Origin of the sequence: Streptomyces violascens, from assembly GCF_014649955.1 — a bacterium.
Lineage (GTDB): Bacteria > Actinomycetota > Actinomycetes > Streptomycetales > Streptomycetaceae > Streptomyces > Streptomyces violascens.
The window spans coordinates 56,768-112,640 of record NZ_BMUA01000022.1; the positions used below are offsets into that span (position 1 = coordinate 56,768).

56 protein-coding genes (2 of these 56 cut by a window edge) are annotated in these 55,873 nt (G+C 70.6%); 42 read left to right on the top strand and 14 right to left on the bottom strand.

From position 1 onward, the window contains the following. The 3 genes from IE206_RS31545 to ftsH all read left to right on the top strand — a co-directional run. Positions 1-595: the end of a [protein-PII] uridylyltransferase gene (locus IE206_RS31545; RefSeq protein WP_189968158.1), read on the top strand. The gene continues 1,865 nt to the left of window position 1, outside the view; 595 of the gene's 2,460 nt are visible here — the last part of the coding sequence; its start codon lies off the left edge, out of view; the stop codon is at positions 593-595. 112 nt (positions 596-707) lie between these two features. Then, the gene (gene ffh / locus IE206_RS31550; RefSeq protein WP_189968160.1) at positions 708-2,249 is read left to right on the top strand and encodes a signal recognition particle protein; all 1,542 of its coding nucleotides are present in this window, start codon (positions 708-710) and stop codon (positions 2,247-2,249) included. A 238-nt stretch (positions 2,250-2,487) separates the two neighbouring features. Continuing rightward, positions 2,488-4,335 carry an ATP-dependent zinc metalloprotease FtsH gene (ftsH, locus tag IE206_RS31555; protein WP_373301016.1) on the top strand — a complete coding sequence of 616 codons (1,848 nt, stop codon included), beginning with the start codon at positions 2,488-2,490 and terminating at the stop codon, positions 4,333-4,335. Between the two features lie 41 nt (positions 4,336-4,376). Here ftsH and IE206_RS31560 read toward each other — a convergent pair whose 3' ends face one another. After that, the gene (locus IE206_RS31560; RefSeq protein WP_189968164.1) at positions 4,377-5,240 is read right to left on the bottom strand and encodes an SAM-dependent methyltransferase; all 864 of its coding nucleotides are present in this window, start codon (positions 5,238-5,240) and stop codon (positions 4,377-4,379) included. Positions 5,241-5,438: 198 nt separating this feature from the next. Here IE206_RS31560 and proS point away from each other — a divergent pair, with 198 nt between their 5' ends. From proS to IE206_RS31650, 18 genes are all read left to right on the top strand, one after another. Beyond that, on the top strand, positions 5,439-6,851 hold the full coding sequence (gene proS / locus IE206_RS31565) for a proline--tRNA ligase (RefSeq protein WP_189968166.1): 1,413 nt from the start codon (positions 5,439-5,441) through the stop codon (positions 6,849-6,851). A gap of 281 nt (positions 6,852-7,132) precedes the next feature. After that, positions 7,133-7,735, top strand: coding sequence for a hypothetical protein (locus IE206_RS31570; RefSeq protein ID WP_189968168.1), 603 nt, complete (start codon positions 7,133-7,135; stop codon positions 7,733-7,735). 235 nt (positions 7,736-7,970) lie between these two features. Beyond that, the gene (gene rpsP, locus IE206_RS31575; protein WP_053727931.1) at positions 7,971-8,408 is read left to right on the top strand and encodes a 30S ribosomal protein S16; all 438 of its coding nucleotides are present in this window, start codon (positions 7,971-7,973) and stop codon (positions 8,406-8,408) included. Positions 8,409-8,410: 2 nt separating this feature from the next. After that, positions 8,411-8,650, top strand: a complete 240-nt coding sequence (locus tag IE206_RS31580) for an RNA-binding protein (RefSeq protein WP_005311361.1) — start codon at positions 8,411-8,413, stop codon at positions 8,648-8,650. Positions 8,651-8,814: 164 nt separating this feature from the next. After that, the gene (rimM, locus tag IE206_RS31585) at positions 8,815-9,393 is read left to right on the top strand and encodes a ribosome maturation factor RimM (RefSeq protein ID WP_189968170.1); all 579 of its coding nucleotides are present in this window, start codon (positions 8,815-8,817) and stop codon (positions 9,391-9,393) included. After that, the gene (gene trmD / locus IE206_RS31590) at positions 9,393-10,214 is read left to right on the top strand and encodes a tRNA (guanosine(37)-N1)-methyltransferase TrmD (RefSeq protein WP_189968172.1); all 822 of its coding nucleotides are present in this window, start codon (positions 9,393-9,395) and stop codon (positions 10,212-10,214) included. The genes rimM and trmD overlap by 1 nt, the downstream gene beginning before the upstream one ends. Positions 10,215-10,340: 126 nt before the next feature. Then, positions 10,341-10,691 carry a 50S ribosomal protein L19 gene (gene rplS / locus IE206_RS31595; RefSeq protein ID WP_100577961.1) on the top strand — a complete coding sequence of 117 codons (351 nt, stop codon included), beginning with the start codon at positions 10,341-10,343 and terminating at the stop codon, positions 10,689-10,691. 56 nt (positions 10,692-10,747) lie between these two features. Then, positions 10,748-11,521, top strand: coding sequence for a signal peptidase I (lepB, locus tag IE206_RS31600; protein WP_189968174.1), 774 nt, complete (start codon positions 10,748-10,750; stop codon positions 11,519-11,521). After that, positions 11,514-12,695, top strand: coding sequence for a signal peptidase I (lepB, locus tag IE206_RS31605; RefSeq protein ID WP_189968176.1), 1,182 nt, complete (start codon positions 11,514-11,516; stop codon positions 12,693-12,695). The genes lepB (IE206_RS31600) and lepB (IE206_RS31605) overlap by 8 nt, the downstream gene beginning before the upstream one ends. After that, positions 12,640-13,494: a signal peptidase I gene (gene lepB / locus IE206_RS31610; RefSeq protein WP_189968178.1), complete on the top strand. Its 855-nt coding sequence runs from the start codon at positions 12,640-12,642 to the stop codon at positions 13,492-13,494. The genes lepB (IE206_RS31605) and lepB (IE206_RS31610) overlap by 56 nt, the downstream gene beginning before the upstream one ends. A gap of 103 nt (positions 13,495-13,597) precedes the next feature. Then, positions 13,598-14,341: a signal peptidase I gene (gene lepB / locus IE206_RS31615; protein WP_189968179.1), complete on the top strand. Its 744-nt coding sequence runs from the start codon at positions 13,598-13,600 to the stop codon at positions 14,339-14,341. Positions 14,342-14,345: 4 nt separating this feature from the next. Further along, positions 14,346-14,831: an NUDIX hydrolase gene (locus IE206_RS31620; RefSeq protein ID WP_189968181.1), complete on the top strand. Its 486-nt coding sequence runs from the start codon at positions 14,346-14,348 to the stop codon at positions 14,829-14,831. A gap of 55 nt (positions 14,832-14,886) precedes the next feature. Beyond that, positions 14,887-15,195: a DUF2469 domain-containing protein gene (locus IE206_RS31625; protein ID WP_003965949.1), complete on the top strand. Its 309-nt coding sequence runs from the start codon at positions 14,887-14,889 to the stop codon at positions 15,193-15,195. 158 nt (positions 15,196-15,353) lie between these two features. Further along, positions 15,354-15,728: a YraN family protein gene (locus tag IE206_RS31630; RefSeq protein WP_189968183.1), complete on the top strand. Its 375-nt coding sequence runs from the start codon at positions 15,354-15,356 to the stop codon at positions 15,726-15,728. Between the two features lies 1 nt (position 15,729). Next, positions 15,730-17,346, top strand: a complete 1,617-nt coding sequence (locus IE206_RS31635; protein ID WP_189968185.1) for a YifB family Mg chelatase-like AAA ATPase — start codon at positions 15,730-15,732, stop codon at positions 17,344-17,346. Continuing rightward, positions 17,343-18,509 (top strand): DNA-processing protein DprA, encoded by a 1,167-nt coding sequence (dprA, locus tag IE206_RS31640; RefSeq protein ID WP_189968188.1) that lies wholly within the window; start codon positions 17,343-17,345, stop codon positions 18,507-18,509. Before IE206_RS31635 ends, dprA begins: the two co-directional genes overlap by 4 nt. Positions 18,510-18,752: 243 nt before the next feature. Beyond that, positions 18,753-19,595, top strand: coding sequence for an RNA polymerase sigma factor WhiG (whiG, locus tag IE206_RS31645; RefSeq protein WP_100577968.1), 843 nt, complete (start codon positions 18,753-18,755; stop codon positions 19,593-19,595). Positions 19,596-19,678: 83 nt separating this feature from the next. Continuing rightward, positions 19,679-20,236, top strand: a complete 558-nt coding sequence (locus tag IE206_RS31650) for a TetR/AcrR family transcriptional regulator (protein ID WP_189968279.1) — start codon at positions 19,679-19,681, stop codon at positions 20,234-20,236. Positions 20,237-20,473: 237 nt separating this feature from the next. On the opposite strand, the gene IE206_RS31655 is transcribed toward IE206_RS31650, so the two are convergent. Further along, positions 20,474-20,941 carry a M23 family metallopeptidase gene (locus tag IE206_RS31655; protein ID WP_189968190.1) on the bottom strand — a complete coding sequence of 156 codons (468 nt, stop codon included), beginning with the start codon at positions 20,939-20,941 and terminating at the stop codon, positions 20,474-20,476. A 292-nt stretch (positions 20,942-21,233) separates the two neighbouring features. On the opposite strand from IE206_RS31655, the gene rpsB reads away from it, so the two are divergent. From rpsB to IE206_RS31700, 9 genes are all read left to right on the top strand, one after another. After that, positions 21,234-22,139 (top strand): 30S ribosomal protein S2, encoded by a 906-nt coding sequence (gene rpsB, locus IE206_RS31660; RefSeq protein WP_189968191.1) that lies wholly within the window; start codon positions 21,234-21,236, stop codon positions 22,137-22,139. 121 nt (positions 22,140-22,260) lie between these two features. Then, positions 22,261-23,097 (top strand): translation elongation factor Ts, encoded by an 837-nt coding sequence (gene tsf / locus IE206_RS31665; protein WP_189968193.1) that lies wholly within the window; start codon positions 22,261-22,263, stop codon positions 23,095-23,097. Between the two features lie 160 nt (positions 23,098-23,257). After that, on the top strand, positions 23,258-24,046 hold the full coding sequence (gene pyrH, locus IE206_RS31670; RefSeq protein WP_189968195.1) for a UMP kinase: 789 nt from the start codon (positions 23,258-23,260) through the stop codon (positions 24,044-24,046). Between the two features lie 124 nt (positions 24,047-24,170). Continuing rightward, entirely contained in the window at positions 24,171-24,728 is a 558-nt protein-coding gene (gene frr / locus IE206_RS31675; protein ID WP_120727660.1) for a ribosome recycling factor, read from the top strand. After that, entirely contained in the window at positions 24,728-25,837 is a 1,110-nt protein-coding gene (locus IE206_RS31680; RefSeq protein WP_189968197.1) for a phosphatidate cytidylyltransferase, read from the top strand. Before frr ends, IE206_RS31680 begins: the two co-directional genes overlap by 1 nt. 170 nt (positions 25,838-26,007) lie before the next feature. Beyond that, positions 26,008-27,120, top strand: a complete 1,113-nt coding sequence (rlmN, locus tag IE206_RS31685; protein ID WP_189968199.1) for a dual-specificity RNA methyltransferase RlmN — start codon at positions 26,008-26,010, stop codon at positions 27,118-27,120. Positions 27,121-27,385: 265 nt separating this feature from the next. Then, complete coding sequence (locus tag IE206_RS31690) at positions 27,386-28,486, top strand: thiamine ABC transporter substrate-binding protein (protein ID WP_189968201.1); 1,101 nt, start codon at positions 27,386-27,388, stop codon at positions 28,484-28,486. Between the two features lie 38 nt (positions 28,487-28,524). Then, positions 28,525-30,138: an ABC transporter permease gene (locus IE206_RS31695; protein WP_189968281.1), complete on the top strand. Its 1,614-nt coding sequence runs from the start codon at positions 28,525-28,527 to the stop codon at positions 30,136-30,138. Further along, positions 30,138-31,160 carry an ABC transporter ATP-binding protein gene (locus IE206_RS31700; RefSeq protein ID WP_189968203.1) on the top strand — a complete coding sequence of 341 codons (1,023 nt, stop codon included), beginning with the start codon at positions 30,138-30,140 and terminating at the stop codon, positions 31,158-31,160. The genes IE206_RS31695 and IE206_RS31700 overlap by 1 nt, the downstream gene beginning before the upstream one ends. Positions 31,161-31,254: 94 nt before the next feature. Here the strand turns inward: IE206_RS31700 and IE206_RS31705 are convergent, their stop codons facing one another. Beyond that, positions 31,255-32,166: a DMT family protein gene (locus IE206_RS31705; protein WP_189968205.1), complete on the bottom strand. Its 912-nt coding sequence runs from the start codon at positions 32,164-32,166 to the stop codon at positions 31,255-31,257. 158 nt (positions 32,167-32,324) lie between these two features. Between IE206_RS31705 and IE206_RS31710 the strand changes: the two genes are divergently transcribed. Together IE206_RS31710 and IE206_RS31715 are read left to right on the top strand one after the other, a co-directional pair. Then, the gene (locus IE206_RS31710) at positions 32,325-32,672 is read left to right on the top strand and encodes an ArsR/SmtB family transcription factor (RefSeq protein WP_189968207.1); all 348 of its coding nucleotides are present in this window, start codon (positions 32,325-32,327) and stop codon (positions 32,670-32,672) included. Further along, positions 32,665-33,117, top strand: coding sequence for an SRPBCC family protein (locus IE206_RS31715; protein WP_189968209.1), 453 nt, complete (start codon positions 32,665-32,667; stop codon positions 33,115-33,117). Before IE206_RS31710 ends, IE206_RS31715 begins: the two co-directional genes overlap by 8 nt. On the opposite strand, the gene IE206_RS31720 is transcribed toward IE206_RS31715, so the two are convergent. From IE206_RS31720 to IE206_RS31740, 5 genes are all read right to left on the bottom strand, one after another. Next, positions 33,114-34,232 carry an LOG family protein gene (locus IE206_RS31720; protein ID WP_226599814.1) on the bottom strand — a complete coding sequence of 373 codons (1,119 nt, stop codon included), beginning with the start codon at positions 34,230-34,232 and terminating at the stop codon, positions 33,114-33,116. The two genes, IE206_RS31715 and IE206_RS31720, sit on opposite strands and share 4 nt — an antisense overlap. A 184-nt stretch (positions 34,233-34,416) precedes the next feature. After that, positions 34,417-35,574: a hypothetical protein gene (locus tag IE206_RS31725; protein WP_189968213.1), complete on the bottom strand. Its 1,158-nt coding sequence runs from the start codon at positions 35,572-35,574 to the stop codon at positions 34,417-34,419. Further along, positions 35,556-36,293 (bottom strand): ABC transporter ATP-binding protein, encoded by a 738-nt coding sequence (locus IE206_RS31730; RefSeq protein ID WP_189968215.1) that lies wholly within the window; start codon positions 36,291-36,293, stop codon positions 35,556-35,558. The genes IE206_RS31725 and IE206_RS31730 overlap by 19 nt, the downstream gene beginning before the upstream one ends. A 177-nt stretch (positions 36,294-36,470) precedes the next feature. Beyond that, positions 36,471-37,850, bottom strand: coding sequence for an aspartate aminotransferase family protein (locus tag IE206_RS31735; protein ID WP_189968217.1), 1,380 nt, complete (start codon positions 37,848-37,850; stop codon positions 36,471-36,473). Next, the gene (locus IE206_RS31740; RefSeq protein WP_373301013.1) at positions 37,835-38,377 is read right to left on the bottom strand and encodes an Lrp/AsnC family transcriptional regulator; all 543 of its coding nucleotides are present in this window, start codon (positions 38,375-38,377) and stop codon (positions 37,835-37,837) included. Before IE206_RS31740 ends, IE206_RS31735 begins: the two co-directional genes overlap by 16 nt. Before the next feature lie 179 nt (positions 38,378-38,556). On the opposite strand from IE206_RS31740, the gene IE206_RS31745 reads away from it, so the two are divergent. The 3 genes from IE206_RS31745 (at position 38,557) to IE206_RS31755 (ending at position 41,921) form a co-directional block, all read left to right on the top strand. Beyond that, positions 38,557-39,996 (top strand): gamma-aminobutyraldehyde dehydrogenase, encoded by a 1,440-nt coding sequence (locus tag IE206_RS31745; RefSeq protein ID WP_189968221.1) that lies wholly within the window; start codon positions 38,557-38,559, stop codon positions 39,994-39,996. A 150-nt stretch (positions 39,997-40,146) separates the two neighbouring features. After that, positions 40,147-41,343, top strand: coding sequence for a polyamine ABC transporter substrate-binding protein (locus tag IE206_RS31750; RefSeq protein ID WP_189968223.1), 1,197 nt, complete (start codon positions 40,147-40,149; stop codon positions 41,341-41,343). A gap of 50 nt (positions 41,344-41,393) precedes the next feature. Continuing rightward, complete coding sequence (locus IE206_RS31755; RefSeq protein ID WP_189968225.1) at positions 41,394-41,921, top strand: hypothetical protein; 528 nt, start codon at positions 41,394-41,396, stop codon at positions 41,919-41,921. A 10-nt stretch (positions 41,922-41,931) separates the two neighbouring features. On the opposite strand, the gene IE206_RS31760 is transcribed toward IE206_RS31755, so the two are convergent. From IE206_RS31760 to IE206_RS31780, 5 genes are all read right to left on the bottom strand, one after another. Next, positions 41,932-43,140, bottom strand: a complete 1,209-nt coding sequence (locus IE206_RS31760; RefSeq protein WP_189968228.1) for a serine hydrolase domain-containing protein — start codon at positions 43,138-43,140, stop codon at positions 41,932-41,934. A gap of 188 nt (positions 43,141-43,328) precedes the next feature. Then, positions 43,329-43,988, bottom strand: coding sequence for a response regulator (locus tag IE206_RS31765; RefSeq protein WP_189968230.1), 660 nt, complete (start codon positions 43,986-43,988; stop codon positions 43,329-43,331). Beyond that, positions 43,985-45,211, bottom strand: a complete 1,227-nt coding sequence (locus tag IE206_RS31770; RefSeq protein WP_444545517.1) for a sensor histidine kinase — start codon at positions 45,209-45,211, stop codon at positions 43,985-43,987. The genes IE206_RS31765 and IE206_RS31770 overlap by 4 nt, the downstream gene beginning before the upstream one ends. A gap of 28 nt (positions 45,212-45,239) precedes the next feature. After that, entirely contained in the window at positions 45,240-45,923 is a 684-nt protein-coding gene (locus IE206_RS31775; RefSeq protein WP_189968232.1) for a glycerophosphodiester phosphodiesterase, read from the bottom strand. Between the two features lie 57 nt (positions 45,924-45,980). Beyond that, a complete protein-coding gene (locus IE206_RS31780; protein WP_373301014.1) occupies positions 45,981-47,024 on the bottom strand; it encodes an adenosine deaminase in 1,044 nt (347 codons plus the stop codon). A gap of 129 nt (positions 47,025-47,153) precedes the next feature. On the opposite strand from IE206_RS31780, the gene IE206_RS31785 reads away from it, so the two are divergent. Continuing rightward, a complete protein-coding gene (locus tag IE206_RS31785) occupies positions 47,154-47,873 on the top strand; it encodes a DUF4190 domain-containing protein (RefSeq protein WP_189968237.1) in 720 nt (239 codons plus the stop codon). 65 nt (positions 47,874-47,938) lie between these two features. On the opposite strand, the gene ybiA is transcribed toward IE206_RS31785, so the two are convergent. Continuing rightward, entirely contained in the window at positions 47,939-48,544 is a 606-nt protein-coding gene (ybiA, locus tag IE206_RS31790) for a riboflavin biosynthesis intermediates N-glycosidase (protein ID WP_506005492.1), read from the bottom strand. 151 nt (positions 48,545-48,695) lie between these two features. On the opposite strand from ybiA, the gene IE206_RS31795 reads away from it, so the two are divergent. The 6 genes in view from IE206_RS31795 to IE206_RS31820 are tightly spaced (at most 56 nt apart) and all read left to right on the top strand, a layout consistent with a single transcriptional unit that may run on beyond the window. Further along, complete coding sequence (locus IE206_RS31795; RefSeq protein ID WP_189968241.1) at positions 48,696-50,237, top strand: gamma-aminobutyraldehyde dehydrogenase; 1,542 nt, start codon at positions 48,696-48,698, stop codon at positions 50,235-50,237. A 51-nt stretch (positions 50,238-50,288) separates the two neighbouring features. Next, entirely contained in the window at positions 50,289-51,539 is a 1,251-nt protein-coding gene (locus IE206_RS31800; protein WP_189968243.1) for a polyamine ABC transporter substrate-binding protein, read from the top strand. A gap of 56 nt (positions 51,540-51,595) precedes the next feature. Beyond that, entirely contained in the window at positions 51,596-52,747 is a 1,152-nt protein-coding gene (locus IE206_RS31805; protein ID WP_189968245.1) for an ABC transporter ATP-binding protein, read from the top strand. Continuing rightward, positions 52,744-53,670, top strand: coding sequence for an ABC transporter permease (locus tag IE206_RS31810; RefSeq protein ID WP_373301015.1), 927 nt, complete (start codon positions 52,744-52,746; stop codon positions 53,668-53,670). The genes IE206_RS31805 and IE206_RS31810 overlap by 4 nt, the downstream gene beginning before the upstream one ends. Then, positions 53,670-54,473, top strand: coding sequence for an ABC transporter permease (locus tag IE206_RS31815; protein WP_189968247.1), 804 nt, complete (start codon positions 53,670-53,672; stop codon positions 54,471-54,473). The genes IE206_RS31810 and IE206_RS31815 overlap by 1 nt, the downstream gene beginning before the upstream one ends. 48 nt (positions 54,474-54,521) lie before the next feature. Next, a protein-coding gene (locus tag IE206_RS31820) for an NAD(P)/FAD-dependent oxidoreductase (RefSeq protein ID WP_189968288.1) crosses the window boundary here: on the top strand, positions 54,522-55,873 show its 5' portion. 52 nt of this gene lie beyond the right edge of the window; 1,352 of the gene's 1,404 nt are visible here — the first part of the coding sequence; it begins with the start codon at positions 54,522-54,524; the stop codon falls past the right edge of the window.

Consider the following 55,873-nt stretch of genomic DNA (forward strand, 5'->3'; position numbering starts at 1 on the left):
CGAGCGGGAACCCCTCGGTGTGGAGCTCCTCGTCGCCGTCCCCGACCAGCCGGGCGTGCTGCCCGTGACGGCCGGCGTCCTCGCCCTGCACCGCCTCACCGTGCGCGCCGCGGAACTGCGCGCCCTCGAACTCCCCGACCCGGTCGGCGGCTCCGTACTCCTGCTGAACTGGCGGGTCGCCGCCGAGTACGGCTCGCTGCCGCAGGCGGCCCGGCTGCGGGCCGACCTGGTGCGGGCCCTTGAGGGCTCCCTCGACATCGAGAGCCGCCTGGCCGAACGCGAGGCCGCCTATCCGCGCCGCCGGGGCGCGCAGGCGCCACCGCCCCGGGTGACGGTGGCCCCCTCGGCCTCCCGGCACGCCACCGTCATCGAGGTGCGCGCCCAGGACGTACCCGGCCTGCTGCACCGCATCGGCCACGCCCTGGAGACGGCGGGCGTACGGGTGCGCTCCGCGCATGTCTCGACGCTGGGGTCGAACGCCGTGGACGCCTTCTATGTGACGGACGCGGAGGGTGCGGCGCTGGCGCCGGAGGTGGCGGCCGAGGTGACGGGGCAGCTGGAGTCGGCGCTGGGAGCCGCACCCGGCCCCGGGTAGGGGCCGCCCTATAAGGGAGGGCTGCCGCAGGCACCCCCGCGCCCCCCATCCGCCGGGATACCCTGGGGGACGTTCACCCGACCGCCCCACGAGCCGAGGACCCGCGACCACCGTGTTCGATACCCTTTCCGACCGCCTGAGTGCGACGTTCAAGAACCTCCGGGGCAAAGGACGCTTGAGCGAGGCGGACATCGACGCCACGGCGCGCGAGATCCGCATCGCGCTCCTGGAAGCCGACGTCGCGCTGCCCGTAGTCCGCGCCTTCATCAAGCAGGTCAAGGAGCGCGCGTCCGGCATCGAGGTCTCCCAGGCCCTCAACCCCGCCCAGCAGGTCGTCAAGATCGTCAACGAGGAGCTCATCGGCATCCTCGGCGGCGAGACCCGGCGCCTGCGGTTCGCCAAGAACCCGCCGACCGTGATCATGCTCGCGGGCCTCCAGGGTGCCGGTAAGACCACCCTCGCCGGAAAGCTCGGCAAGTGGCTCAAGGGGCAGGGTCACTCCCCGCTCCTGGTGGCGTGTGACCTCCAGCGTCCCAACGCCGTCAACCAGCTGAGCGTCGTCGCCGAGCGCGCCGGTGTCGCGGTCTACGCGCCGGAGCCGGGCAACGGCGTCGGTGACCCGGTCAAGGTCGCCCAGGACTCGATCGAGTTCGCCCGGTCCAAGCAGTACGACGTGGTCGTCGTCGACACCGCCGGACGCCTCGGCATCGACCAGGAGCTGATGCAGCAGGCCGCGGACATCCGCGACGCCGTCAGCCCCGACGAGGTCCTCTTCGTCGTCGACGCGATGATCGGCCAGGACGCGGTCAACACCGCCGAGGCCTTCCGCGACGGCGTCGGCTTCGACGGCGTGGTGCTCTCCAAGCTCGACGGCGACGCCCGCGGCGGCGCGGCGCTCTCGATCGCCCACGTCACGGGCAAGCAGATCATGTTCGCCTCCAACGGCGAGAAGCTGGAGGACTTCGACGCCTTCCATCCGGACCGGATGGCGTCCCGCATCCTCGACATGGGTGACCTGCTCACCCTGATCGAGCAGGCGGAGAAGACGTTCAGCCAGGAAGAGGCCGAGAAGATGGCCTCCAAGCTGGCGTCGAGCAAGGGCAAGGACTTCACGCTCGACGACTTCCTGGCCCAGATGGAGCAGGTCCGCAAGATGGGCTCCATCTCCAAGCTGCTCGGCATGCTGCCCGGCATGGGGCAGATCAAGGACCAGATCAACAACATCGACGAGCGGGACGTGGACCGCACCGCGGCCATCATCAAGTCGATGACCCCCGGCGAGCGCCACGAGCCGACCATCATCAACGGCTCGCGCCGTGCCCGTATCGCCAAGGGCTCCGGTGTCGAGGTCAGCGCGGTCAAGAACCTGGTCGAGCGGTTCTTCGAGGCCCGCAAGATGATGTCCCGCATGGCCCAGGGCGGCGGAATGCCGGGCATGCCCGGGATGCCGGGTATGGGTGGCGGTCCCGGCCGGCAGAAGAAGCAGATCAAGCAGGCCAAGGGCAAGCGCAAGAGCGGCAACCCGATGAAGCGCAAGGCGGAGGAGGCCGCGGCCGCCGAGCGCAAGGCGCAGGGCGGGGCGCTCGGCCTGCCGGCCGCCGAGGAGCAGAAGAACTTCGAGCTGCCCGACGAGTTCAAGAAGTTCATGGGCTGACCGCCCGCAGTCGTACGCGTGGGGCGCTTTCCGGCCGGTCCGGGGGGCGCCCCACGCGTTTGCCGGGCCGCGATCCGCCGGGCGGCCCGCCCGGAATGCCTTATTTATACGGGTCTCCAATAATGGCGCGTACCGGCCATGAGGAGAGCACGTGCCCAGTTCCGTACCCCCGCGCGACCGCCCCGATCAGCCGTGGCGCTCGGAAGGGGCGCCACCGCCGCCCGCGCCGAAGAAGAAGATGCCCGGCGGCTGGGGCCGGCTGATCCTCACCGCGCTGATCGTGTACCTGATCACCAACCTGATCCTGTCGTTCTTCAACGACGGCGACGAGCCGACCGTCTCGTACACCGAATTCAGCAAGCAGGTCGCGGCCGGCAATGTCTCGAAGATCTACGCCAAGGGCGACGCCATCCAGGGCCAGCTCAAGAACAAGGCGCCGGTCCCCTCCGGCGAGGGCAGCGGCGACTACACGAAATTCACCACCCAGCGGCCGACCTTCGCCGACGACGATCTATGGGCCCAGCTGACCAAGCAGAACGTCACGGTCACCGCCGAGCCGGTCGTGGAGCACCGCAGCTTCCTCGCCAATCTGCTGATCTCGCTCGCCCCGATGCTCCTGCTCGTCGTCCTGTGGGTGTTCATCGCCCGCCGCATGAGCGCGGGCATGGGCGGCGGCGCGGGCGGCATGCTCGGCCGCAAGACGCCGCCCAAACCGGTCGAGATGGGGCCCGACGGCAAGCGCACCACCTTCGAGGACGTGGCCGGCATCGACGAGGTCGAGGGCGAGCTCAACGACGTCGTCGACTTCCTCAAGAACCCGGACGCCTATCGCGCGATGGGCGCGAAGATGCCCGGCGGCGTGCTGCTCGCGGGCCCGCCCGGAACCGGCAAGACGCTGCTCGCCCGGGCGGTCGCGGGGGAGGCCGGGGTGCCGTTCTTCTCGGCGTCGGCCTCCGAGTTCATCGAGATGATCGTGGGCGTGGGCGCCTCGCGCGTACGCGAACTCTTCGCCGAGGCCCGCAAGGTGGCCCCCGCGATCGTCTTCATCGACGAGATCGACACCATCGGCCGGGCCCGCGGCGGCGGCTCCGGCATGGGTGGCCACGACGAGCGCGAACAGACCCTGAACCAGATCCTCACCGAGATGGACGGCTTCTCCGGCTCCGAGGGCGTCATCGTGCTCGCCGCCACCAACCGGTCCGACGTCCTGGACCCGGCGCTCACCCGGCCCGGCCGCTTCGACCGCATCGTCCACGTCAGCCCGCCCGACCGGGGCGGCCGCGAGGCCATCCTGAAGATCCACACTCGTGAGATCCCGATGGACCAGAGCGTCGACCTGGAGCAGGTCGCGCGCACCACCCCGGGCATGACCGGCGCCGAACTCGCCAACCTCGCCAACGAGGCGGCCCTGCTCGCCGTCAAACGCCAGCAGCGCGAGGTCACCCAGTCCGACCTGTCCGACGCCCTGGAAAAGGTCCAACTCGGCGCGGAGCGGCCCCTGGTGATGCCGTACGAGGAGCGCCGCCGCACCGCGTACCACGAGAGCGGGCACGCGCTGCTCGGCATGCTCCAGCCCGGCGCCGACCCGGTCCGCAAGGTCACCATCGTGCCGCGCGGCCGGGCCCTCGGCGTCACCCTGTCCACCCCGGACTCCGACAAGTACGCGTACACCGAGGAGTATCTGCGCGGCCGGGTCATCGGGGCGCTCGGCGGCATGGCGGCCGAACAGCTCGTCTTCGACGTGGTCACCACCGGCGCCGAGAACGACCTGGAGCAGGTGACCAACATCGTGCGCGGCATGGTCGGCCGCTGGGGCATGAGCGAGAAGATCGGCCCGCTGTCCGCGCTGCCGAGCGACGCCCAGCAGGCCTACGGGCTCTCGGCGGCGCCCGGCACCCTGGACGCCATCGCCGTCGAGATGCGCCGCATCGTGGACGAGTGCTACGAGAAGGCGGTCCGGCTCCTTCGCGAGAACCGCGACAAGCTGGACGCCCTCGCGGAGGCCCTGCTCGCCAACGAGACCCTGGAGGAGGCGGCCGCCTACCAGGCGGCCGGGATCCCCCGCCTGTCCAAGGCGGGGTCCTAGCCCCTCTCGACATCCTTACAAGAAGCGGTTGTTACGGACGTTCACGGAATGCGGGCGATCAGATAACGGAAGACATTGGGCATCCACACCGTGCCGTCGCGCCGGACGTGCCCGTGCAGCGCCTCGATGAGCTCCTTCTCCACCTGGGCCTGGTCGGTGGCCCGGGCCGCCGCGTCGAAGGCGCCCGTCGACATCAGGCCCCGTACCGCGCTGTCCAGATCCGCGTAGCCGAACGGGCACGCCACCCGGCCCGAGCCGTCCGGCTTGAGCCCGGCGCGCGCGGCCACGTCCTCCAGGTCGTCGCGCGCGCTCGGCCGCCAGCGCGGGGCGTCGTTCAGGCGAGCGGTCAGCCGGGTCGCCACCCGCAGCACCGCCGAGGTGGCACACCGCTCCGGCGGCCCCCAGCCGGCCAGGACCACGGCGCTGCCGTGCTCCGCGAGCGCGACGGCCGCCTCCAGCGTGGACACCAGGCCTTCCGTATCACCGGCCGCACAGCCGATGGGCTCGAAAGCGGTGATCAAGTTGTACGGAGGACGGCCCTGCTCCTTGATGTCGGCGGGGGAGCCCGTCACCAGGCGGCTCGCGCCCATCCCCGGCGCGCCGTCCCGCCCGGTCTCGGGCACCAGGCGCTCGCGCGCCAGCGCCAGGCGCGCGGCCCGCTCGGGGCGGTCGACGCCGGTGACCGCCGCCCCGCGCGAGGCCGCGATCAGCAGCGCGAGCCCCGAGCCGCAGCCGAGCCCGAGCAGCCGCGTGGCAGGACCCACGTCGAGCCGCTCGTACGTCGCCTCGACGAGGGGGACGAGCATCCGTTCCTGGATCTCCGCCCAGTCCCGCGCGCGCCCGGTCGTGCCCGCCGAGGGGGCGGAGGCCGTGCGGGACTGATGCCGGACGAGCGTTGGTGTCATGGAAAGCGCCCCAATCCGCCGAGAGGTCAGCTGTGTCCTGATTGACAGCCCCCCGTGAATGTCCGTACGCACTTCCCCCGTATGCCAGGGAACTCCGCATCCCGCCCCGCGTCCAGAGGGCGGAGCCAGGAAGCGAGGATCAGGTGCGGCCGGAAGGCGATTCACGCTCACCGACCCGTGCGCCGTACCATTCGCGCCATGGCAAAGGCACCCGTTCTCACGCCCCAGGCGGAAGACTTTCCCCGCTGGTACCAGGATCTGATCAACAAGGCCGAGCTCGCGGACAACGGGCCCGTGCGCGGCACCATGGTGATCCGACCGTACGGCTACGGCCTGTGGGAACGGATGCAGCAGGAGATGGACGCACGCATCAAGGACGCGGGCGCCCAGAACGCGTACTTCCCGCTCTTCATCCCCCAGTCTTACCTGACTCGCGAGGCTGAGCACGTCGAGGGCTTCGCGCCCGAGCTCGCGGTGGTCACGCACGGTGGCGGCAAGGAGCTCGAAGAGCCCGTCGTGGTGCGCCCCACCTCCGAGACGATCATCAACGACTACTTCTCGAAGTGGGTCCAGAGCTACCGCGACCTGCCGCTGCTCATCAACCAGTGGGCGAACGTGGTCCGTTGGGAGATGCGCCCGCGCGTCTTCCTCCGTACGAGCGAATTCCTGTGGCAGGAGGGGCACACCGCCCATGCCAGCTACGAGGACGCCCGCGACTACGCCGCACGCATCCACCGCGAGGTCTACGCCGACTTCATGATCAACGTTCTCGGCATCGACGTGGTCCTCGGCCGCAAGACCGCCAAGGAGCGCTTCGCCGGAGCCATCAACACCCTCACCCTCGAAGGGATGATGGGCGACGGCAAGGCGCTGCAGATGGGTACCAGCCACGAGCTCGGCACCAACTTCGCCAAGGCCTTCAACACCCAGTACCTGTCAAGGGACGGCAAGCAGGAACTCGTCTGGCAGACCTCCTGGGGCGTCTCCACCCGCATGGTCGGCGGACTGATCATGTCGCACGGCGACGACAACGGCCTGCGGGTGCCGCCGCGGCTCGCCGCCGTCCAGGTCGTCGTCATGGCGATCAAGGGCGACGGGGCCGTCACCAAGGTCCGCGAACTGGGCGACCGCCTGAAGGCCGCGGGGCTGCGCGTCCAGGTCGACGACCGCGTGGACACCCCGTTCGGCCGCCGCGCCGTGGACTGGGAGCTCAAGGGCGTCCCCGTACGCATCGAGATCGGCCCGCGCGACCTGGAGGCGGGCACCGCGATGCTGGCCCGCCGCATCCCCGGCGGCAAGGAGCCCGTCTCGATCGACGCGCTCGCCGAGCTGCTGCCCGCCGTCCTCGAAGAGGACCAGGCGCTGCTCCTGAAGCAGTCCCGCGAGCGCCGAGAGTCCCGTACGAGCGAGGTCGCCACCCTCGACGAGGCGGCCGAGGCCGCGATCGCCGGCGGCTGGGCGCGCATCCCGTGGGCGGACCTCGGCCCCGAGGGCGAGGCCAAGCTCGCCGAACAGGCCGTGTCCGTACGGTGTCTGGTCGCCGAGGACGGGTCGGTGCCCGAGGCCGACGACGCGCCCGGTACGGTCGCGATCGTGGCTCGCGCCTACTGAGGGGACCCGGGCCCGGCGCACGTGGCGCACAAGCCACCGTGAGTCGGCCGAAACGGCTCTTGCGTACCACCCGGCAATGGCCGCCCCGGCGTGCGGACTTCATCTACGCGCTGGGGCGTACGCGCCGCTACGTCATACCTTGGTGTGAGCTGTGAGCCTTCTCCGCAGATCAGCGCACCCGCCCTCGTCCGCACGCATCAATGCCAACTGACGGGTACGAGCAAATTATTTGGGATGCCCCGGAATAGGAACACAGCGGCCCTGCGGCTCGTTGTCACGACGTGAGCACGACACCACCTGTTCTCGCCGCAGAGCTGGCACAGGCGTGGGCCGACATTCAGCGGTACCACCCCGAGCTGCCGGACCTAGCCGCGCCCGAGTCCCTGATCGGAGAGTCGTCGTCCGCCTGCGGCGCCGAGCTCTCCTTCGAGCGACTGCTCCATGAGGCAGTCCACGGCATTGCCGCCGCCCGCGGTGTCCGCGACACCTCCCGCGCCGGCCGCTACCACAACCGGAGATTTCTGGCGATCGCCGAGGAGCTCGGCCTCGACCACACGGAGGAACCGCACCCCAGCAGCGGCTTCTCCCTGGTCACGCTGAACGCCGAGGCAAGGCGCCGTTACCGGCCCACCATCGAACGGCTGCAGCGCGCGCTCAAGGCGCACACGGTCGCCACCGCCGCCGACACCAAGCGCTCCTTCCGCGGGCCTGCCGCCCGGCACGGCTCCTCCGGGGGCGGCGTGCGGGTCAAGGCCGTCTGCGACTGCGGGCGCAACGTGCGCGTGGTCCCCTCCGTGCTCGCCCAGGCGCCGATCGTCTGCGGCGGCTGCGGCAAGCCGTTCCGCATCCCGGAAGGGGCCGAAGTGGTCGCCGCGGTCGGCTGACCCCGGGCCCCGCCGCCGGCAGGGGCGGCAGGTCCGGGGGAGCGGGCCACCGGGGGTGCCCCACGGACCCCCGGCGTGCGCACTCCAGGCGTGTGGCACAATGGCTAGCTGTACTCGACAGCCGCACAGGAACCCTCTCGCCTCCGGCTGACGCGTCCATCGGGCACCCGAGTACCGCAACCCCACGTGGCATCTCATGTGCCCAACCACGTCAAGACCAGGAGACACCACTCCAGTGGCAGTCAAGATCAAGCTCAAGCGCCTCGGCAAGATTCGCCAGCCGCACTACCGCATCGTCGTCGCCGACGCCCGCACTCGCCGTGACGGTCGCGCGATCGAGGAAATCGGTCTGTACCACCCGACGTACAACCCGTCGCGCATCGAGGTCAACGCCGAGCGTGCGCAGTACTGGCTGTCCGTCGGCGCCCAGCCGACCGAGGCCGTCCTCGCCATCCTGAAGCTCACCGGTGACTGGCAGGCGCACAAGGGCCTCCCGGCCCCCGCGCCGCTGCTCCAGCCGGAGACGAAGGAAGACAAGCGCGCTTCCTTCGAGGCCTTCGCCAAGACCCTCGAGGGCGACGACGCCAAGGGTGAGGCCATCACCCAGAAGGCGAAGAAGACCGAGAAGAAGGCGGACGAGGCCGAGGCCGCCGCCGAGTCGACCGAGGCCTGAGCATGCTCGAGGAGGCTCTCGAGCACCTCGTGAAGGGCATCGTCGACAACCCCGACGACGTGCAGGTCGCCTCGCGCAACCTGCGCCGGGGGCGCGTGCTGGAGGTCCGGGTCCACCCCGACGACCTCGGCAAGGTGATCGGCCGCAACGGCCGTACCGCCCGCGCCCTGCGCACCGTCGTGGGCGCAATCGGCGGACGTGGCATCCGGGTCGACCTCGTCGACGTGGACCAGGTTCGCTGACCAGTAGGGTCGCTTTACCTAGATACGCCGGCTCGGGCCGGGGAGGGCTTCTGGCCCTCCCCGGCCCGCAGTCGTATTCCGGGCCATAGTGGTACGAAGGCCGCGGCCGCACCGGGGCCGCGATGGTCTGCAGTTGTCGGAAGTTGTCCGAAGGAGAAGCAAGCGTGCAGTTGGTAGTCGCGCGGATCGGCCGCGCCCACGGCATCAAGGGCGAGGTCACCGTCGAGGTGCGCACCGACGAGCCGGAGCTGAGGCTCGGCCCCGGCGCCGTACTCACCACCGAGCCGGCGTCGGCGGGCCCGCTGACCATCGAGACCGGCCGGGTGCACAGCGGCCGGCTGCTGCTGCGCTTCGAGGGCGTACGCGACCGCACCGCCGCCGAGGCCCTGCGCAACACCCTCCTCATCGCCGACGTCGACCCGGCCGCACTGCCGGAAGAGCCCGACGAGTACTACGACCACCAGCTCATGGACCTGGACGTGGTGCTCGCCGACGGCACCGAGGTCGGCCGCATCACCGAGATCACCCATCTGCCCTCGCAGGACCTCTTCATCGTGGAGCGGCCCGACGGCACCGAGGTCATGATCCCGTTCGTCGAGCAGATCGTCACCGAGATCGACCTAGAAGCCCAGCGCGCGGTCATCGACCCCCCGCCCGGCCTCATCGACGACCGCGCCGAGATCGCCTCGGCCAGGGACGACGAGTCCGGCGATGACACCGAGAACGCCGGGGACGCGAACTGATGCGGCTCGACGTCGTCACGATCTTCCCCGAGTACCTCGAACCCCTGAACGTCTCCCTGGTCGGCAAGGCCCGGGCCCGAGGCCGGCTCGACGTCCACGTCCACGACCTGCGGGACTGGACGTACGACCGGCACAACACGGTCGACGACACCCCCTACGGCGGCGGACCCGGCATGGTCATGAAGACCGAGCCCTGGGGCGACTGCCTCGACGACGCGCTGGCGAGCGGGTACGAGTCCGGGGCGCACAGCCCGGTCCTGGTCGTGCCCACGCCCAGCGGCCGCCCCTTCACCCAGGAACTCGCCGTCGAGCTCTCCGAGCGCCCTTGGCTGATCTTCACGCCGGCCCGCTACGAGGGCATCGACCGCCGCGTCATGGACGAGTACGCGACCCGGCTCCCGGTGTACGAGGTGTCCATCGGCGACTACGTGCTCGCCGGCGGCGAGGCCGCGGTCCTGGTGATCACCGAGGCGGTGGCCCGGCTGCTGCCCGGCGTCCTCGGCAACGCCGAATCGCACCGCGACGACTCCTTCGCACCCGGCGCCATGGCCAACCTCCTCGAAGGCCCCGTGTACACCAAGCCCCCCGAGTGGCGCGGTCACGGGATCCCGGACGTCCTGCTCAGCGGCCACCACGGCAAGATCGCCCGCTGGCGCCGCGACGAGGCGTTCAAGCGCACCGCCCAGAACCGGCCCGACCTGATCGAGCGCTGCGAGGCCTCCGCCTTCGACAAGAAGGACCGCGAAACCCTCTCCATCCTCGGCTGGACCCCCGAGCCGGGCGGCCGATTTTGGCGCAGGCCCGAGGCCGTGGAAGAATAGGCCGCTGCTGTACGCCCAGCCGGCGCCCCTGCCACAGGGGGAACGACGCCCGCCTTCCGCGAACAGCACCCCATTCGTCTCGAATTCCGCTGATGACCTGTGGCATCAGTGAGGAAGTAGTCAGTCATGGCAAGCCTGCTCGACTCCGTCAACGCCGCCACGCTGCGCAGCGACGTCCCGTCCTTCCGTCCGGGCGACACCGTCAACGTCCACGTCCGCGTCATCGAGGGCAACCGCTCCCGTATCCAGCAGTTCAAGGGCGTAGTCATCCGCCGCCAGGGCGCCGGTGTCTCCGAGACCTTCACGGTCCGCAAGGTCTCCTTCTCCGTCGGCGTCGAGCGCACCTTCCCGGTGAACTCCCCGATCTTCGAGAAGATCGAGGTCGTGACCCGCGGTGACGTCCGTCGCGCCAAGCTCTACTACCTCCGTGAGCTGCGCGGCAAGGCCGCGAAGATCAAGGAGAAGCGCGACCGCTGAGCCCCGGCTCACACGCGCGTACGGGTCTGACGGCGGCCGGATAAGCTCTGGCCCCGATGGACACCGAAGCACAGCACACGGAGCGCGACTCTTCCGCCACCCCCGATCCGGGGCCCGCGGAAGAGTCGCGCTCCGCGCGTTTCAGCGCCCTGTCCGGCCATCTGGAAGGGCCCTGGCGCAAGACCGGGGCGCTGTTCGCGCTCTGCGTCGTCTTCCTGCTGCTGCTCAGCCACTTCGTGGTGCAGCCCTTCCTCATCCCCAGCGGCTCGATGGAACCGACGCTCAAAGTCGGTGACCGGGTCCTGGTCAACAAGCTCGCCTACCGCTTCGGCGGCACCCCCGAGCGCGGCGACGTCGTCGTCTTCGACGGGCGGGGCTCCTTCGTACGAGAAGGCGACGAGGGGAACCCGCTGGGGCGTGCGGTGCGTTCAGCAGGTGCGGCCCTCGGCCTGACCGAGCCCGCCGAGACCGACTACGTCAAGCGCGTCGTCGGCATCGGAGGGGACCACGTGGTCTGCTGCGACCAGCGGGGGAGGATCCAGGTGAACGGCACGGCCGTCGACGAGCCCTATCTGCACCCCGGAGACAGCCCCTCCCAGGTCCCCTTCGACATCGTCGTGCCCGACGGCACCCTGTGGGTCCTCGGCGACCACCGCTCCCGCTCCAGCGACTCCCGCGACCACCTCGGCGACCCCGGCGGCGGCATGGTCCCCGTGGGCCGGGTGATCGGGCGGGCCGACTGGATCGGCTGGCCCTTCGGCCGGTGGACGTCGGTGGGCGGCTCCGGCGCCTTCGCGGGCGTACGGGCGCCGGGCGGGGGACATGGGTAGCCGCGGGCGGCCGCGTTCCAGTGCCCCCGCCCGCGACCAGCCGCTGCCCACCGGCACCCGCCCCACGTCCGGCGCACCGGCTCCCGGCAGGCGCGGCCAGAGCGGCCGGGCCGAGCGGCGCAAACTCGCCCGCAGGGTCAAGCGGCGCAGACGCAGGTCGGCGGTGCGCGAGATACCCGTCCTGATCGTCGTGGCGCTGCTCATCGCCCTCGTACTGAAGACCTTCCTCGTGCAGGCCTTCGTGATCCCGTCCGGCTCGATGCAGCAGACCATCACGATCGGCGACCGCGTCCTGGTCGACAAACTCACGCCCTGGTTCGGCTCGAAGCCGGAGCGGGGCGACGTCGTCGTGTTCAAGGACCCCGGCGGCTGGCTCAAGGGCGAGCAGAAGACGGCCACCGGCGAGGACCCCGTCGTCGTCAAACAGATCAAGCAGGGCCTCACCTTCATCGGCCTGCTGCCCTCCGACAACGAGCAGGACCTGATCAAGCGCGTCATCGCGGTCGGCGGCGACACCGTGAAGTGCTGCGACAAGGACGGCAAGGTCACCGTCAACGGCCAACCCCTCGACGAGCCGTACGTCCACCCCGGGAATCCGCCCTCGCTCATCCAATTCGAGGTAAAGGTTCCCCAGGGCCGGATCTTCGTCATGGGTGACCACCGGTCCAACTCGGCGGACTCCCGCTACCACCTCGACGACGGCCATCAGGGCACCGTCCCGGTGAGCGGAGTGGTGGGCCGCGCGGTGGTCGTGGCCTGGCCTTTCTCGCACTGGCGCCGGCTGGAGGTGCCGCCCGCATTCGACTCGGTGCCCGCCGCGCCCGGCGGCTCGGCCCTGGGTATGTCGCATAGGGTGTCGTCCCGGGATCCGGCGGCGGAGCCGGACCAAGCGACCCAGCCCCCGACCCCTGCGGAACTCCCGCTCGTTATGGGAGTGGTGGGCCTGAGCCTCGTACGGGCCAGGCGGTGGCACAGAGTGAGGAGTGGATGTGGGGGATTTGGCGGTCGGCGCACGATCCGGACGCGAAGAGCCGGAGGAGCGGCCGGAGAGCGAGCTCGCCGATTCCTCCCCGGGACCCTCCGCGGGACCTGCGGACAGCCCCGCGACCGAGCACACCGTGCCGGCGCAGGGCAGTGGGCAGGGCGGCGGATCCGGCGACGAAGGACCCGTTGACGCCAAGGGCAGCGCCCCCAAGAAGCCGCGTTCCTTCTGGAAGGAACTGCCGCTCCTGGTCGGCATCGCGCTGGTCCTGGCCCTGTTGATCAAGACGTTCCTGGTGCAGGCCTTCTCCATCCCCTCGGACTCGATGCAGGACACCCTGCAGCGCGGGGACCGGGTGCTGGTCGACAAGTTGACCCCGTGGTTCGGCGCCGAGCCGCAGCGCGGCGAGGTCGTCGTCTTCCACGACCCGGGCGGCTGGCTGGACGGCGAGCCGACGCCGAACCCGAACGCCGCGCAGAAGTTCCTCAGCTTCATCGGCCTGATGCCGTCCGCCGAGGAGAAGGACCTGATCAAGCGGGTCATCGCGGTCGGCGGCGACAAGGTCGAGTGCAAGAAGGGCGGGCCCGTCACGGTCAACGGCAAGGCCCTGAAGGAGCCGTACATCTACCCGGGCGACAGCGCCTGCGACGACATGCCGTTCGGGCCGATCACGGTGCCCAAGGGCCGGATCTGGGTGATGGGCGACCACCGCCAGAACTCGCTGGACTCCCGCTACCACCAGGAACTGACCGGTGGCGGCACGGTGTCCACCGACGAGGTCGTCGGCCGCGCCTTCACCATCGCCTGGCCGCTCAACCGCATCGACTGGCTCGGCGTCCCCGACACCTTCGACCAGCCCGGCCTGAGCGCGATGGGCACGGCGGCGCCCGCCGCCGTCGGCCTCGTCGGCGCGGTCCCGATGGTCCTGTGGCGGCGCCGCAGGCTCCTTCAAGCGCAGGTCAAGGCGGAAAGCCCGGTCGCCAAGGGCTGACCTGGCGGTGTACCGCCGGGTAGGGTGCGGTCCCGGAATGTCGATCTCCGGGGTCCCGGGCTGCCTCGCGCACCCCGGGGCGCTGCCGGAAGGGAGCGCTGCGATGAGCGGTAACGGACTGGACCACGACGGCCACGGCCGCGGTCTCGGCAGTGTGCTGTCGGGGCTGGCCGTGGCCGTCGGCTGTGTCCTCTTCCTCGGCGGGTTCGCCTGGGGCGCCGTGCAGTACAAGCCGTACACCGTGCCCACCCAGTCGATGTCGCCGACCGTCAAGGCCGGCGACCGGGTGCTGGCCCAGCGCATATCCGGCGGTGACGTCCGGCGCGGTGACGTCGTGGTGTTCACCGACAAGACCTGGAGCAACATGCCCATGGTCAAGCGCGTGGTCGGCATCGGCGGTGACGTCGTGAAGTGCTGCGGCACCGACGGGAAGCTCACCGTCAACGGCCAACCGGTTGACGAACCGTATCTGCACGGCAAGACCCCCGCTTCCGCCTCGCCCTTCGACGCCAAGGTCCCGCAGGGCCAGGTCTTCCTGCTCGGCGACGACCGCTACGTCTCGCTGGACTCCCGCGTCCACCTGGACGACACCGCCAACGGCTCGGTCCCGCTGTCGGCGGTCTCCGCCCGGGTGGACGCCATCGCCTGGCCCATGGACGGCATGCTGGGGCGTCCTTCGGGCTTCGAGGCGATGCCGGGTGGCATCTCGCAGCCCGGCCCGCTGAAACTGGTCCTGGGCGCCGTCGTGGCCGGCGTGGTGCTGATCCTGGCCGGCGCCGCCTACGGGCCGATCGCCGGTCTCGCCCGGCGTCGCAGGGCCCGCGCCGCCTCGCCCGCCGGGAGGTGAACCCGTGACCGAACCCCGCAAGGTCGCCAGGGTCGTCCTGCTCGACCCGGACGACCGGATCCTGCTCATGCACGGGTACGAGCCCGAAGACCCCGCCGACACCTGGTGGTTCACCCCCGGCGGAGGCCTGGAGGGCGACGAGACCCGGGCCGAGGCGGCCCTGCGCGAGCTCGCGGAGGAGACCGGAATCACAGACGTCGAGCTCGGGCCGGTCCTGTGGCAGCGGACGTGCTCGTTCCCCTTCGACGGACGCCGCTGGGACCAGGACGAGTGGTACTACCTGGCCCGTACCGCCCAGACCGAGGCCGTCCCCACGGGGCTGACGGAGCTGGAGCAGCGCAGTACCGCGGGGCTGAGGTGGTGGACCTCCGCCGAACTGTCAGCGGCGCGTGAGACGGTGTACCCGACCAGGCTCGCCGAGCTGCTGCGCACGCTGCTCGACGAGGGTCCTCCGCACGCGCCGGTGGTCCTGGCCCCGGAAATCGTTTAGGGGCCCAGGGGGCTGACGCACAATAGGGGGACGCACGGCTGAAGGGGAACATGCCATGAGCGCCGAGGACCTCGAAAAGTACGAGACCGAGATGGAGCTGAAGCTCTACCGGGAGTACCGCGACGTCGTCGGTCTGTTCAAATACGTGATCGAGACCGAACGGCGTTTCTACCTCACCAATGACTACGAGATGCAGGTGCACTCGGTCCAGGGTGAGGTGTTCTTCGAGGTGTCGATGGCGGACGCCTGGGTGTGGGACATGTACCGGCCGGCCAGGTTCGTCAAGCAGGTTCGGGTCCTCACGTTCAAGGACGTGAACATCGAGGAGCTGAACAAGAGCGACCTCGAACTGCCGGGCGGCTGAGCCGCCGCCCGCCGGGGCTCGTTGGGGCCGGCAGGGGCTTGCGCCGAGGGCGGAAGGACTCCTTCGGGTGGCGGAGTTTTCCACAACCGAAGAGCTGTCCACCAAGATCCACTCGCCCGCGCCGGATGCGTGACAGTCGGTGCCGGAGGTGGTGCCGGATGAACGCTCGCGGAGCACTCGGAAAATACGGCGAAGACCTGGCGGTACGGCTGCTCGAAGCGGCCGGAATGACGGTCCTGGAACGCAACTGGCGCTGCGGCAGGACCGGCGAGATCGACATCGTCGCCAGCGACACGTCCCCCGGCGGGAGCGTGCTCGTCATCTGCGAGGTCAAGACCCGCAGGAGCGGCGCCTACGAACACCCCATGGCCGCCGTCACTCCCGCCAAGGCCGACCGGCTCAAGCGGCTGGCCGGGCATTGGCTCGCCGATCACGGAGGGCCACCGCCCGGCGGCGTACGGATCGACATCGTCGGTGTCGTACTGCCCCGCAAGGGCGCCCCGCGGGCCGAACACGTGCGGGGGGTGGCCTGAGATGGGATTCGCACGCACCTGCTCGGTCGCCCTCGTCGGCGTCGAAGGAGTCGTCGTCGAGGTCCAGGCCGACCTCGAACCCGGCGTCGCCGCCTTCACCCTCGTGGGCCTTCCCGACAAGAGCCTCGCGGAGAGCCGTGACCGCGTTCGGGCGGCCGTCGTCAATTCCGGCGACACCTGGCCGCAGAAGAAGCTCACCGTGGGGCTGAGCCCGGCATCCGTCCCGAAAAGCGGCAGTGGCTTCGACTTGGCCATCGCGTGCGCCATCCTGGGTGCCGCCGAACGCATCGACCCCCGCGAGCTCACGGATCTCGTCATGATCGGCGAGCTCGGCCTCGACGGACGGGTGCGGCCGGTGCGCGGCATCCTGCCCGCCGTACTGGCCGCGGCCGAAGCGGGCTACGAACAGGTCGTGGTGCCCGAACAGACCGCCGCCGAAGCAGCCCTCGTGCCCGGCATCTCGGTCCTGGGAGTGCGCAGCCTGCGCCAGCTCGTCGCCGTCCTCACCGACGAGCCCGTCCCCGAAGAGGAACCCGCCGAGAAGGGCCGACCCGACGCGATGCTCGCCGGGCTCGTCGTGCCCGGCGCCGGAGTCGGCACCGGCCTGACCGCCGGCCCGCGCGACGGCGACCTCGACCTCGTCGACGTCGCGGGCCAGCACGCCGCCCGGGCCGCCCTCGAAATCGCCGCGGCGGGCGGCCACCACCTTCTCCTCTCCGGCCCACCCGGGGCCGGGAAAACGATGCTCGCCGAACGGCTGCCCGGCATCCTGCCGCCCCTCACCCGCCAGGAATCCCTCGAAGTGACCGCTGTCCACTCGGTCGCCGGAATCCTCCCGCCCGGCGAACCCCTCGTCCGACGAGCCCCCTACTGCGCCCCGCACCACTCCGCCACCATGCAGTCCCTCGTCGGCGGCGGCAACGGCATCCCACGCCCCGGCGCCGTCTCCATCGCCCATCGGGGAGTGCTCTTCCTCGACGAAGCCCCCGAATTCGCGGGCAAGGCACTCGACGCGCTCCGCCAGCCCCTCGAATCCGGGTACGTCGTCATCGCCCGCAGCGCCGGAGTCATCCGGCTCCCGGCCCGGTTCCAGATGATCCTCGCCGCCAACCCCTGCCCCTGCGGCCGCCACACCCTGCACGGAGCGGGCTGCGAATGCCCCGCCTCCATGATCCGCCGCTACCAGGCGAGACTCTCGGGCCCCCTCCTCGACCGGGTCGACCTACGCGTCGAAGTCGAACCCGTACGCCGCGAAGACCTCCTCGGCGGGGGCGGCCGCGGCGAACCCGGCGCCGCGGTCGCCGGCCGCGTCCTCGCCGCCCGCGAACGCACCGCCGCCCGCCTGGACGGCACCCCCTGGAACAGCAACAGCGAAGTCCCCGGACACGAACTGCGCACCCGCTGGCTCACCGCCCCCGGCGCCCTCACCGGCGCCGAACGCGACATGGAACGCGGCCTGCTCACCGCGCGCGGCCTCGACCGCGTCCTGCGCGTCGCCTGGACCATCGCCGACCTCGCGGGAGCCGACCGCCCCGACGCGGGCCACGTCGCCCTTGCCCTGGAACTGCGCACCGGCATCTCGCGAGGAGCCCCCATGCCGGCCGGGAGCACCCCGTGAACGCGGTAGGGGCCGGCGCCGAACGCCTCGCCCGAGCCGCCCTCACCCGCGTCATCGAACCCGGCGACGAACGCGGCGGCCGCTGGCTGCGCACCTACGGCGCCGTCGATCTCCTGCGGCGCCTCACCGACCCCCGGGGCCCCGAGGACGACCTGCCCGGCGCGAGCCCTGCCCGGCTCGACAGCCACCGGCGCCGGGCCGCCCTGGCCGACCCCGAACAGGACCTGGCGACCGCCGCGGCCACGGGCGCCAGATTCCTCGTCCCCGGCGACGAGGAGTGGCCCCGCCAACTCGACGACCTCGGCGACGCCCGGCCCGTCGGCCTGTGGGTACGGGGCCACAGCGACCTGCGGATATGGGCACTGCGCTCCGTCGCGGTGGTCGGCGCCCGGGCCTGCACACCGTACGGGGCCCACATGGGCGCGGTGCTCGGCTCGGGCCTCGCCGAGAAGGGGTGGGTCGTCGTGTCCGGGGCGGCCGCGGGCGTCGACGGGGCCGTCCATCGCGGCACCCTCGCCGCCGGGGGCGCGACCATCGCCGTCCTCGCGTGCGGGGTCGATGTCGTCTACCCGAGGGGGCACGCCGAGTTGATCGGACGCATCGCCGAACAAGGCCTCCTCGTGGGCGAATTGCCACCCGGAGACCATCCGACACCCAGCAGGTTCATCCTGCGCAACCGCGTCATCGCCGCTCTCACCCGGGGAACCGTCGTCGTGGAGGCCGAGTACCGCAGCGGCTCGCTCGTCACGGCCCGCGCCGCGCAGAAGCTCGGCCGCTTCACCATGGGCGTCCCTGGCCCCGCCACCAGCGGGCTCTCGGCAGGCGTCCATGAACTGCTGCGCGGCGAGGGAGTCCTGGTCACCGACGCCGCGGAAGTCGTCGAGCTCGTCGGAGACATGGGCGAGCTCGCACCCGCCCGGCGCGGGCCCGTACTGCCCCGGGACCTCCTGGCTCCCGACGCCGCCCGGGTACTGGAAGCACTGCCGTCCCGCGGTACCGCCGCCGCCCGCGACCTCGCGCGCGAAGCCGGAACCAGCACCGACGAAGCACTCGGCCGGCTCTACGAACTGCACTCCCTCGGCTTCGTCGAACGGGTCGGCGACGCCTGGAAGTTGACGGCCGGCGCGCTCCGCCCGGCGAGCGCGCGGCGAGGCGGTGCTTGACCTGGGGCATTCGGGTGACAAGGTGAGGGGCTATGTCCACCGCGGGCCACACGGCAGCGCTTTCGGGGCCGACGCGCGGCGCGACGGCCCCCACCTGCGCCTGGGCCGCGACAGACCGGAGCGGCCCCGTCCGATCACCCGGTCTTCGCGCACCGCGACCACTCAGTCACGCTACGCTCACGAGGATCCCCGACCGGAAACAGCCCCCCGCTCACGTCACAGCAGAACGGCTCAAGGCAACGCATGCCCCAGCACACCTCCGGGTCTGATCGCACGGCAGCGCCCCCGGCTGCCCGCGGCAGCGGCACCGTGCGGCCACCGGCGCCCTCGTCCGTCGACGAGCTGTGGCGGTCGTACAAGGCCACCGGCGACGAGCGGCTGCGCGAGCAGTTGATCCTGCACTACTCGCCCCTGGTGAAGTACGTCGCGGGACGCGTGAGCGTGGGCCTGCCGCCCAACGTCGAGCAGGCCGACTTCGTCTCCTCCGGGGTCTTCGGGCTCATCGACGCGATCGAGAAGTTCGACATCGAGCGGGCCATCAAGTTCGAGACGTACGCGATCACGCGGATCCGCGGGGCGATGATCGACGAGCTGCGTGCGCTCGACTGGATCCCGCGCTCCGTTCGCCAGAAGGCGCGCGCCGTCGAACGCGCCTACGCGACCCTCGAAGCCCAGCTCAGACGCACCCCCTCGGAGGCCGAGGTCGCCTCCGAGATGGGAATCGCCGTCGAGGAACTGCACGCCGTCTTCAGCCAGTTGTCGCTCGCCAACGTCGTCGCCCTCGAAGAACTGCTGCATGTCGGCGGCGAGAGCGGCGACCGGCTCAGCCTGATGGACACGCTGGAGGACACCTCCGCCGACGACCCCGTCGAAGTCGCCGAGGACCGCGAACTGCGCCGCCTGCTCGCCCGCGCCATCAACACGCTCCCCGAGCGCGAGAAGACCGTCGTCACGCTCTACTACTACGAAGGCCTCACCCTCGCCGAGATCGGCAACGTGCTCGGCGTGACCGAGAGCAGGGTGAGCCAGATCCACACCAAGTCGGTGCTCCAGTTGAGGGCCAAGCTGGCCGACGTCGGGCGTTGAGGGGCCCCGGGGAACAGTCCCTGCCGATCTCCCCGGCGGCCCGGCCGTAAAGTGGAGCAGTGCCCAGGATCCGAGCGGCCTCCGTGGCCGAGCACCGCACCATGCAGCGCGACGCCCTGCTGGACGCCGCACGCTCCCTGCTGTCCGAAGGCGGCACGGAAGCGCTGACCTTCCCCGCCCTGGCCGAGCGCACCGGCCTCGCCCGCTCGTCCGTGTACGAGTATTTCCGCTCGCGCGCCGCGGTCGTCGAGGAACTCTGCGCCGTCGACTTCCCGCTCTGGGCCGCCGAGATCGAAGGCGCGATGCAGCGGGCCGAAACCCCCGAGGGCAAGGTCGAGGCGTACGTACGCCACCAGCTCGGCCTCGTCGGCGACCAGCGCCACCGGGCGGTCGTCGCCATCTCCGCCAGCGAACTCGACGCCGGCGCCCGCGAAAAGATCCGAGCCGCCCACGGCGGCCTGATCGCCATGATCGTCGAAGCCCTCGCCGACCTGGACCACGACCAGCCCCGCCTGGCCGCCGTCCTCCTCCAGGGCATCGTCGACGCAGCGGTCCGCCGCATCGAACAGGGCGCGGCGGAAGACCCCTCCGCGATCGCGGACGCAGCGGTGGCCATGGCCCTGCGGGGTGTCCAGAGCTGAGCCTTCAGGGGCCTCCGACCCTGCTACGGCAGGAAGATCGCGCAGGGCGGGCACCACACCGAGGACCTGCTCCGCCTCGCGGACGTCATCCCGGTGCGCAGCCGGGGTCCGCTTCCAGGGCAGCCCCGGCCCCTCCACCCGCCGCACGGAAACCGCGTCCCCACCCTGGCAGTCCATGCCCGCACGGTGAGCCCCGCAGCTTGGCCACACACAGGGGGGCACCCCCTTGAGGCCCCCTCACCGCGGCTCAGGCACCCCCACCACCGGCAACAGTCGCGAAGGCGCCCCCCGGTGCAGAAGCAGCAGCGGGTTCAGATAGATGTCGCCCCTCAGCAGCCCCCAGTGCAGGCAGCCGTCCGGGCAGTGGGAGGGGGTGTCCGCGGCGGTGGCGACCACCTGGCCGGCCGCCACCTCCGCGCCCTCCCTCACCAGAGCTCGTACCGGCTCGTACGTCGTTCTGAGGGGTGGGGACGTCGTGCCCGGCAGGGTGATGGTCAGGACTCCCCGGCCTGCCACCTGGCCGGCGAAGGTGACCCGGCCCGCGGCGGCCGCGCGAACCGGGGTGCCCGGCGGCGCGGCCAGGTCGACGCCCCGGTGGCCGGGGCCGTAGGGAGTGGCCGGTGGGGCCCACGGGTGGATGACGGCGGGCGGGATCACCGGCCAGATGGCGGCCGCGGTCAGGGCCGGCAGGAGTGCGCGGTACATGGGGATCAGGGTCCCGGGAGCGGTCGATCCGGGGGGATCTTGACCGGGGGCTGTGGAGTACTCGCTGGTTGTGGACAGCGCCGTCACCCGGCACTGTGCGGGTCCCGTACACTTCTTGTGGCGATCCGGGTGACCGGGTCGACTTCGCACGCCCCGCCGGCGGTCTCACCACCATCGCCGGCCGCGCCTCTCGGTCCTTACCCGCGCAGGGTTCAGGGCACGGCGCACCGGGGCGTCAGGCGCGGCAGCCGACCGGCAGCCGCGGTAACCGAGTACCTCAAGGAGTACGGCCATGGCCGTCGTCACGATGCGGGAGCTGCTGGAGAGCGGCGTCCACTTCGGTCACCAGACCCGTCGTTGGAACCCGAAGATGAAGCGCTTCATCTTCACGGAGCGCAACGGCATCTACATCATCGACCTGCTCCAGTCGCTGTCGTACATCGACCGCGCCTACGAGTTCGTCAAGGAGACCGTCGCGCACGGCGGCTCCATCATGTTCGTCGGCACCAAGAAGCAGGCGCAGGAAGCGATCGCCGAGCAGGCGACGCGCGTGGGCATGCCCTACGTCAACCAGCGCTGGCTCGGCGGCATGCTGACCAACTTCTCCACCGTCTACAAGCGTCTGCAGCGCCTCAAGGAGCTTGAGCAGATCGACTTCGAGGACGTCGCGGCCTCGGGTCTCACCAAGAAGGAGCTCCTGGTCCTCTCGCGCGAGAAGGCCAAGCTGGAGAAGACCCTCGGTGGTATCCGCGAGATGTCGAAGGTTCCCAGCGCCGTCTGGATCGTCGACACCAAGAAGGAGCACATCGCCGTCGGTGAGGCGCGCAAGCTCCACATCCCGGTCGTCGCGATCCTCGACACGAACTGTGACCCCGACGAGGTCGACTACAAGATCCCGGGCAACGACGACGCGATCCGTTCCGTCACCCTGCTCACCCGCGTGATCGCCGACGCCGTCGCCGAGGGCCTCATCGCCCGCTCCGGCGCTGCGACCGGCGACTCGAAGCCGGGCGAGAAGGCGGCCGGCGAGCCGCTCGCCGAGTGGGAGCGCGACCTGCTCGAGGGTGAGAAGAAGGCGGACTCCGAGGAGTCCGTCGAGGCTCCGGCCGCCGAGGCCGAGAAGCCGGCCGAGGCTGCTGCTGAGGCCCCGGCTGCCGAGGCCACCGAGGCTCCGGCCGCGGACGCCGAGCAGGCCTGACCCTTTTCAGGGACCCACAGGTTCGGTAGTTGACGGCGGGGGCCACAAGCCCCCGCCGTCGACCCGTAGCCCCGCAGATCTTCGTAGATCTTTTTAGACTCCGAGAGAGAAACACAGACTCATGGCGAACTACACCGCCGCTGACGTCAAGAAGCTCCGTGAGCTCACCGGCGCCGGCATGATGGACTGCAAGAAGGCCCTCGACGAGGCCGACGGCAACGTCGACAAGGCCGTCGAGGCCCTGCGCATCAAGGGTCAGAAGGGCGTCGCCAAGCGCGAGGGCCGTTCTGCCGAGAACGGCGCCGTCGTCTCCGTCATCTCCGAGGACAAGACCTCCGGCGTCCTCGTCGAGCTGAAGTGCGAGACGGACTTCGTCGCCAAGGGTGACAAGTTCCAGGCCGTCGCCGCCAAGCTGGCCGAGCACGTCGCCGCCACCTCCCCGGCCGACATCGCCGCGCTGCTCGCCTCCGAGATCGAGGCCGGCAAGACCGTCCAGGCGTTCGTCGACGAGGCCAACGCCAACCTCGGCGAGAAGATCGTCCTGGACCGCTTCGCGCAGTTCACGGGCGGCTACGTGGCCGCGTACATGCACCGCACGATGCCCGACCTGCCGCCGCAGATCGGTGTTCTTGTCGAGCTCGACAAGGAGAACGCCGAGGTCGCCAAGGGCGTCGCTCAGCACATCGCCGCCTTCGCGCCGAAGTACCTCACCCGTGAGGACGTTCCGGCCGAGGTCGTCGAGACCGAGCGTCGTGTCGCCGAGGAGACCACCCGCGCCGAGGGCAAGCCCGAGGCCGCGCTCCCGAAGATCGTCGAGGGTCGCGTCAACGGCTTCTTCAAGGACGCCACGCTGCTGGGCCAGCCGTACGCGCTGGACAACAAGAAGTCCGTCGAGCAGGTTCTGAAGGAGGCCGGTGTCACCCTGAAGCGCTTCTCGCGCATCAAGGTCGGCATCTGAGTCTGTTCAGCGTTCGACACTAGACCCCGCTAGGGTCTGAGGCAGTCGTCGGCCGCACACGCGACGGACGACCGCAGATCTGACGAGGAGGCCATTGCCGCTAGGGACCACGAGTACCCACCGGCAATGGCCTTCTTCGTATGTGCACGAGGAGATCCCCATGAATCAGGGCGCGGACGCCGCCAAGGCCGATCACTCGGCCGACCACAAGCGCGATGACGGCAAGGTGGCCGGGCGCTTCATGCTGAAGCTTTCCGGTGAGGCGTTCGCCGGCGGTGGGGGGCTCGGTGTCGACCCCGACGTCGTGCACAACATCGCCCGCGAGATCGCCGCAGTCGTCAGGGACGGCGCACAGATCGCCGTCGTCATCGGCGGAGGCAACTTCTTCCGGGGCGCCGAGCTCCAGCAGCGCGGCATGGACCGGGCCCGCTCCGACTACATGGGCATGCTCGGTACGGTCATGAACTGCCTCGCCCTCCAGGACTTCCTGGAGAAGGAAGGCATCGACTCGCGCGTCCAGACCGCCATCACGATGGGCCAGGTCGCCGAGCCGTACATCCCGTTGCGAGCCGTACGCCACCTGGAGAAGGGCCGCGTCGTCATCTTCGGCGCCGGCATGGGCATGCCGTACTTCTCCACCGACACCACCGCCGCCCAGCGCGCCCTGGAGATCGACGCCGAGGCCATGCTGATGGGCAAGAACGGTGTGGACGGCGTCTACGACTCCGACCCCCGGATCAACCCCGACGCGGTGAAGTTCGACGCGCTGGAGTACGGCGAGGTCATCACCCGGGACCTGAAGGTCGCCGACATGACCGCGATCACCCTGTGCCGCGACAACAACCTCCCGATCCTCGTCTTCGAGCTCCTGACGGCGGGCAACATCGCCCGCGCCGTCAAGGGTGAGAAGATCGGCACTCTCGTGAGCGACCAGGGCACCCGGGCCTGACCGGGGGATGGACAATCCCCTGCCGGTCGGACACCGTGCAGGGAAAGACGCTGGTTATCCAGGGCCCAAGGGCTCAGGTCGCACTGAGAACTCCCGGCCCACCCAAGACATGCAGGAGCAAGTGGTGATCGAAGAAACCCTCCTCGAGGCCGAGGAGAAGATGGAGAAGGCGGTCGTGGTCGCCAAGGAGGACTTCGCCGCGATTCGCACCGGGCGTGCGCACCCGGCGATGTTCAACAAGATCGTGGCGGACTACTACGGTGCGCTGACGCCGATCAACCAGCTCGCCTCGTTCTCCGTCCCGGAGCCGCGCATGGCGGTCGTGACCCCGTTCGACAAGAGCGCGCTGCGCAACATCGAGCAGGCCATCCGCGACTCGGACCTCGGCGTCAACCCGAGCAACGACGGCAGCATCATCCGCGTGAACTTCCCGGAGCTGACCGAGGAGCGCCGCAAGGACTACATCAAGGTCGCGCGCACCAAGGCCGAGGACTCCAAGGTGTCGATCCGCGCCGTGCGCCGCAAGGCCAAGGACGCCCTCGACAAGCTCGTCAAGGACAAGGAGTCCGGCGAGGACGAGGTCCGCCGCGCGGAGAAGGAGCTCGACGACACCACCGCCAAGTACGTGGCGCAGGTCGACGAGCTGCTCAAGCACAAGGAAGCCGAGCTCCTCGAGGTCTGATGAACGACTCTTCCTGGGGGGCTCCGCCGAGCCCCGAATACTGGGGAACCCCCGAGGGGCCTTCCCAGGGGGCGTTCCCGGCGGGGCCTGCATACGATGCGTATGACGCCGGCCCGCCCGTGTCGAGGACGCAGCAGATGCCCGTCCTGCCCGACGCGGGCAGCGGCGCCGAAGACCGCGAACGTGACCTGGGGGCCGCTCTGCCGGGCGGCCCTGACTTCCGCGACGAGACGCCGCAGGAGCCCATGGCAAGCCCTCCGCCCGTGCCCCCCGTGCCTGCCCAGCCGGAGAAGAAGAAGGCGGGCCGCGACCTGCGGGCCGCGATAGGGGTCGGCGTGGGGCTCGGCGTGGTCATCCTCGCGTCGCTCTTCATCGTGAAGGCCGTCTTCGTGGGGGTCATCGCGGTCGCGGTGGTCGTCGGGCTGTGGGAGCTGACCAGCCGCCTCGAAGAACGCAAGCAGCTCAAGGCGCCGCTGGTGCCGCTCGCGGTCGGCGGCGCGGCGATGGTCGTCGCCGGGTACGTCAGCGGTGCCGAGGGCGCCTGGGTTGCGATGGCTCTGACGTCGCTCGCGGTGCTCGTGTGGCGGATGACGGAACCGCCCGAGAACTATCTGCGGGACGTCACGGCCGGCGTCTTCGCGGCGTTCTACGTGCCGTTCCTCGCCACGTTCGTCGCGATGCTGCTCACCGCGGACGACGGGCCGTGGCGGGTGTTCGTCTTCCTGCTGCTGACCGTGGTGAGCGACACGGGCGCGTACGCCGTCGGCTGGCGCTTCGGCAAGCACAAGCTGGCGCCGCGCATCAGCCCCGGAAAGACCCGCGAGGGCCTGTTCGGCGCGGTGTCGTTCGCGATGGTGGCGGGCGCGCTGTGCATGCAGTTCCTCATCGACGACGGCACCTGGTGGCAGGGCCTGCTGCTCGGCCTCGCGGTCGCGTGCAGCGCCACGCTCGGCGACCTCGGCGAGTCGATGATCAAGCGGGACCTCGGCATCAAGGACATGGGCACGCTGCTCCCGGGCCACGGCGGCATCATGGACCGGCTCGACTCCCTGCTCCCGACGGCTCCGGTGGTGTGGTTGCTGCTCGCGGTGTTCGTCGGCACGGCCTGACCGGGCGCCGGTTACCCTTGAAGGGCGCGTCGCTCGCGAGCGACGCGCCCTTTTCGGCCCCCGGTCTGCGGGGGTGATCCTGTGAGGTCTCCTGGCTTCGGCTCCGTCTCGTCGCCTGCTCCGCGTCAGCGGAGGTCGCCCGGCCTCGTCGTACTGAGGAGATACCGCTCATGGCACGCCCCGTCCCGGGAGAACTCACCTTCGTCGCCCCCCGCGGAGCCAAGAAGCCCCCGCGGCACCTCGCCGACCTCTCGCCCGCCGAGCGCAAGGAAGCCGTCGCCGCGATCGGCGAGAAGCCGTTCCGTGCCAAGCAGCTCTCGCAGCACTACTTCGCGCGGTACGCCCACGACCCGGCGGAGTGGACCGACATCCCGCTCGCCGCGCGCGGCCGGCTCCAGGAGGAGCTGCTTCCCGATCTGATGTCGGTCGTCCGCCACATCTCCTGCGACGACGACACCACCCGCAAGACGCTGTGGAAGCTGCACGACGGGACGCTCGTCGAGTCCGTCCTGATGCGCTACCCGGACCGGGTGACGATGTGCATCTCCTCGCAGGCCGGCTGCGGCATGAACTGCCCGTTCTGCGCCACCGGCCAGGCGGGCCTGGACCGCAACCTGTCGACCGCCGAGATCGTGCACCAGATCGTCGACGGCATGCGGGCGCTGCGCGACGGGGAGGTCCCGGGCGGACCGGCCCGGCTGTCCAACATCGTCTTCATGGGCATGGGCGAGCCGCTCGCCAACTACAAGCGCGTGGTCGGCGCGATCCGCCGGCTCACCGACCCCGAGCCGGACGGCCTTGGCCTGTCCCAGCGCGGCATCACCGTCTCCACCGTGGGCCTGGTGCCCGCCATGCACCGCTTCGCCGACGAGGGCTTCAAGTGCCGCCTCGCGGTGAGCCTGCACGCCCCCGACGACGAGCTCCGCGACACCCTCGTACCGGTCAACACCCGCTGGAAGGTCCGCGAGGTGCTCGACGCCGCGTGGGAGTACGCCGAGAAGTCCGGGCGCCGCATCTCCATCGAGTACGCCCTGATCCGCGACATCAACGACCAGGCGTGGCGCGGCGACCTGCTCGGCCGGCTCCTCAAGGGCAAGCGGGTGCACGTCAACCTCATCCCGCTGAACCCGACGCCGGGCTCCAAGTGGACGGCCTCGCGGCCCGAGGACGAGAAGGCGTTCGTCGAGGCCATCGCGGCCCACGGCGTGCCCGTGACCGTCCGCGACACCCGCGGCCAGGAGATCGACGGAGCCTGCGGCCAGCTCGCCGCCTCCGAGCGGTAGTCCGAAGGGCAAAACGGCCGGGGGCCCGTCAGAGGCCCCGTGTAACCTGGCCGGAAACATCTGCATATTCCGACAGGGGAGCGCCACAGCGCTGAGAGTGCGGTACCCGCAAGGGACACGGACCGCAGACCCTCTGAACCTTGCCCCGGTCATTCGGGGTAGGAAGTTCGGCGATTACTCAAGCTGTTGCGCCCTGCCCGCACGATCTGGCGTCGTGCGGGCAGGGCCGCGTCTCTTCCTGGTCATCTCCAGGAGGAATGAAGAAATGCGCAGTACCAAGAGGCTCGCGGCCGGCGCCATCGCTGCCGCCCTCGGGATCACCACGCTGGCGGCCTGCGGCGGCTCGGACGGCAAGAAGACGTCCGGCGAGGCCAGCGGATCCGGCAGCAAGACCGTGACGCTGGTCAGCCACGACTCGTTCAACGCCTCCGACCCGGTGCTCAAGGCGTTCACCGCGCAGACCGGCTACACCGTCAAGGTCCTCAAGAGCGGGGACGCCGGGGCCGCGCTCAACCAGGAGATCCTCACCAAGGGCTCCCCGCGGGGCGACGTGTTCTTCGGCGTCGACAACACGCTGCTCTCGCGCGCCCTCGACAACGGCATCTTCACCCCGTACGAGGCCAAGGGCCTGGACCGGGTGCCCGCCGACGTCCAGGTCGACAAGGACAAGCACCGGGTCACGCCCGTCGACACCGGCGACATCTGCGTCAACTACGACAAGAAGTACTTCGCGGACAAGAAGCTCGCCCCGCCGCAGTCCTTCGACGACCTGGTCAAGCCCGAGTACAAGGACCTCCTCGTCACGGAGAACGTGGCGACGTCCTCGCCCGGTCTCGGCTTCATGCTCGGGTCCGTCGCCAAGTACGGCGATGAAGGCTGGCAGGACTACTGGAAGAAGCTGAAGGCCAACGGCGTCAAGGTCGTCGACGGCTGGGAGCAGGCCTACAACACGGACTTCTCCGGCTCGGCCGGCGGCAAGAAGGCCAAGGGTGACCGCCCGCTCGTCGTCAGCTACGCCTCCAGCCCGCCCGCCGAAGTGATCTACGCCGACCCGAAGCCCACCGAGGCCCCCACCGGCGTCGCCACCGGCACCTGCTTCCGCCAGACCGAGTTCGCGGGCCTGCTCAAGGGCGCCAGGAACGAGGCCGGCGGCAAGGCGCTCCTGGACTTCCTGATCTCCAAGAAGTTCCAGGAGGACATGCCGCTCCAGATGTTCGTGGACCCGGTCGCCAAGGACGCGGCGGTCCCGCCGGAGTTCACCAAGTTCGGCGCGAAGATCACGAACTCGGCGACCGTCGCCCCCGACAAGATCGCCAAGAACCGTGACCAGTGGGTCAAGACGTGGTCCTCGCTCGTCCTGAAGTAGGCCCGAAACTGCGGCGGAACGCGGTGCGGCTCGGCCTGATGGCCCTGCCCGCCGTGTTCTTCGCCGTGTTCTTCGCCTGGCCCGTGGCCGCCATCGTCGGCCGCGGGCTCAAGGCGGACGGCGCCTGGCAGTTCGGCCGGATCGGCGAGGTCCTCGGCGACCCGGACATCGGGCACGTCCTGTGGTTCACGACCTGGCAGGCGCTCGCCTCCACGGCGCTCACCCTCCTGATCGCGCTGCCCGGCGCGTACGTCTTCGCACGCCTCGAATTCCCCGGCAAACAGCTCCTGCGGGCCGTCGTCACCGTGCCGTTCGTGCTGCCGACCGTCGTCGTGGGCACCGCGTTCCTGGCGCTGCTCGGCCGCGGCGGGCTGCTCGACCAGCTGTGGGGGGTGCGCCTGGACACCACGGTGTGGGCGATCCTGCTCGCGCACGTCTTCTTCAACTACGCGGTGGTCGTACGCACGGTCGGCGGCCTGTGGTCGCAGCTCGACCCCCGGCAGGAGGAGGCCGCCCGGGTCCTCGGCGCCTCCCGGTTCGCGGCCTGGCGCACGGTGACGCTGCCCGCGCTCGGGCCCGCGGTCGCCGCCGCGGCCCTCATGGTCTTCCTCTTCACCTTCACCTCGTTCGGCGTCGTCCAGATCCTCGGCGGCCCCACCTTCTCCACCCTCGAAGTGGAGATCTACCGGCAGACCGCCGAACTCCTCGATCTGCCGACCGCGGCCGTCCTGACGATGGTGCAGTTCGTGGCGGTCGGCGCGATCCTCGCCGTGCACGCCCGTACGGTGCGCCGCCGCGAGACCGCGCTCAAACTGGTCGACCCGGCCCAGACCGCGCGGCGCCCGCGCGGCGCCGGCCAGTGGATGCTGCTCGCATCCGTCCTCGCCGTCGTGGCACTGCTGATCCTCCTTCCCGTCGGCGTACTGATCGAGCGCTCCCTGGACACCCCCGACGGCTACGGCCTCGGCTACTACCGGGCGCTCCAGGCCGCCGGGGACAACGGCAGCTTCCTCGTGCCGCCCATCGAGGCGATCTGGAACTCGCTCCAGTACGCCCTCGCCGCAACCGTGATCGCGCTGGTCATCGGCGGGCTCGCGGCCGCCGCCCTGACCCGCCGTGGCAGCGGCCGCCTGATCCGGGGCTTCGACGCCCTTCTGATGCTGCCGCTCGGGGTCTCCGCCGTGACCGTCGGTTTCGGGTTCCTGATCACCCTCGACGAGCCGCCGCTCGACCTCAGGACCTCCTGGATCCTGGTCCCGCTCGCCCAGGCGCTGGTGGGCACCCCCTTCGTCGTACGGATCATGCTGCCGGTGCTGCGCGCGGTGGACGGGCGGCTGCGCGAGGCGGCGGCCGTGCTCGGGGCGTCCCCGCTGCGGGCCTGGCGCGAGGTGGATCTGCCGCTGGTGCGGCGGGCGCTCCTTGTCGCGGCGGGCTTCGCGTTCGCGGTGTCGCTCGGCGAGTTCGGGGCGACCGTGTTCATCGCCCGGCCCGACCGTCCGACGCTGCCCGTCGCCGTGGCACGCCTCCTCGGCCGGGCCGGTGACCTCAACTACGGCCAGGCGATGGCCCTGAGCACGATTCTGATGGTGGTGTGCGCGGTGGCGCTGCTCGTCCTGGAACGCATCCGGACCGACCGGAGCGGGGAGTTCTGATGCTGAAGCTCGACGGTGTGACCGTACGGTTCGGACAGCGGGCGGCGCTCGACGCGGTCGACCTGGAGGTCGCCGACCACGAGACGGTGTGCGTGCTCGGGCCGAGCGGCAGCGGCAAGTCGACGCTGCTGCGGGTGGTGGCCGGGCTCCAGCCGCTGGACTCGGGACGGGTACTGCTGGGCGGCGCGGACCAGTCCGGCGTGCCCGTGCACAAGCGCGGCCTCGGCCTGATGTTCCAGGACCACCAGCTCTTCCCGCAGCGCGATGTCGCCGGGAACGTGGCGTTCGGGCTGCGCATGCGAGGGGCCTCGCGGGGTGAACAGGCAAGCAGGGTGGGCGAGTTGCTCGACCTGGTCGGGCTGCCGGGCGCGGGAAGGCGGGCCGTCGCGGCCCTGTCCGGCGGCGAACAGCAGCGCGTCGCGCTCGCGAGGGCGCTGGCGCCTTCCCCCCGCCTGCTGATGCTGGACGAGCCGCTGGGCCAGCTGGACCGCACGCTGCGAGAGCGTCTGGTGGTAGAACTCCGTTCGCTGTTCGGCCGGTTGGGCACAACCGTCCTGGCCGTCACGCACGACCAGGGCGAGGCGTTCGCGCTGGCCGACCGGGTTGTGGTGATGCGGGACGGCCGCATCGCGCAGACCGGTACGCCGCTGGAGGTCTGGCAGCATCCGGCCTCCGAATTCGTGGCCCGCTTCCTGGGCTTCGAGAACGTGGTCCCGGCGACGGTGTCGGGGGAGGTCGCGGACACGGCCTGGGGAAAGGTCCCGGTCCCGGCCGGCTCGCCCCAGGGCCCGGTACGGGTCCTGGTACGCCCGGCGGGCGTCCGGCTCGTGGGGGAGCGGGAGGGGTTGCCGTGCGAGGTGGTGGGGCGGACGTTCCGGGGCAGCCACGTGGCGCTCCGGCTGCGGCCGGGCGGGGGGCCGTTGCTGGAGGCGGAGTGCGGGTTGGAAGGGGCGCCGGGAGTGGGGGCGCCGGTGGGGGTTGCCTTTGGGGTGGGGGGAGTGGTGGTGCTGGGGGAGGAGTAGGGGTTCTTTCCCCACCCCGCCCCTTCCCCGCTGTGACACTCTGCGGCTCCGCCGCGCGGCGGAGCCGCAGGGCCTCGCCCCCCCCAGCGCCCACTCACCTCACCGGGGTGAGTTCTTTCGCCGGGGTGGGGTCCTCCACCCCGTGCGCGTCCGGTGACCCGAACCACGCCACCGCCACCGCCCCGGCCACCGCCAGGACGAAGCCCAGGACGGCCATCCACGCCAGACCCGCCCGGGACGCGTCCCCCAGCCACAGCACCCCGATCGCCCCCGGCAGCACCGTCTCGCCCACCACCAGCGCCGCCGTCGCCCCGTTCACCGACCCGATCTGCAGGGCCACCGTGTGCAGGTACATGCCGCCGACGCCGGCCACGAGGATCGCGTACAGCGCCGGGTCGCCGAGCAGCGCGCCGGCGTCGAACGGGTCGATGCCGTTCAGGACGCGGACGCCGACGCCGAGCGCGCCGAAGCCCAGGCCGGACAGGAGGCCCGCCAGGATCGCGGCGCGGGCGCCCAGGAGGCGTACCACCACCGTGCCTCCGGCCATCAGCACCAGCGCAACCACCAGGAGCCACCAGTGCGTCGACATCGCCGTGTGCCCGCTGCCCTCGTGGCCCGCCGCCGTCGCGAGCAGGACCAGGGCCGAGCAGACCACCCCGATCGACGTCCACTCCGCACGGCTCAGGCGGATGCCGAGGAGTTTCACGCTGAGGACCGCCGTGATGACCAGGTTCGCGCTGATCACCGTCTGGGAGAGGAAGAGGGGGAGCAGGCGGGCCGCCAGCGCGCCGAGGCCGAACCCGACGAAGTCGAGGATGGTCCCGACCATGAACTCCCAGGTCGTCGCCGCCTTCGCGGTGGAGGAGAGGCTGGGCCCGCCGTGCTGGGTCCTATCGCTCGCGGCCGCGTCGCGACGGGCGGACTTGCGGGACCCGACGGCTTGCAGGACCGAGCCCGTGCCGTAGCAGACCGAGGCGGCGATGGCGGTCAGCAGACCGAGCAGCACAAGTGACTCCGTTCCTGGCGGGGGCAACCCGTTCGCCCCACTCCGCTTTACCAGACGTTTACCGCCCCTTGGGAGTTGCCTGAGGGGGCGATCCTCTTGCGCGATCTGTCCGGGTGTATATTTAACGCACTGGTTAATTAACGAGGTGGTTAAGCAGTATGGCGGACGGGACCGACCGGCTCAGCGTCGTCTTCGCCGCCCTGGCCGACCCCACGCGCCGCGCGATCCTCGCCCGGCTCGCCGAGGGGGAGGCCACGGTCGGCGAGCTCGCCGAGCCGTTCGAGATGAGCCTTCCGGCCGTCTCCCGGCATCTGAAGGTGCTCGAAAAGGCCGGACTGATCACCCGTGGCCGCTCCGCCCAGTGGCGGCCCTGCCGCCTGGAAGCGGCGCCCCTCGCGGACGCCACCGACTGGCTGGAGCGCTACCGGCGGTTCTGGGAAGGCAGCTTCGACGCTCTCGCGGAACACCTGCGAGAGCTCCGGAAAGGACAGAGGAACGATGAGTGAGAACGTGAGCGACGGCATCGAGATCACCCGCGTCTTCGACGCGCCCCGCGCCCTGGTCTACCGGGCCTGGACCACCCCCGAGCACTTCGCCGCCTGGTACGGCGGCGCGGCCGAGATCCCGCTCGACCGGATCTCCCTGGACGTGCGCCCCGGCGGCGCCTGGAGCCTCGTCATGCTCGTCCCCGGCCACGGCGAGATGCCGTTCGGCGGCGTCTACAAGGAGGTCGTCGAACAGGAGCGGCTCGTCTTCACGATCAAGGACGCGTCCGCGCCCGCCGGCATCGAGGGCGACATCGTCACCGTCACCTTCGCGGACCACGGCGACAAGACCGAGATGGTCTTCACCCAGCGCGGCGGAAACCTCACGGCCGAGCAGTACGAGCAGGCCAAGGGCGGCTGGGCGCACTTCTTCGACACCCTCGCCGGCCACCTCGCCGAGCGCTAGCGGGACATGCGGGCCAGCGCCCCGGGAGCCTCGGACACCGAGTCGACCAGGGCGATCCGGCCCGCCATCGGCCGGTCCTCGGCGAGCGCTTCGAGCAGCGGCCAGGTGGGCAGGCGCTCGGTCCAGTGCGCACGGTCGACCAGGACCATCGGCGTCGGGCCGCCCCGCGACTCGTAGTAATTCGGCGTCGCGTTGTCGAAGATCTCCTGTACGGTGCCGGCCGCGCCCGGCAGGAAGACGACTCCCGCGTTGGAGCGGGCGAGCAGGCCGTCCTCGCGGGTGGCGTTGGCGAAGTACTTGGCGATCGAGCCCGCGAAGGCGTTCGGCGGTTCGTGGCCGTAGAACCAGGTCGGGATGCCCACGGAGGTGCCGCCGCGCGGCCACTTCGTACGGACCTCGAAGGCGGCGCGTGCCCATGCGGAGACGGACGGCCTGAACGACGGCTCCTCGGCGAGGATTTCGAGGGCCGAGCCCAGCATCGCGTCGTCGAAGGGCGCCGCGTACGCACCCAGGTTCGCGGCCTCCATCGCGCCCGGCCCGCCGCCCGTCGCCACGGTGAACCCGGCGCGGGCCAGCGTGCGCCCCAGCACCGCCGCACCCTCGTACTCGGCCGTGCCGCGGCCCATCGCGTGGCCGCCCATCACGCCCACCACCCTCGCCCCGACGAGCAGTTCGTCCAGGGCGTCGGAGATCGCGTCGTCGTGGATGGAGCGCAGCATCGAGGAGAAGATGTCGCCGTCCGCCTTGGTCCGCTGGAACCAGGCGTACGAGAGCGCGTCCGGGGTTCGCTCGTAGCCCGCGGCGAGCCCTTCGAAGAGCTCGGCGGGGGAGTAGAGGGTGCCTCGGTACGGGTCGAAGGGCAGGTGCGGGACGGGCGGGAAGACGAGGGCGCCGTCGGCCCTGACCTTGGCGGCCGCGTCCGGCTCCATGGCGCAGCCGAGGAATACGGCGCCGGCTGTGTCGGTGCGCAGCAGTACGGGCGTGCGGGTTGTCAGGTCCACCGACTGCACCCTGAACCCGGCCAGCGTGGCGTGCGTCGCCGCCGCGTCGAACTCGGCGAGCGATTCGATCTCGGTGTCGCTCCCTGCGGGAGACTTCGCTTCTTCGTCCGGCACGGCGCCCATGCTAGGCGCTGCCGGTACGCCCCCTTCAGCGGCGGCCCGTTGCCGACTGCGTGCGCAGTTCCCCGCGCCCCTAAACCCCGTCTTCGGCCTCGGGCTGTGCGTGGCTGGTCGCGCAGTTCCCCGCGCTCCTGTCAGCGTTCATGCCGGCCGGCACAGGCATCTTCAGCCTGTCCGGCTACCGCAGCGGCAGGGCTGCCAGTTCCGCGATGGCCACGGTCAGCGGGGTGAAGACCACCAGCAGGGCCAGGGCCCGCAAGGACGCGGCGGTCCGGAGCAGCGCCGCAGGGGTGCCCAGCTCCACGAGCGCCCGGGTCGTATCGGCGCGGGCATGGCGGGATTCCAGCGCCGCGGTCAGCAGCGTGGCCACCGGGCAGCTGATCACCAGGGCCGCGCCGAGCCCGGTCAGCGGGCCGAAGGGGTGCGGCCCGGCCCGGTACCCGTACAGCGTGGCCGCCGCGATCCCCCCGGAGGCCACCGCGCACACCACCCCCAGCGGCCGCCCGATGCGACGGGCCTCCGACATCAGGACCCGGCCCGCGAGCAGGCGCGCCGCACCGGGGCGGGCCAGCTGGAGCAGCCGCCCGCTGAAGTGAGCCAGCGCCGGACCCGCCAGCGCGAGGCCGACCGCGGTCAGCGCCCAGCCACCGAGCACCCCGGCCGGGCTGCCCTCCGGGTGCCCCGGCATCGGGAGCGCGGAACCCTGCCGGCCCCCGTTCACGTACGTCTGGAACGCGAGGCCCGCCGCGACGAGCGCGAAGCCCCACGGCAGCCCGCTCGGCGTCGGCGCGGGCTCCTCGGGGTGCACCGGGTCGCTCACGTCGCCGGGGCGCAGGGTGCGCGGGCGCAGTGCGAGGCCGGCCGCCACCGACGCGGTGACCGGCAGGATGGCGAGCAGGGTCAGGGCGCCCGCCAGCGGCATCGGCTGGTCGGCGGCGAGCAGCCCGGCGGCCTCCCCGTCGAAGGGGAGCCCGGTGATGTCGCCGCGCAGATGGAGATAGACCAGGAGCGCCACCGCCGAGCCCAGCGTGCACGACACCGCCGTGGACACCGCCGCGATCGCGGCGAGCCGGGCCGGTCCCAGGCCCACCGCCGAGAGCCCCTCGCGCGGCCGGGTGCTCGGGTCGCTGCGGGCCACCGCGACCGCGAAGTGCGCCGCGGCCGCCAGCGGAAGCGCGCACCACAGCAGCCGCAGCCCCGACGCGCCGGGATGGCCGACCGCGTACCCGAGCGTGCACAGCAGGAGGAAGCCGACCCCCGCGGACGCGGCGGACACCAGCAGGCGGCGCAGCAGGACCAGGGGATGGGTGCCGCGGGCTAGACGGAGAGCGAGCACGCCGCGACACCCTCCGCATCCGAAGTGCCTTTGTTCTCAATGGAGTTGACCCGGCAGCCGTCGATGAGGACCACCGTGCGGTCGGCGAGTGCCGCGACGTCGGTGTCGTGGGTGGCGAGGACCGTGGTGATCCGGTGCGAGCGGGCCGCGGTGAGCAGGGTGCGCAACACCTGTGCCCGGTCGGTGCGGTGCAGGGCCGCGGTCGGCTCGTCGGCGAACAGGACGGCGGGCCCGGTGACCAGGGCGCGGGCGATCACCACGCGCTGACGCTGCGCCTGGAGCAGGGCGTGCGGGCGCTTCTTGGCGCACATGTCGATGTCGAGCCGCTCCAGCCACTCCAGGGCGGCCTTCTTCGCGGCGCGGTGCCCGATGCCGCGCAACAGCAGCGGCAGGGCCGCGTTCTCCCACGCGTTCAGCTCGGGCACCAGGGCGGGCTCGGGGTCGATCCAGCCGAACCGGTCGCGCCGCAGCTGCTCACGGGCGACGGCGCCCAGGGTGTGCACCGGCCCGCTGTTGAACCACACCTCGCCCTCGTTCGGCACGAGGGAGCCGGACAGGCAGCGCAGCAGGGTCGTCTTGCCGCTGCCGCGCGGACCGCCGACGGCCAGGATCTCGCCCTCACGGACCCCGACGCTGACGCCGGTCAGGGCGGGCGAGCCGCCGTGGGAATGGTGCAGGGAACGCGCCCACAACACGTCGTTGTCCGGCGGAGCCACCATGGTGCATACCTCGGTTCAGATCAGAATTCCTGCTCCCCGTACGGGGGAACGAAGGCAGGGCCGATCGGTCACTGGGCACGCTAGGGAGTAGGGCGTGGCTGTCCGGACAGCACGCGGCCCGGTCCCGCCCATCTCACTCGATGGGCGCAACCGGGCCGGTGCGGACGGCGTACGGACCTACAGCTTGGTCCAGGCCTCCGTCAGGACCTCGCGCAGGACGCCCTCGATCTCGTCGAAGGTGCCCTGGTCGGAGATCAGCGGCGGAGCGAGCTGGACCACCGGGTCGCCGCGGTCGTCGGCCCGGCAGTACAGGCCGTTGTCGTAGAGCGCCTTCGACAGGAAGCCGTACAGGACGCGCTCCGTCTCCTCGTCGTTGAACGTCTCCTTGGTGGCCTTGTCCTTCACGAGCTCGATGCCGTAGAAGAAGCCGTTGCCGCGGACGTCGCCGACGATCGGCAGGTCGTGCAGCTTCTTGAGGGTGTCGAAGAAGGCGCCCTCGTTGTCGAGCACGTGCTGGTTGAGCCCCTCCTTCTCGAAGATGTCGAGGTTGGCCAGGCCCACCGCGGCGGAGACCGGGTGGCCGCCGAAGGTGTAGCCGTGCAGGAAGGTGTTGTCGCCCTTGTAGAACGGCTCGGCGAGCTTGTCGGAGATGATGCAGGCACCGATCGGGGAGTAACCCGAGGTCATGCCCTTGGCGCAGGTGATCATGTCCGGGACGTAGCCGAACTTGTCGCAGGCGAACATCGTGCCGAGGCGGCCGAAGGCGCAGATGACCTCGTCGGAGACGAGCAGCACGTCGTACTTGTCGCAGATCTCGCGTACGCGCTGGAAGTAGCCGGGCGGCGGCGGGAAGCAGCCGCCCGCGTTCTGCACCGGCTCCAGGAAGACGGCGGCCACGGTCTCGGGGCCCTCGAAGAGGATCTCCTGCTCGATCTGGTCGGCGGCCCAGCGGCCGAAGGCCACCGGGTCGTCGCCGTGGATCGGGGCGCGGTAGATGTTGGTGTTGGGCACCTTGTGCGCGCCGGGGACCAGCGGCTCGAAGGGCGCCTTGAGGGCGGGCAGACCGGTGATGGACAGGGCGCCCTGCGGGGTGCCGTGGTAGGCGACCGCACGCGAGATGACCTTGTACTTCGTGTGGTTGCCGGTGAGCTTGTGGTACTGCTTCGCCAGCTTCCACGCGGTCTCGACGGCCTCGCCGCCACCGGTGGTGAAGAAGACCTTGTTGAGGTCGCCCGGCGCGTAGTTCGCGAGGCGCTCGGCGAGTTCGACGGCCTTGGGGTGGGCGTAGGACCAGACCGGGAAGAAGGCCAGTTCCTGCGCCTGCTTGTAGGCGGTCTCGGCGAGCTCGTGACGGCCGTGGCCGGCGTTGACGACGAACAGGCCCGACAGGCCGTCCAGGTACTTCTTGCCCTTGTCGTCGTAGATGTAGGTGCCTTCGCCACGGACGATGGTGGGAACGGGCGCGTTCTCGTACGACGACATGCGGGTGAAGTGCATCCACAGGTGGTCGTAGGCGGTCTGGCTGAGGTCCTTGCTCACGGCTATCGGGTTCCCCACATATAGGTCTGCTTCTTCAGCTTGAGATAGACGAAGCTCTCGGTGGAGCGCACGCCGGGGAGCGCGCGGATCCTCTTGTTGATCACTTCGAGAAGGTGGTCGTCGTCCTCGCAGACGACCTCCACCATCAGGTCGAACGAGCCCGCGGTCATCACCACGTACTCGCACTCGGCCATGGCCGTCAGCGCCTCCGCCACGGGGTCGAGGTCGCCCTCGACGCGGATGCCGACCATCGCCTGGCGCCGGAACCCCACGGTGAGCGGGTCGGTCACGGCGACGATCTGCATCACGCCCTGGTCCAGAAGTTTCTGGACGCGCTGGCGCACGGCCGCCTCGGACAGGCCGACGGCCTTGCCGATCGCGGCGTACGGGCGGCGCCCGTCCTCCTGGAGCTGCTCGATGATCGCCAGGGAGACGGCATCGATCGACGTCCCATTGGTGCGACGCGCAGCGTCTCCTTGGGGGGCGGTGGTCGGGAGACGGGAGGGACCGTTCCCGATCCTGGGTTCTGTGCTTCGGCTGGCCACGGAGCCACTGTGCACCCGACTCGTCTGTCCCGCAACCCCAAAGCGATGAAATTCGTTGTTCCGTGACCTCCAGAGAACTGAATCCGAAGTTCCCGGGCGTCAGGTCTGTCGAAAGCGTCACCTCACCGACTAGGGTGGGCTGTCTCACCCATCGGACATCGGACCGGGAGGCCAGCGAAGTGACCACCGAACTGCGTCGTTTGCGCAACTACATCGACGGAGAGTTCCGCGATGCTGCCGACGGGCGGACCATCGAGGTGGTCAACCCGGCCACGGGCCAGGCCTACGCGACCTCGCCGCTCTCCGGCCAGGAGGACGTGGACGCCGCCATGGCGGCCGCCGCCGCGGCGTTCCCGGCCTGGCGCGACACCACCCCCGCCGAGCGCCAGAAGGTCCTGCTCAAGATCGCGGACGCCTTCGAGGAGCGCGCCGAGGAGCTGATCGCCGCCGAGTCGGAGAACACCGGCAAGCCGATCGAGCTCACCCGCACCGAAGAAGTGCCGCCGATGGTGGACCAGATCCGCTTCTTCGCCGGCGCGGCCCGGCTGCTCGAAGGCCGCAGCGCCGGCGAGTACATGGAGGGCATGACCTCGATCGTCCGCCGTGAGCCGGTCGGTGTCTGCGCGCAGGTCGCGCCGTGGAACTACCCGATGATGATGGCCGTCTGGAAGTTCGCCCCGGCGCTCGCCGCGGGCAACACCGTCGTCCTCAAGCCGTCGGACACCACCCCGGCCTCGACCGTGCTGATCGCCGAGATCATCGGTGCGATCGTCCCCAAGGGCGTCTTCAACGTCATCTGCGGCGACCGCGACACCGGCCGCGCCATGGTCGAGCACAAGACCCCGGCGATGGCCTCCATCACCGGTTCCGTACGGGCCGGCATGCAGGTCGCCGAGTCCGCCTCCAAGGACGTCAAGCGCGTCCACCTGGAGCTCGGCGGCAAGGCCCCGGTCGTCGTCTTCGAGGACGCCGACATCGCCAAGGCCGTCGAGGACATCGCGGTCGCCGGCTACTTCAACGCCGGCCAGGACTGCACGGCCGCGACCCGCGTGCTCGTCCACGAGTCGATCCACGACGACTTCGTGACCGCGCTCGCCAAGGCCGCCTCCGACACCAAGACCGGGCAGCCGGACGACGCGGACGTGCTGTTCGGCCCGCTCAACAACGCCAACCAGCTCAAGCAGGTCTCGGGCTTCATCGACCGCCTCCCCGCGCACGCCAAGGTCGAGGCGGGCGGCCACCGGGTCGGTGAGCAGGGCTACTTCTACGCCCCGACCGTCGTCTCCGGCCTCAAGCAGGACGACGAGATCATCCAGAACGAGGTGTTCGGGCCGGTCATCACCGTCCAGTCCTTCACCGACGAGGCCCAGGCCCTGGAGTACGCGAACGGCGTCGAGTACGCGCTCGCCTCCTCGGTGTGGACCAAGGACCACGCCCGCGCCATGCGCATGTCCAAGAACCTCGACTTCGGCTGCGTGTGGATCAACACCCACATCCCGCTGGTCGCCGAGATGCCGCACGGCGGCTTCAAGAAGTCCGGCTACGGCAAGGACCTCTCGGCGTACGGCTTCGAGGACTACACCCGCATCAAGCACGTGATGACGTCCATCGAGGGCTGAGAGCAGGCCTGAACACGCGGAAGGGGCGGGGGAGTTGATCCCCCGCCCCTTCTTCCTGCCCCCGCGCCCCCGACAGGGTGTCTGGCCTGGGGCGTACGGCTGTACGCAGCGTCCATTGAACCCGCTCGGCGGGGCGGGCATCCTGCCGGAATGCGACCGACCGCGTTCCCCGCCACCAGCCCGTTCTCCCGCCGCAGCCTGCTGCGCGCCCTCGGCGGCGGCGCAGCCCTTGCCGGGCTGGCCGGCTGCGGAGTCCCCGCGGCGTACGTCGAACCGGGCGACCGGGCAGGGCGCGACCGCTCGGCGGCCGACAAGTCCCTCACCTTCGCGAACTGGCCGCTCTACATAGACGTCGACGACAACGACGCCTCCAAGCGCCCCTCCCTGGACGCCTTCGCCAAGAGCACCGGGATCTCCGTCACGTACACCGAGGAGATCAACGACAACGACGAGTTCTTCGGGAAGATCAGTCCGGCCCTGATGAACCACCAGGAGACCGGCCGGGACCTGATGGTGATCAGCGACTGGATGGCGGCCCGGTTCGTGCGGCTCGGCTGGGTGCAGGAGATGGACCGCGCCAAGCAGCCCAACGTCACCCGCTACCTCGACCCCCAGCTGCGCACCCCCGCCTTCGACAACGGGCGCCTGCACAGCGTCCCGTGGCAGTCCGGGATCACCGGCATCGCGTACAACAAGAAGAAGCTCGGCCGCGAGCTCCAGCACGTCAGCGACCTGTGGGACCCGCGGCTCGCGGGCAAGGTGACGCTGTTCTCCGGGCTCGACGAGTCCTTCGCGCTCCTGATGCAGGGCAACGGCGTCGACATCACGAAGTGGACCGCTGCCGACTTCCACCGGATGTGCGACCAGGTCGAGAAGCTGGTCGCCAAGAAGCAGATCCGCCGCTTCACCGGCAACGACTACACCAGTGACCTCAACAAGGGCGACGTCCTGGCCTGCCAGGCCTACAGCGGCGACGTGTTCCAGCTGAAGGCGGACAACCCCGACATCGAGTTCGTGGTGCCCGAGGAGGGCGCGGAGCTCTGGGCCGAATCGATGATGATCCCCAACCTGGCCCGCCACAAGGCGAACGCGGAGGCCCTGGTCGACTACTACTACGACCCCCGGGTCGCGGCCGAACTGGCCGCCTCGGTCAACTACGTCTGCCCGGTCCCCGCCGCCCGTGACGTCCTCGCCTCCTCCAAGGACAAGGGCGAGGCCGAACTCGCCGAGGACCCGCTGATCTTCCCCGACGACGCGATGCGGGGGCGGCTCGCGATCGCCCGGGACATCACGTCGGAGGAACGGGCGGAGTTCGCGAAGCGGTGGAACGCGATTGTGGGGTTGTAGGGGGCGGCCCTTGTTTTGAACACGTTCAACGGAGGCGTACGCTTGCGATCATGAGCGAGCGAAACGCCCTGTTGCGGCGTATCCGCGTGTGGTTGGTCGTCTTCATCGTCTGTCTCGTGCTGAGCGGGCTGACGGCCTTTCCCCTGGTCCATGAACTGCACTGGACGCAGTCCCTGTTGCGGAACACGCCGCTGGGCGACTGGCTGCCGGGGCTCAGTGTCTGGATCGACCGGGTGCGGTACGGGCTTGATTCCGCGGATGCCGAGTACCCGTTCCTGCTGTACGGGACGGACTGGCTGGCCTTCGCCCATCTCGTCATCGCGGTCGCGTTCTACGGGCCGCTGCGCGATCCCGTCCGCAATATCTGGGTCGTCGAGTTCGGGATGATCGCCTGTGCGGGGATCGTCCCGCTCGCGCTGATCTGCGGGCCCATCAGAGGGATTCCCCTCTGGTGGTCGGTGATCGACATGTCCTTCGGGGTGTTCGGGGTGATCCCGCTGTACGTGGTGCGGCGCAAGGTCAAGGCGCTGGAGGCGATGGGGGCGGGGGAGCCGGTGGCGGTGCCGGTTCCGGTGTGAGGGCGGGCGGTCAGGCGGGGTCCGGGGCGCCGAAGGCGGCGATCATGACGTGCATGGCCGTGGGGTTCATGTCCGAGCCCTTCGCGTCCGTGGAGTTGACGCTGTAGACCAGGGTCCGCGAGAGCGCCCCGGTGGGCGACACCGTCGCCGCGATCGCGGTGTTGTAGCCCCAGCGCCCGCCCGTCTTGCCCCACACGTCGTGGCCGCCGAGCCGTATCGTCGACAGACCCGCGCTGTACGCGGCCGGCTTGCCCGTCTTCATGTCGCGCACCGACGCGTCGGGCAGGGTGAACATCTCCTTCAGCTGCGGGCCGCGCACCACCTGGCCGGTGAACAGGGCGCGCGTGAAGCGCTCCAGGTCGGCCGTGGTCGAGATCAGATCGCCCGCCGCGAAGGTGTCCCCGGCGCCCCACACCGTCACGTCCCGCAGCTCGGTCGAGCCGTCCGGCTTCGTGAACACCTGGTAGCCGTGGTTGTGCGGGCCGCGGATGGCGGGGTCGGCGCCGGGCACGTAGGTGTGGGTCAGGTGCAGGGGCCGCAGGATGCGGGTGGCGAGCTGATGGGCGTACGCGTCGCCCGTGACCCGCTCGATCAGGAGGCCGGCCACCGTGTAGCCGATGTTGTCGTAGTGCTGCTTGAGGCCGGGCGCGAAGTCCGGCTTCCGCGCGGTCGCCTCGCGCACGACTTCCCTCGGGTCGCTGCTCTCGAAGCGGTGCGCGTACAGGTATTCCGGGGAGTCGTCGGGTGAGCCGACGGAGGGGATGCCGCTGGTGTGGTCGAGAAGCTGACGGACTGTCACATTGCTGTATGCGGCAGGGATCAGGTCGGGCAGGTAGGCGCGCGCCGGGCGGTTCAGGTCGACCCGGCCCTCGCCCGCGAGCTGCAGCACCATGGCCGCGGTGAAGACCTTGGTGACCGAACCCGCCCGGAACCGCGCGTCCGGGTCCGCCGGGGTGTTGCTCGCCAGATCGTGCACCCCGGCACTGCCGAGCCAGTTGCCCCCGGTGCCGCCGACTCTCACCAGCGCGGCGGTCGCGTCCGCCCCCGGCTTCCCCGCCCCGGCGATGGCCGCGCGCAGGGCGGCGGTGTCGAGGGGAGCGGTCTGGTGGGCGGCGGCTCGGCTCGCCGCCGCGACGGGGGCCGGGGGTGCGGCGAGGGCGGGTCCTGCCGAGATGCCCAGGGCGAGGGCGGTGGCGATGAGGGTGGTGCGGGTGTTCATGGGGGCTCCGTGGCGAGGTGGACCGTTGTCGCTTGGTGGCTTCCATCCTGCGGATCCCAGGGGGTGTGCGGATCGCCGTGGCGGGGGGTTCTGGTGGCCTCGTCTTCTCGCCCGTGCGGGGCAGTCGGGTGCGTACGTCATCCCCCGGCCGGGGGAGCTGCCCCTCGCGGGCCGTGCCGCCCAAGGGCTCAGGACGCAGCCCCCGCCGAGATCAGGCCCGACTCGTACGCGCAGATCACCGCCTGGATGCGGTCGCGCAGGCCCAGCTTCGCCAGCACGTTGCCCACGTGCGTCTTCACGGTGTGCTCGGAGACCGTCAGTTCGGCCGCGATCTCGGCGTTGGACAGGCCCCGGCCGAGCAGCAGCAGCGTCTCGCGTTCGCGGGCGGTCAGCGCGTCGAGGCGGGCGGAGGGGACCGGGGCGGCGGGCCTCGATGTGTACTCGGCGATCAATCGCCGTGCCACCGAGGGTGCGAGCAGCGCCTCCCCGGCCGCCACCACCCGTACCGCGTGCACCAGATCGTCCCGTCGGACGTCCTTGAGGAGGAAGCCGCTCGCCCCGGCGTGCAGCGCCTCGTACACGTACTCCTCCGAGTCGAAGGTGGTCAGCATCACCGTGCGGCAGGCGCTCGCCGCGCTGATCGCACGGCAGGCCTCTATGCCGTCCAGATGCGGCATGCGGATGTCGAGCAGCGCCACGTCGGGCGCCAGCCGGCGTACGGCGTCGACGGCCTGGATGCCGTCGCCCACCTCCGCGACCACTTCGATGTCCGGCTGCACGTCCAGGATCAGGGCGAAGCCGCTGCGCACCAGCTCCTGGTCGTCGGCCACCACCACACGGATCGTCATCTCCCCACCTCCGCCGAGGAGGCTATCGAGGGGGCGGGAGGCAGGGGGATGACGGCCCTGACCTCGAAGCCCCGGCCGTCCGGGCCCGGGCCCGCCGATGCCGTGCCGCCGTGCGCCGCCGCCCGTTCCCGGATGCCGATCAGGCCGTGCCCGGTACCGGGGCCCGGCGCGGTGCGGCGAGTGGGTACGGTACCGGGCCCGCCTCCGTCGTCCCGGACCGTGATCGTCAACTCCCGTACGGAGTAAGAGAGTTGTACGGATATCGTCGAGGCCGCCGCGTGCTTCACCGCGTTCGTGAGGGCCTCCTGCACGATCCGGTACACGGTCGTCCCGGCGGCCGGGGGGAGCGGGCGGGCCGTGCCTTTCGTCTCGTACGCGACCGAGGGGCCGCCGCCCAGGGAGACCCGCTCGACCAGCGCGGGCAGCGCCGCCATGCCCGGCTGCGGCTCGCGCGGGGCATCCGGAGCGGTCTCCTCCCGGAGTACTCCCAGCATCCGGCGCAGCTGCACCATCGCGTCCCGGCCCGTCTCCGAGATCGCCTCGAACGCCGCCTCCGCCCGTGCGGGCGCCGCCCGCACCGCGACCGGGCCCGCCTCCGCCTGCACGATCATGATGCTGACCGCGTGGGAGAGGATGTCGTGCATCTCCCGGGCGATCCGGGCCCGTTCGCGCGCCGTGGCCTGCTCGGCCTCGATGCGGTTGGCCCGCTCCAGCTGCGCCGCGCGGTCCTCGACGGCCGTGGTGTAGGCCTGCCGGGTATGGGTCAGCCGCCCGAGCGCGTACGCGGCACCGAAGACGAAGAAGGAGAACATCAACTCCTTGGCGTCCTGGGTGTTGAGCGCCACCGAGGGCACGATGAGGACCGCGACAAGGGCGGCGACGGAGATCCGTCGGCGCACCGGGGACAGCGCGGCCACCGAGTAGAGGGCGACGAGCCCCGGGTACGGCAGCGGCTGGCCGGGCCCGTCCAGGGTGAGCTTGTACGCGGCTCCCGCCGCCAGGACCGCGAGCGTCACCGCGACCGGGGCGCGGCGCCGCCACACCAGGGGCAGCACGGCCAGCGAGGTCAGGGCGTAGTCCGCCCAGGTGGCCGGGCGCAGCCCGTCGGGCCGCTCCACGACGAACGGGATCGACATCGCCACCTGCACCAGCAGGGCGAGCCCGATGTCGACCGCCCAGCCGTTCGCCGCCCGCAGCCGTGCCGCCAGGCGTTCCCTACCCACCCCTTGTCCCCCTTCGAAACGCGGCCCTTCACCGCCCGGACAGGATGCCGTGCAGCGCGTCCACGCGGTTGGTGGTGATCGAATCCACTCCGTACTCGATGAGACGGCGCTGGGTGCGCGCGGTGTCCGCGGTCCACGCCGAGACGAGCATCCCGTCCCGGTGGACCCGCTCCACCAGCTCCGAACCGACAATCCCGAAGCGGTAGTTGAGCCAGCGGGGCCCAATGGCGTCGATCAGCGTCGGCCGGGGCGGGGCGGGCTTCGTCCAGGTCAGGGCGATCTCGGCGTTCGGGTCGGCGGCGCGCACCCGCAGCATGGCGACCGGCCCCGCGCAGTAGTAGACGCGCTCGCCCGCACCGCACTCGCGGACCGTGTTCACCACCTTGCGCACCGACTCCTCGGTGGCGCCCGGCAGATCGAGCATCACCCGGTGTGCGCCGACCGCGATCAGCGCCTGGCGCAGGGTGGGGACCCCGCCGCCGGTCACCTCCCGCACCTCGGCGTACGGCAGCTCGGCCACCGGGCGGTCCCAGTCCCACAGCCGCTTCAGCGTCTCGTCGTGCAGCAGCACGGGCACGCCGTCCTGGGTCGTGCGGACGTCGATCTCGACCGCGTCCGCGCCCCGCACCAGTGCCGAGGAGATGGAGGGGAGCGTGTTCTCGCGGACGCGGTACGGGTCGCCGCGGTGGGCCACGGCTGTCACGGTGCGCATGGGGCCATTGTCCTGAGCGGCGCCGGGGTCAGCCAGCCGGCGCCGGGTCCGAGGAGGTCAGCGGGCGAGCCACTTCGCCGTGTAGTCGTCGATCTCGCCGGCGAGCCGCGTCTTGCCCGCCGGGTCGAGGAACGAGGCCTCGACGGCGTTCTTCGCGAGGTCCGCGAGGCCCCGCTCGTCCAGGTCCAGAAGGCGGGCGGCGACCGCGTACTCGTTGTTGAGGTCGCTGCCGAACATCGGCGGGTCGTCGCTGTTGATCGTGACGAGCACGCCCGCGGCCACCATCTCCTTGACGGGGTGCCGGTCCAGGTCGGGCACCACCCGCGTCGCCAGGTTGGACGTCGGGCAGACCTCCAGGGCGATCCGGTGGTCGGCGAGGTGCTTGAGGAGCGCCGGGTCCTGGGTGGCACTCGTGCCGTGACCGATGCGCTCGGCGCGCAGCTCGATCAGCGCGTCCCAGATCGACTGCGGCCCGGTGGACTCGCCCGAGTGCGGCACGGAGTGGAGGCCCGCGGCGATGGCGCGGTCGAAGTACGGCTTGAACTGCGGCCGTGGCACCCCGATCTCGGGGCCGCCCAGGCCGAAGGAGACCAGGCCCTCGGGGCGCACCCCGTCCTCGGTGGCGAGCCGGGTCGTCTCGGCGGCGGCCTCCAGGCCGGCCTCGCCCGGAATGTCGAAGCACCAGCGCAGGACCGTGCCGAACTCGGTCTCGGCTGCCTTGCGGGCGTCCTCGATCGCGTCCATGAACGCGCGCTCGTCGATGCCGCGGCGGGTGGAGGAGAACGGCGTGATGGTCAGCTCGGCGTAGCGGATGTTCTGCCGGGCCATGTCCCGAGCCACCTCATAGGTGAGAAGGCGCACATCCTCCGGGGTCCGGATCAGGTCGACGACCGAAAGATAGACCTCGATGAAGTGGGCGAAGTCCGTGAACGTGAAGTAGTCCGCGAGCGCCTCGGGGTCGGTGGGAACCTTCGAGTCCGCGTGGCGGGCGGCCAGTTCGGCCACGATGCGCGGCGAGGCGGAGCCGACGTGGTGCACGTGGAGCTCGGCCTTGGGCAGCCCCGCGATGAAGGGGTGCAGGTCGGTCATGGGGTCCTCCATGGGTCTGCCGCGAGGGTCCTCGCGCGGTCGGCGGCGTACGGCCTCCGGACGTCGGGGATCATGGTAGGCCGGGCGGTCCCGCCCTGGACCCGGGGCCGTAGCATGACGGAACCACGATGGGGGAGGCCCATGTCAGACAACACCCAGCAGCCGCCGGGAGGCCAGGAGCCGCGCGACCCCTGGGCGCCGCCGGAGCACAAGGTCCCGCTGGACAAGCCGCCGGTGCACGACCAGCAGACGGTCATTTCGATACCGGGTGCCGACGGCCAGAGCGCTGCCCCGGACCAGGGAGCCCCCGCCGCTGCCGCGGCCCAGGGCCCCTTCCCGGGTGCGCCCGGACAGCAGGTGCCCGGACAGCAGGCTCCCGCACCCGGCTTCGGCGGCCCGACGCCGCCGCCCGGCCAGGCGGTGCCCGGCAGCTACGGCTACCCCAGCTACCCGCAGCAGCCCGCCCAGGGCTACCCCGGATACCCGGGCGCGGGCCAGCAGCCCGCCTACGGCTACCCCGGCTGGACCGGGATGCCCGCCCCGCAGAACGGGTTCGGCATCGCCGCGATGGTGCTCGGCATCGCCGCGTGTGTGCTCATGCTGTGCAGCATCGGTATCGCCGGCATCGTGCTCGGCACGCTCGCGCTGATCTTCGGACTGCTCGGCAAGGGCAAGGCCCGCCGCGGTGAGGCCAACAACCGGGGCCAGGCCTTGGCGGGCATCATCATGGGCATCGTCGCAATTGTGCTCGGCGCCGCGATACTCGTCCTGGTGATCGTGACCAACTCGCTGGGACATTCCCGCTACGACGACAGCTCCTACTCGGACTCCCTGTCGTTGTCCGTGTCCTCCGCCCGCTGAGGAACGCCTCAGGCGCTTCCGCCCGGTGAAGGGGGTCCGCAGTGGCCCCCTTCACCGGGGCGGGATCAGGTGCGCAGTCGGCGCAGCTGCTCCCGCGCCTCCGTCAGCGCGAAGCCCAGCAGGTTCAGGCCGCGCCACCGCGCGGGATCGTCCGCCTCCGGCGCGTCCGCCGCCAGGCCGATGCCCCAGATCCGGTCCAGCGGGCTCGCCTCGACGAGCACCCGGTTTCCGGTGCCGAGCAAGTAGGCCCGCAGTGCCTCGTCCTGGCCGAACTTGTGCAGGCTGCCGGCCAGGACTGCCCCGTACCGCTCCCGCCGCCACACCGCCTCGTCGAAGCCGCGCACCAGGCGACCGGCCTTCTTCGCGAGCGCCGGGTTCGCCGCCGTGAGCGCCGCGCGCTCGGCCTCCGCGTCGCCGAACAGCCGCGCCTTCGACGCCATCATCCAGTGCTCGGCCGTCGCGTACTCGACACCGTCGACCACGAAGCGTGACGGCCACCACTGGCTGAAACAGCTTGGGCCGAGCGAGCCGTCCCGCTGGGGCCGGTGGCCCCAGAAATGCAGATACTTGATCCGGTCACCGTTCTTGACCTGCGCGATCAGCTGGTCGAGCGGTGCGCGGTCCCCCGTGATTTCCTCCATGCACGCGAGTCTGACAGGCGCCACTGACACTACGTCGGGCCATTCCCGCCCCGACGCGACACATGGTCGACAGATTCCGTCGCGTAACCAAAAGGCAACAACGGAATCACTTGTTGGCCAGATGTGCCTCTGCCAGGATCGTCACTCAAATCGAGCTGAAGCTACGAAGAACGTGGGCGACATGGACACCGACAGCGGCAACGGCAATCGCACCCAGGCACAACCCCGCTTCCCGGCGCAGGACCGCTTCGCGGCCGGTGCCCAGTACATCGGCGGGCGGCTGCGCCCCGGCACCTCCGGACGCCGTCAGGCGGTCGTCGACCCGGCGACGGGGGAGACGGTGTACGACTACGAGCTCGCGGGTCCCGCCGATGTCGACGCGGCGGTCGCCGCGGCCAAGGACGCCTTCCCCGCCTGGTCCGGCGCCACCCCCGGCGAGCGCTCGGACGCCCTGCACCGCCTCGCGGAGGTCCTCGCCGAGCGCGCCGAGGAGTTCGCGCAGGCCGAGTCCCTCCAGTGCGGCAAGCCCATCAAGCTGAGCCGCGAGTTCGACGTGCCCGGCACCGTCGACAACACCGCGTTCTTCGCGGGCGCGGCCCGGCACCTGGAAGGCAGGTCGGCCGGGGAGTACTCGGGGGACCACACCTCGTACGTACGCCGTGAGCCCATCGGGGTCGTCGGGTCCATCGCGCCCTGGAACTACCCGCTCCAGATGGCCGCCTGGAAGATTCTCCCGGCGATCGCGGCGGGCAACACCATCGTCCTCAAGCCCGCCGAGACCACACCGCTGACCTCGCTCCTGTTCGCCGAGGCCGCCAAGCGGGCCGGCATTCCGGACGGTGTCGTCAACATCGTCAGCGGCGCCGGAAAGGAGGCGGGCGAGCACCTGGTCGGGCACCCGGACGTCGTGATGACCTCCTTCACCGGCTCGACCGGGGTCGGCAAGCGGGTCGCCGAGATCGCCACCAGGACGGTCAAGCGGATCCACCTCGAACTCGGCGGCAAGGCCCCCTTCGTGGTCTTCGACGACGCCGATTTGGAGGCCGCCGTGCACGGCGCGGTCGCAGCCTCCCTCATCAACTCGGGCCAGGACTGCACCGCCGCCACCCGCGCCTACGTCCAGCGCCCCCTGTACGAGGCCTTCGTCGAGCAGACCGCGGCCCTCATGGAGACCGTCCGGATCGGCGACCCGTTCAGCGAGGACACCGACCTCGGCCCGCTGATCTCGCACACCCACCGCGACCGCGTCGCCGGATTCGTCGAGCGGGCCAGGGCCTACGCACGGATCGTCACGGGCGGCGATGCCCCGAAGAACGACGGCGCCTACTACCGGCCCACCCTCATCGCGGACGCCCCCCAGGACAGCGAGGTCGTCCAGGCCGAGATCTTCGGCCCGGTCCTGGTGGTGCTGCCCTTCGACACCGACGACGAGGGCATCGCGCTCGCCAACGACACCCCCTACGGACTCGCCGCCTCCGCCTGGAGCCGCGACGTGTACCGCACCGGCCGGGCCACCCGCGAGATCAAGGCGGGCTGCGTGTGGATCAACGACCACATTCCGATCATCAGCGAGATGCCGCACGGCGGCTACAAGGCGAGCGGCTGCGGAAAGGACATGTCGGCGTATTCCTTCGAGGAGTACACGCAGGTCAAGCATGTGATGTACGACAACACAGCGGTCGCCAGGAAGGACTGGCACCGCACGATCTTCGGGGACCGATAGCAGAGGCGGCCCGACCAGGCCACCGAACCCACCCGAAAGGGCATACAGCGCATGGAGCAGTACGAGTCCGACAGCCTGTCAGCGGCCCAACTGGCCGCCGTCCGGCGCAGCATGACCAACGGCCGGGGCGCCCTGACCCGCCGTTCCCTGCTGCGCGCCTCGGGCGTCGGCGCGCTCACCGTCGGCGGTCTGGCCGGCCTGAGCGCGTGCGGCATCCCGGCGGCCAAGAAGGAGAACGGCGCCGGACCGTCCAACGCGGACCACTCGTCCCAGGAGAAGCAGATCAACTTCTCCAACTGGACGCAGTACATGGACATCAGCGACGACAAGAAGCACCATCCGACGCTGGACGAGTTCACCCGCCGCACCGGGATCCAGGTCAAGTACACCGAGGACATCAACGACAACGTCGAGTTCTTCGGCAAGATCAAGCCGCAGCTCGCGGGCGGCCAGGACACCGGCCGTGACCTCGTCGTCCTCACCGACTGGCTCGCCGCCCGGCTCATCCGGCTCGGCTGGGCACAGCAGCTCGACCCCTCCCACCTGCCGCATGCGTACGCCAACCTGGCGCCCCAGTTCCGGATGCCCGACTGGGACCCGGGCCGCGCCTACTCCTACCCGTGGACCGGCATCCCGACCGTCATCGCGTACAACGCCAAGGCGACCGGCGGCAAGAAGGTCGACTCCATCACCCAGCTGCTCGACGACCCGAGCCTCAAGGGCAGGGTCGGCTTCCTCTCCGAGATGCGCGACACGATCGGCATGACCCTGCTCGACCTCGGCAAGGACCCGGCGAAGTTCACCGACGCCGACTTCGACGCCGCGATCGGACGCCTCCAGAAGGGCGTCGACACCAAGCAGATCCGCCGCTTCACCGGCAACGACTACACCGGCGACCTGGTGAAGGGCGACCTCGCGGCCTGTGTCGCCTGGGGCGGCGACGTCACCCAGCTGCGCTCCGACAACCCGGACATCAAGTACGCGATCCCGGCGGCCGGTTACATGACCTCCAGCGACAACCTGCTCGTCCCGGCGAAGGCCCGGCACCAGAGCAACGCCGAGAAGCTGATCGACTACTACTACGAGCTCCCGGTGGCCGCCAAGCTCGCCGCGTTCATCAACTACCAGTGCCCGGTCGACGGGGTCCGCGACGAACTCGCCAAGATCGACCCGGCGCTCGCGCAGAACGAACTCATCCTGCCGGACCGGGCGATGACCGCGAAGTCCCACGCCTTCCGCTCGCTCAGCGAGGCCGAGGAGACGGCGTACGAGCAGAAGTTCTCCAAACTCATCGGGGCCTGAGCCGCCCGCCCCCTGATCAGAGTCCCCCTTCCCCTCAACACCCTGGGACCCCACCCATGACAGACAGCACCGCCGGCGGCGACGTCCGCCTCACCGGGATCAGCAAGACGTACGGCTCCTTCACCGCCGTCCACCCGCTCGAACTGACCGTCCCGCAGGGCTCGTTCTTCGCCCTGCTCGGCGCGTCCGGCTGCGGCAAGACCACCACGCTCCGCATGATCGCCGGGCTCGAGGAGCCGACCACCGGCACGGTCTTCCTCGGTGACAAGGACGTCACCGACCTTCCGCCGTACAAGCGGCCGGTGAACACCGTCTTCCAGTCGTACGCCCTTTTCCCGCACCTGAACGTCACCGAGAACATCGCCTTCGGGTTGCGCCGCCGGGGCATCAAGTCGGTGAAGAAGCAGGTCGACGACATGCTGGAGCTCGTGCAGCTCGGCGACTTCGCGCACCGCAAGCCGCACCAGCTCTCCGGCGGCCAGCAGCAGCGCGTCGCCGTCGCCCGCGCACTGATCAACCACCCCCAGGTGCTGCTCCTCGACGAGCCGCTCGGCGCCCTCGACCTCAAGCTGCGCCGCCAGATGCAGCTGGAGCTCAAGCGCATCCAGACCGAGGTGGGCATCACCTTCGTGCACGTCACCCACGACCAGGAGGAGGCCATGACGATGGCCGACACGGTCGCGGTGATGAACGGCGGGCGCGTCGAACAGCTCGGCGCCCCGGCCGACCTGTACGAGAACCCGAAGACCACGTTCGTCGCGAACTTCCTCGGCACCTCCAACCTCATCGAGGCCGAGGTCGCCGAAAAGAACGGCGACGATCTCGTGGTCACCGCCGGCGGCGCCAAGCTGCGGCTGCCCGGCGGGCGATGTTCGGCCCCCGCGAGCAGCGGCGGCAAGCTCCTCGTCGGCGTACGCCCCGAGAAGATCTCGCTCGCCCACCGCGACGACGAGGGCGCGATCGCGGAGGGCCGCAACCGCGTGAGCGGCCGCATCGTCGACTCGTCCTTCATCGGCGTCTCCACCCAGTACCTGGTGGACTCCCCGGCGGGCAAGGGCCTTTCCGTGTACGAGCAGAACGTTGACAGGCGCGCGGGACTCCTCCCCGGCGCCGAGGTCGTCCTGCACTGGAACCCGGCGCACACCTTCGGCCTCGACGCGGCCCAGGCCATCGACGCGGGCGTCGAGAAGGTCGAGGACGCCGCGTGACCGCCCTGGCCGAAGCGGCCCCTTCTCGACAAGGCGACCTTCCGGTGCGCAAGGGCTCCACCCGCAAGCGGCTCGTCCCGTACTGGCTGCTGCTGCCCGGCATCCTCTGGCTGATCGTGTTCTTCGCGCTGCCGATGGTGTACCAGGCCTCGACTTCCGTACAGACAGGCTCACTTGAGAAGGGCTTCCAGGTCACCTGGCACTTCCAGACGTACTGGGACGCCTTCAAGGAGTACTACCCGCAGTTCGTCCGATCCCTGCTGTACGCGGGAACCGCGACCCTGCTGTGCCTGCTGCTCGGCTATCCGCTGGCCTATCTGATCGCCTTCAAGGCGGGCCGCTGGCGCAACATCGTCCTGGTCCTGGTCATCGCGCCGTTCTTCACCAGCTTCCTGATCCGCACGCTGGCCTGGAAGACGATCCTGGCCGACGGCGGACCGGTGGTGCACGCGCTGAGCTCGCTGCACGTCCTGGACGTCACCAGCTGGCTGGGCTGGACCGAGGGCAACCGGGTCCTGGCCACGCCCATGGCGGTGGTGTGCGGACTCACGTACAACTTCCTGCCGTTCATGATCCTGCCGCTCTACACCTCCCTGGAGCGCATCGACTCCCGGCTGCACGAGGCGGCCGGCGACCTGTACGCGACGCCCGCCACCACCTTCCGCAAGGTGACCTTCCCGCTGTCGATGCCCGGGGTCGTCTCCGGCACCCTGCTCACCTTCATCCCGGCCAGCGGCGACTACGTGAACGCCGAACTGCTCGGCTCCACCGACCAGAAGATGGTCGGCAACGTCATCCAGTCGCAGTTCCTGCGGGTTCTCGACTATCCGACGGCCGCCGCCCTCTCCTTCATCCTGATGGCGATCGTCCTGGTCATGGTCACCGTCTACATCCGCCGAGCCGGGACGGAGGACTTGGTCTGATGCCCATTCTCAAGTGGCTGCGCCGCAATCTCGTGGTCATCGCGGGGCTCGCGACGCTCGCGTATCTGATCCTGCCGAACGTCGTCGTGATGGTGTTCTCGTTCAACAAGCCGAACGGGCGCTTCAACTACTCCTGGACGCGTTTCTCGACCGACGCCTGGCAGGACCCGTGCGGGGTCGCCGACATGTGCGGCTCGCTCTCGCTGTCGCTCCAGATCGCCCTCTGGGCGACGATCGGCTCGACCGTGCTCGGCGCGATGATCGCGTTCGCCCTGGTCCGCTACCGGTTCCGGGCGCGCGGCGCGATCAACTCGCTGATCTTCCTGCCGATGGCGATGCCCGAGGTCGTGATGGCCGCGTCCCTGCTCACGCTCTTCCTCAACATGGGCGCGCAGCTGGGCTTCTGGACGATCCTCATCGCCCACATCATGTTCTGCCTCAGCTTCGTCGTCACCGCCGTCAAGGCGCGTGTGATGTCCATGGATCCGAGGCTCGAAGAGGCCGCGCGCGATCTCTACGCGGGTCCCGTCCAGACGTTCCTGAGGGTGACGCTGCCGATCGCGTCGCCCGGCATCGCGGCGGGCGCCCTGCTCGCCTTCGCGCTGTCCTTCGACGACTTCATCATCACCAACTTCAACGCGGGCTCCACCGTGACCTTCCCCATGTTCGTCTGGGGCTCGGCGCAGCGCGGCACACCCGTGCAGATCAACGTCATCGGGACGGCCATGTTCATCATTGCCGTCGTGGTGGTCACCGCCGGACAATTCATTGCGAACCGGCGCAAGAACAGCGCGAAAGCGTAACCGAACGCAGTTCCTGAGGGAGTTGGAATCATGGCCGTGACCCGAGCCATGAACAGTGCAGCACGACAGTCCCTGGCGGGCGCGAAGCCCGTCCCCTTCTGGCTTGAGGACCCCGGCCGCCCCGAGGCGCTGCCCGCCCTCACCGGCGACGAGAAGTGCGACCTCCTCGTCGTCGGCGGCGGCTACAGCGGGCTGTGGACCGCGCTCGTCGCCAAGGAGCGCGAGCCCGGCCGGGACGTCGTCCTCATCGAGGGCAAGGAGATCGGCTGGGCCGCCTCCGGCCGCAACGGCGGCTTCTGCGCCGCCTCCCTCACCCACGGCCTCGGCAACGGACTCGCCCGCTGGCCGGACGAGCTGGCCCGGCTCGAAGAGCTCGGTGCGGCGAACCTCGACGCCATCGAGGCCACCGTCGCCCGCTACAAGATCGACTGCGACTTCGAGCGGACCGGCGAGATCGATGTGGCCACCGAGCCCCACCAGCTCGAAGAGCTGCACGAGATGTACGAGGAGGCGACGAACCTCGGCTTCGGCGGGCTCGAACTCCTCGACGAGGAGGCCCTGCGGGCCGAGGTCGACTCGCCCACCTTCCTCGGCGGGCTCTGGGACCGCGACGGCGTCGCCATGCTCCACCCGGCCAAGCTCGCCTGGGGCCTGAAGCGGGCCTGCCTCGACCTGGGCGTACGGATCTACGAGCACACCCCGGGCCTCTCGCTGGCCCGGGTCGGCAGCGGCATGGGCGTGCGCACCCCGTACGGCAAGATCCGCGCGGAGCGCGTGGCGCTCGGCACCAATGTGTTCCCCTCGCTGGTCAAGCGCCTTCGGCCGTACACGGTCCCGGTGTACGACTACGCGCTGATGACCGAGCCGCTGAACGCCGCCCAGCTCGCCTCCATCGGCTGGCACCGGCGCCAGGGGCTCGGGGACTCGGCCAACCAGTTCCACTACTTCCGCCTGTCCGCCGACAACCGCATCCTGTGGGGCGGCTACGACGCGATCTACCAGTACGGCGGGAAGGTGCGCACCGAGTACGACGACCGGCCCGAGACCTACGCCAAGCTCGCCGAGCAGTTCTTCCACTGCTTCCCGCAGCTGGAGGGGCTGCGCTTCAGCCACGCCTGGGGCGGCGCGATCGACACCTGCTCGCGCTTCTCGGCGTTCTTCGGCACCGCCCACGCCGGCCGGGTCGCGTACGCCGCCGGATACACCGGCCTCGGGGTCGGCGCGACCCGGTTCGGCGCCGAGGTGATGCTCGACCTCCTGGCGGGCGAGCACACCGAGCGCACCGAGCTGGAGATGGTGCGCACCAAGCCGCTGCCCTTCCCTCCGGAGCCGGTGGCATGGGCGGGCATCGGCATCACCAAGTGGTCGCTTGCGCGGGCCGACGAGAACGGCGGCCGGCG

Excerpts from the sequence above, each read along its gene's own strand:
- rlmN (WP_189968199.1), top strand. The coding sequence starts at position 26,008 with ATGGCACGCCCCGTCCCGGGAGAACTCACCTTCGTCGCCCCCCGCGGA.
- IE206_RS31730 (WP_189968215.1), bottom strand. The coding sequence starts at position 36,293 with ATGGTGGCTCCGCCGGACAACGACGTGTTGTGGGCGCGTTCCCTGCAC.
- IE206_RS31630 (WP_189968183.1), top strand. The coding sequence starts at position 15,354 with ATGAACGCTCGCGGAGCACTCGGAAAATACGGCGAAGACCTGGCGGTA.
- IE206_RS31710 (WP_189968207.1), top strand. The coding sequence starts at position 32,325 with ATGGCGGACGGGACCGACCGGCTCAGCGTCGTCTTCGCCGCCCTGGCC.
- tsf (WP_189968193.1), top strand. The coding sequence starts at position 22,261 with ATGGCGAACTACACCGCCGCTGACGTCAAGAAGCTCCGTGAGCTCACC.
- IE206_RS31765 (WP_189968230.1), bottom strand. The coding sequence starts at position 43,988 with ATGACGATCCGTGTGGTGGTGGCCGACGACCAGGAGCTGGTGCGCAGC.
- IE206_RS31695 (WP_189968281.1), top strand. The coding sequence starts at position 28,525 with ATGGCCCTGCCCGCCGTGTTCTTCGCCGTGTTCTTCGCCTGGCCCGTG.
- ftsH (WP_373301016.1), top strand. The coding sequence starts at position 2,488 with ATGCCCGGCGGCTGGGGCCGGCTGATCCTCACCGCGCTGATCGTGTAC.
- IE206_RS31680 (WP_189968197.1), top strand. The coding sequence starts at position 24,728 with ATGAACGACTCTTCCTGGGGGGCTCCGCCGAGCCCCGAATACTGGGGA.
- IE206_RS31785 (WP_189968237.1), top strand. The coding sequence starts at position 47,154 with ATGTCAGACAACACCCAGCAGCCGCCGGGAGGCCAGGAGCCGCGCGAC.
- lepB (WP_189968176.1), top strand. The coding sequence starts at position 11,514 with ATGGGTAGCCGCGGGCGGCCGCGTTCCAGTGCCCCCGCCCGCGACCAG.
- IE206_RS31580 (WP_005311361.1), top strand. The coding sequence starts at position 8,411 with ATGCTCGAGGAGGCTCTCGAGCACCTCGTGAAGGGCATCGTCGACAAC.
- lepB (WP_189968179.1), top strand. The coding sequence starts at position 13,598 with ATGAGCGGTAACGGACTGGACCACGACGGCCACGGCCGCGGTCTCGGC.
- IE206_RS31625 (WP_003965949.1), top strand. The coding sequence starts at position 14,887 with ATGAGCGCCGAGGACCTCGAAAAGTACGAGACCGAGATGGAGCTGAAG.
- whiG (WP_100577968.1), top strand. The coding sequence starts at position 18,753 with ATGCCCCAGCACACCTCCGGGTCTGATCGCACGGCAGCGCCCCCGGCT.
- IE206_RS31715 (WP_189968209.1), top strand. The coding sequence starts at position 32,665 with ATGAGTGAGAACGTGAGCGACGGCATCGAGATCACCCGCGTCTTCGAC.
- IE206_RS31760 (WP_189968228.1), bottom strand. The coding sequence starts at position 43,140 with ATGAACACCCGCACCACCCTCATCGCCACCGCCCTCGCCCTGGGCATC.
- rplS (WP_100577961.1), top strand. The coding sequence starts at position 10,341 with ATGGCAAGCCTGCTCGACTCCGTCAACGCCGCCACGCTGCGCAGCGAC.
- rpsB (WP_189968191.1), top strand. The coding sequence starts at position 21,234 with ATGGCCGTCGTCACGATGCGGGAGCTGCTGGAGAGCGGCGTCCACTTC.
- IE206_RS31690 (WP_189968201.1), top strand. The coding sequence starts at position 27,386 with ATGCGCAGTACCAAGAGGCTCGCGGCCGGCGCCATCGCTGCCGCCCTC.
- lepB (WP_189968174.1), top strand. The coding sequence starts at position 10,748 with ATGGACACCGAAGCACAGCACACGGAGCGCGACTCTTCCGCCACCCCC.
- IE206_RS31755 (WP_189968225.1), top strand. The coding sequence starts at position 41,394 with ATGAGCGAGCGAAACGCCCTGTTGCGGCGTATCCGCGTGTGGTTGGTC.
- IE206_RS31655 (WP_189968190.1), bottom strand. The coding sequence starts at position 20,941 with ATGTACCGCGCACTCCTGCCGGCCCTGACCGCGGCCGCCATCTGGCCG.
- IE206_RS31775 (WP_189968232.1), bottom strand. The coding sequence starts at position 45,923 with ATGCGCACCGTGACAGCCGTGGCCCACCGCGGCGACCCGTACCGCGTC.
- trmD (WP_189968172.1), top strand. The coding sequence starts at position 9,393 with ATGCGGCTCGACGTCGTCACGATCTTCCCCGAGTACCTCGAACCCCTG.
- proS (WP_189968166.1), top strand. The coding sequence starts at position 5,439 with ATGGCAAAGGCACCCGTTCTCACGCCCCAGGCGGAAGACTTTCCCCGC.
- IE206_RS31780 (WP_373301014.1), bottom strand. The coding sequence starts at position 47,024 with ATGGAGGACCCCATGACCGACCTGCACCCCTTCATCGCGGGGCTGCCC.
- IE206_RS31750 (WP_189968223.1), top strand. The coding sequence starts at position 40,147 with ATGCGACCGACCGCGTTCCCCGCCACCAGCCCGTTCTCCCGCCGCAGC.
- IE206_RS31560 (WP_189968164.1), bottom strand. The coding sequence starts at position 5,240 with ATGACACCAACGCTCGTCCGGCATCAGTCCCGCACGGCCTCCGCCCCC.
- IE206_RS31805 (WP_189968245.1), top strand. The coding sequence starts at position 51,596 with ATGACAGACAGCACCGCCGGCGGCGACGTCCGCCTCACCGGGATCAGC.
- IE206_RS31795 (WP_189968241.1), top strand. The coding sequence starts at position 48,696 with ATGGACACCGACAGCGGCAACGGCAATCGCACCCAGGCACAACCCCGC.
- IE206_RS31815 (WP_189968247.1), top strand. The coding sequence starts at position 53,670 with ATGCCCATTCTCAAGTGGCTGCGCCGCAATCTCGTGGTCATCGCGGGG.
- pyrH (WP_189968195.1), top strand. The coding sequence starts at position 23,258 with ATGAATCAGGGCGCGGACGCCGCCAAGGCCGATCACTCGGCCGACCAC.
- IE206_RS31800 (WP_189968243.1), top strand. The coding sequence starts at position 50,289 with ATGGAGCAGTACGAGTCCGACAGCCTGTCAGCGGCCCAACTGGCCGCC.
- IE206_RS31700 (WP_189968203.1), top strand. The coding sequence starts at position 30,138 with ATGCTGAAGCTCGACGGTGTGACCGTACGGTTCGGACAGCGGGCGGCG.
- IE206_RS31635 (WP_189968185.1), top strand. The coding sequence starts at position 15,730 with ATGGGATTCGCACGCACCTGCTCGGTCGCCCTCGTCGGCGTCGAAGGA.